This window comes from Aeromonas sp. 600886, from assembly GCF_049174935.1.
Taxonomy (GTDB): Bacteria; Pseudomonadota; Gammaproteobacteria; order Enterobacterales; family Aeromonadaceae; genus Aeromonas; species Aeromonas veronii_A.
The window spans coordinates 112,971-168,103 of the sequence record NZ_JAAKUB010000006.1 but is presented as its reverse complement, the minus strand read 5'-3'; the positions used below and the strand labels follow the sequence as shown (position 1 = coordinate 168,103).

Sequence of the window (55,133 nt, the reverse complement as noted above, 5' to 3'; positions counted from 1 at the left end):
CGATCTGGCTGGCTCGAGCCGCATCGTCAAGATCGGCAAACACCCCTTGCCGGTACCAATCTGCCAGCACGTCAGCCAGAGGCTCCTGCTCGAAGCGCCGCGCCCACTGTTCATCGTGCTGGATGCGGGCGGCCCGCTCACCGGCTGGCAGCCCCGGGTGGCAGTTCTCCAGCAGCAGTCCCGATAGCCCCGCCGGCTCACGGCTGGCGTGGTAGAGGGCCAGTCGCCCACCCAGCGAGTAACCCGCCAGCAGATAGCGTTCAATATTGCGGCTGGCCAGCTCGGCAACCAGCCACTGGTGGCTCTGTTCAAAGTCGCTGACGTTGAGAGCGCTATGCTGGCCGTGACCCGGCAGGTCGAGGGCGATGCAGCGGATGGCGGGCAGCCGGTCGATCACCGGTTGCCAGTCGCCGCCATCCCCCAGCAGGCCGTGCAGCAACACCAGCGGCACATTGGCATCTTTATTTGCCACGGATGGCGGCCCCCAGCGCCTTGAGATCATCGGCTACCTGCTCGCTCGGTACCCGGATCTCGATCAAGGTAACGCCATGTTGGAGGGCGGCGCTGTAATCGCGTTCGAACTCGGGCAGGGTGGTCGGCGCCCGATAGGCGAGGCCAAACATGGCGGCGGCATGTTCAAAGCTGAGACCGTGGGGCAGCCGGTAGTAGCTCTCCAGCAGCTCCCCTTCGGTGGGCACCGGCAACATGCGAAAGATACTGCCGCCATCGTTGTTGAGCAGGATCACCACCAGCGGTCGACTCGCCTTGCTGAGCAGGGCGAGGCTATTGAGATCGTGCAGGGCGCTGAGATCCCCAAGCAGCAGGGTGGTGGGCTCATCACTGCCTGGCTCGACCGATTGGGCAAATCCGTAGGCGGTGGCGATCAGGCCATCGATGCCGGAGGCGCCACGGTTGGTCATCACCCGGCTCGGCCCCTTGCCCGTTTCGCCGAGCATATCCATCAGTCGGGCCGGCATGCTGTTGCCGACAAACAGTTGCCCTTCGATCAGGCTGTTGAGGCGATGGCAGACCCCGAGCTCGGAGAAGTGCTCGCAGGCAGCGGCGATCTGCTGGCTGGCGTTGTGTTGCAGCTCGGCCAATGTGTGCCAGGGGGCTTGTGTGGTGACCGGATGGGCCGCAGCAAAGGCGCTGGCACTGCAGAGCAGCCGGTTGCGCAGCCGGTAGTCGGGATCGAGCCGCGCCGGTTGCGGATCCACCAGCCAGTAATCCTGCCATGAATGGTGTTTTATGAACTGGCCAAGCCGCTTGGAGACAAGCCGCGCGCCAAATTGCAGCAGCACCTCGGCGCGGCCCAACTCGGCGACGAATTCAGGGTCGTTGAGCGCCAGATCCATGTGGATGAGGTTGCGGCTGTCGAAGCGGATCTGGCTCTGCAGATCTGCCAGCAGCGGCCAGCCGAGTTGCTCCGCCAGCGCGGCGGCGGCCTGTGCCTGATTCGGGTCGGTAATGCGGCCAGCTACAACGATGCCGCGCTGTTGCCGAAAGGTTTCCCACTCCGCCTGAGGTGGGCAGGTCGGCTCGTTTTGCTGCCACGGGCTCCATGGCTTGTGCGAGCCGAGCCAGTCACCGAGGGGGGCCAGATAGTCGGAGAAATCCTGATAGTGCTCGCCCGGATAGAGGGGCTCGGGGTACATGCAGTTGAAGTGCACCACTCCGGGAGTGAGTGCCTGTTTGGCCAAGGCTTGATCTACCGAGCTCAGCACAAACGCCGCCGGAATGGTCGGGGTGGGGCTCGGCAGGTTCTGCTGATAGACGGGGTAGCGGCCGAAGATCCCCTGCTGGTCGATCGCCTGATTGGCGCCGTTGTCGATAAGTTCGTGAGGACGATCGGCGGAGAGAATAATCAGCGGCACGCCGGTGAGCTGGGCCTCAGCCACTGCGGGCCAGAGGTTGGCTACCGCGGTGCCAGAGGTCATGATCACCGCCACCGGCCGGTTGCTCCCCTTGGCTAGCCCCAGCGCCATAAAGCCGAGGCCGCGTTCGTCAAAGTGCAAGTGACGACGAAAGCCCTGATGGGCCGCGGCGGCCATGGTCAGCGGCGCAGAGCGGGAGCCGGGGGCCAGCGCGATATCGCGCACCCCGAGGCGAAAGAGCTCCTCCAGCAAGAGGGAGGACCAGACGTGGTTGAAGGTGGCGTGCTGGCTCGAAAACGGTGTGCAGGCAAACTCTTCGCTGGCAGGCTCTTTACGGGTGGGCATAGGGGCTCTCGTAGCGTGAAAAGGGTGAATGACTATCCCAGCAGGGAGAGCACATTGGCGATCTTGTTGTCGAGTTCGGCCCACTCGGCGACAGGCTCGGAACCGGCGACAATGCCGGCACCGGCAAACAGGGTGACGCTGCCCGGCTGAATGCGGGCGCTGCGAATGGCGACCGAGAACTCGGACGTCTCCCGACTCAGCATGCCGCAGGCTCCGGCGTACCAGCCCCGATCGTAGGGCTCGAACTCGCGGATAAAGGCGAGCGCTGCCTCGCGCGGGGCGCCGCCCACCGCCGGCGTCGGGTGGAGGGCGTCGAGCAACTGCCAGTCGCAGACCCCGGGCTTGAGCTCGGCTTCGATATCGCACTTGAGGTGTTGCAGCAGCCGCAGTTTCAGAATGCGCGGCTCGGTCAGGGTGGCATCGTGGGTCAGTGGCGCCAGACGGCTGAGGATGTCGGCATGTACCAGCCGGTTCTCCAGCCGGTTCTTGCTGTCGGCCAGCAGCTCGGCAGCCAGTTGGGCATCCACCTCTTCATCGCCGGAGCGGCGGATGGTGCCCGCCAGCGCCTCGGTAAAAAGGTGGCGATCTTCCCGGCGGTAGAGCCGCTCGGGGGAGCAGGCGATAAAGGCCTGCTCGGGGGAGAATTGAAAACCGAAGTGGAAGCAGTCCTGGGCGTGGCGGGCCCACTGGTCGAGCATGGCCCAGGGATTGATATCCGCATCATGGTTCGGACTGGTCAGCCGGCTCTCCCGCGACAGCACCACCTTGGGGGTGTGGGCCTGAAAATCGGGGGCAGTGACGCGCTCAACCAGCGTCTGCCACTGGGCGGGGCCGGGGCAATCCTGTCGCTGCCAGGGCTGCTTTTGCAGGGCGGGCAGCGGGGCTTCCGGGCGCAGGGCATCGAGGGCGGCTTCGGCCGCCTGCAGTTCGGCCTCGAGATTGTTTTCATCCAGCCAAAGGTTGAGGCAGAGACTGACGCACTCGCCACGGCGCACCAGCTCGATGCGGGGCAGCACGAAACGGCAGGGGCCAAACCCTTGCCAGCCGGACTGGGCCGGATCGAACGCCAGTCCGCCATAGTAGCGAGGGCTGTCGTCATGATGCTGGTTGGCTGTGTTAGTGCACACCTGCTTGATGGCGTGCGGTTCGGTCAGTTCATGGATGGCGCCCAGCGCGACATACTCGGGACGAGCCTCTCCACGGGCCTGCCAGTAGATGCGGGGATAGAGGGTTTGCGCCGCGAGCCAGCCCAGAAAGGAGCGGATTTCGATCGCCACTCGCAACCGTACGAAGCCGCTGACGTTGCTGTGACGCAGGGCGTCCAGTTGTTGCTTGATATGGGTCTGAGCCAACATGGATTCTTGTCTGAGCCGGGTAGTAACGAGCGATCCGGTAGCTGGATGCCGTAGGTTTATGCCAAAGGGCGATGATTTCCTATATATTATCTGCCCATTCGTCCATGTAAATCGCCCGCGGGAGCTTCACTCTCCGGGGCCAAGTATACCCAAATCCGGTTCGATAACCCTTAACACGATCAATATCCGATTGTTTGGCCATCACAAAATGACAAATACCTTCTCTGTTTGGTTGCTGGCGGCGCGTTTGCGAACATTGCCGCTCGCCTGCTCTTCCATCCTGCTAGGCTCGGGGCTGGCTGCCAGTCGTGGTGCCTTCGATGGCACCATCATGGCGCTCTCTCTGCTGACCGCCATCCTGCTGCAGATCCTCTCCAATCTGGCCAACGATTACGGCGATGCGGTCTCCGGCGCCGACAACGGCGAGCGGATCGGCCCGCAGCGGGCGGTGGTCTCCGGTCTTATCACCAAAAAGCAGATGTGCGTGGCGATGGGGCTGACCGCGCTGGCGGCGGTGGCCAGTGGCCTGCTGCTGCTGGGCTGCGCCTTCGGCGGCCAGTGGCTGCAGATTTTGGCATTTGTGGTGCTGGGTGGCGCGGCCATCGTGGCGGCGGTGACCTACACCGTCGGCAAGACTCCTTACGGCTATCGCGGGTTTGGCGATATCTCTGTGTTCCTCTTCTTCGGCTTGCTGGGGGTGCTCGGCTCCTACTACCTCTTCACCAAGAGTCTGGAGTGGGATCTGCTGTTGCCAGCCACCGCCTGTGGTTTGCTGGCCACCGCCGTGCTCAATATCAACAATGTGCGCGACATCGAGACCGACGCCGCCAGCGGCAAGATCACCCTGGCGGTGCGCCTTGGCCGCAACCGCGCCATCGCCTATCAGTGGGTACTGCTGGGGGCGGCGCTGCTGGCAACCATCGCCTTTATCCTGATCCAGCCCGCCAGTTTCTGGCCGTGGATCTTCCTGCCCGCCATGAAGCCGCTCAGCGATGCGGCCCGCACCTTGCGCGAAAGCTACGATGGCGAGGTGCTGACCGGTGCCCTCAAGAAGACCGCCATCAGCGCCTTTCTGTTCAGCCTGCTACTCTCCATCGGGTTGGCGCTCTCCTGACAGCTGGTCGCAGCTCGCCAAGGCGAACAATACAAAGGGCTCCCGAGATGGGAGCCCTTTTTGGTTTTGGCGGGTTTAGCTGGCGCGCGCCACTTTGAGCGTACGGCGGGAAAATAGCAGGGTATCCAGCAGCCAGATGACAACCATGGAGGTGCCCACCAGCGGGAAGGCAATGCCCAGCAGGATCAGCAGGGGGATGGCACCGCGCATCGGCGGGAGTTTGGCGGGCAGCGGCGGCGCGGCGAGACGGCCTTGCGGACGACGGCACCACCAGATCCACAGGCCGCTCACGGCGCTGGCCAGCACCATCAGGCAGATGGTCAGCATGACCAGCTGATGGGGCCAGCCGTAGAGCTTGCCCATGTGCAGCATGACGCTGCTCTCCACCGTCTTGGCAACCGTGCCGTAATCCTGCCAGCGCACATCGGCCAGCACCTTGCCGCTGTATTGATCGATATGCAGGGTGGCGTCGTTGCGTGGATCGTCGGCAAACAGGGCGATGGTGTAGACGCCGGTGGTGCCGACCGGCGGGGTGATGCTGTACCCCGGACTCACCTTCCGGGCAGTGGCGATATCCACCACCTGTTGCAGCGGGATCCGCTGGCTGGCCATCACCATTCCCTCGTGCTCGCCGTGGTTCATGGCGCCGTGATCGTGCCCCTCATCAACAGGCTGCGAGCTGGGCATGGGAGTGTTCTCCACCGCCCAGGGGACGGTCTGCTCGTGGGCCTGATTGAGGCTGCGAGCCAGCGGTGCCGATTTGGGCACCTCGTTCCACATGGCGGCGGGGAAGCGGTTCCAGACCGCGGCAAACTGATCGCCCCAGAAACCGGTCCAGGTCATGCCGCTCAGCAGCAACAGCAGCAGGAAACCAGCGCCCCAGAAGCCGACCACTGCGTGCAGATCCCGCCACCAGAGGCGTCCGCGCTGGTTCACTCTGGGCCAAAGAATGCCACCCACCCCGGGCCCCTTGCGTGGCCACCAGAGGTAGAGGCCGCTGATGAGCAGTACCAGCCCCCAGCCTGCCGCCAGTTCGATCAGCCGGTCCCCCGTGGTGCCGAGCAGCAGGTCGGCGTGCAGGGAGCGAGCCACCGCTTGCAAATTCCACTTGTTGTCCATGGTGCCGAGCAGGGCGCCGCTGGCGGGATCCATAAACAGAGTCAGCTCGCGATCCCCCTGATTGACGATGAACTGGGCGCTCTGATCGGGTGCGACAGGCGGCAGGTATTTACGCAGGCTGGCATCGGGCATGGTCATCATCGCCTTGGCCAGCAGCTGGTCGGCACTCAGGGTCTGGCTGGCGGGGGCGACCTTCATCAGCTCGGGGTACATCAGGTTGTCGAGCTGGGGTTTGAACAGATAGACGATCCCGGTCAGTGACAGCAGGATCAGGAAAGGGGCGACAAAGAGACCGGCGTAGAAGTGCCAGCGCCAGATCCGTTGGTAATGACTCGAGTCCCTGTTTTTCATTGCACATCCTTGTTGAGGTGCTAAACCTTTCGGCTGGTGGAATGTTTGTGGCGGCGCGGATAATAGCAGTAACGTTTCGTTAACTGCAATCACACATCTTGAGATCGGTTCGGTGCGGGATGTCGGTAACATGAGGTGCCGACGGTTTGCTGGATAGGATGACCACGCTTTGGGAAAAGCCTGTTTGCTGCTGGACTTTTCCTTATAAATTATTACCTTGTGGTAACAATTTGCAGGCGATGGTGGTGGTAACGGAATGGGAGCAGTCATGCAGCCACATGGGCAATTTGACATGGAGCGCAGGGGTCAGATGCTGATCTGCCGCCCGAGTGGCCCCTTCAATCTGGCTGGTGCCATGGCCTATGAGGCGCGCTTTCGTCACGAACTGGCCGGATTGATGGATGGCCCCTGGGGGATTGTCGAGGTCGCGACCGAGTTTGAAGCGGCCGGGCCCGAGGTGCTGGCCCGTTTTCGTCGCCAGTTTGGCTGGTGTGCCGAGAGTGGCTGTCAGTTTCTGGCGGTGGTTTTCGTAGGGGGCTTCAAGCGCTATCTGGCGGATAACATCTTCAAGGGATTACCCTTTCGGGCGGTACGTTACTTCGAGCAGGAGGCAGCGGCCATCCAGTGGCTGGGGGAGCAGCTCAACATCGCTCCCTGTGAACCCGCGAGCGCTTGACCACCCCGCTCACCGCGTGGACGGGTTTTACTCCAGCTTGATAAACCACTTGTCCCGCTCGTCAACGCAGTCGGGTTCACCCATTTCGAATTCGCGGCAGATCAGCGGTCGTACCTCGTAGATACGGCACATCATGGTGTTGCGGTCGAGGGCGGCGCACCAGCCATCGTCCAGCCGGCGCATGACCGGTATCTCGCCATCCCGTTCCAGTACATAACGGTCCGGCACGCCGGTATCGGTAAAGAGCATCACTTCGAGGCGGCAGCAGCAGGCTTCGCAGTTCTGGCAGCTCACATCGGTTTGGATTGCTTGGGTCATGGTGCCTGTCTTGCCGCATGGCGGCATCGGAGATATGAAACAGGCGCCTGTCAGGCGCCTGTGGTCTGGCTAACGGCTTGCAAAAAACCTTAGCCCAGTTTGCGGGCGCGGTAGCTGCGACCCTTGATCTTGCCTTCCTGCAACCGCTTGAGGGCGGCGCTCGCCACGCTGCGCTTCACGGCGACGTAGGAGTACTGCTCGGAGATCTGGATCTTGCCGACGTCGGCGCCGGCAATGCCGCCTTCACCGGTCAGGGCACCCAGAATGTCACCGGCCCGCACCTTGGTCTTGCGGCCTGCATCGATGGAGAGGGTCACCATCTGCGGGGCGATCGGCTTGATGTCGCGGCCGATGCTGTCGAGATCACCCAGCGGCATCGGAGCTTGCTGGTACTCTTCGATAAAGTTGACGCGCTGGGCCTCGTTCGGCTGATAGAGACTCAGGGCCAGACCCTGCTGGCCGGCACGACCGGTACGGCCGATGCGGTGCACGTGCACTTCCGGATCATAGGTCAGCTCGTAGTTGATGACGGCGCCCAGCTCCTTGATGTCGAGGCCGCGGGCCGCCACATCGGTGGCCACCAGAATGGTGGCGCTGCCGTTGGCAAAGCGCACCAACACCTGATCCCGCTCGCGCTGCTCCAGATCGCCGTTCAGCGCCAGCGCCGAGAAGCCCTTGGCGGCCAGATGGTCGGCCACGTCGTTACAGGCGCGCTTGGTGTTGCAGAACACCACGCAGGAGCTGGGCTGGTAGTGGCTCAGCAACCAGGTGAGGGCGTCGAGGCGCTGACCGGCAGGCACTTCATAGAGCTTCTGTTCGATGGCGCTCCCCTCGTGCAGGGACTCCACGCTCACCTCGACCGGATTGCGCTGCACGCCGCGGCTCATCTGGGCGATCCCTTCCGGATAGGTGGCGGAGAAGAGCAGGGTCTGACGCTGCTGGGGAGCATAGCTGATGACCCGGTTGATATCTTCGCCAAAGCCCATGTCCAGCATGCGATCCGCTTCATCCAGCACCAGCGTCTTGAGGCCGGAGAGTTCCAGCGTGCCTTGCTCCAGATGCTTGAGAATGCGACCCGGGGTGCCGACGGCGATGTGGGCACCAAAGCTCAGGGTGGCGGACTGCGGTGCGGTCGGGGTGCCGCCGCACAGGGTGACCAGCTTGACGTTGGGCAGGGCGCGCGCCAGACGACGGATCTCCTGAGCCACCTGATCCGCCAGTTCGCGGGTCGGGCAGAGCACCAGCGCCTGCACTTCGAGGCGGTTGACGTTGAGCTTGGCCAGCAGGCCGAGGCCGAAGGCGGCGGTCTTGCCGCTGCCGGTTTTTGCCTTGGCAATCAGGTCTTTGCCATCGAGCACCAGGGGCAGGCTCTGGGCCTGGATCGGGGTCATCTGCAGGTAACCCAGGCTGGTGAGGTTCTCTTGCAGGGCGGGGGAGAGATTGAGGCTGCTAAATTCGCTGTTGTTCACAAAAGGACTCTATTTCGGAGAAAACGGGGATGCGCGAGCGCTAAGGCCGCGCATCATACCAGAATGTGGCACCGGATGTGGCGGATTTTTGAACGGCTGGCCATGGGGGGCACATTATGGGGGTATTTGTTGCCAGATTGGTTGTGAGCAATATGTGAAAGGATATCGGGGTAATTATTCAAACATGCGTGTAATTATTTATTGAGGATAAACGTTTGCCATTTCTGTTGTTTAAATATAATGGTTGAAAAATATTCTATTGGCGAGTGTGGCATTAAGCACAATGTTGCGAAAATGATATAAAGATATTTTGGAGGGCCATGAAAATGCCATTTTAATTATGTAATATCATGTTTTTTAATGAATTTGTCGTCGTCAAAGTTGTGCGATTAATATCAGGTTGTTGCGTAATTAATTTAAAAACGTTTGTATTATCCTGCATGCATATTATTACACGGGATTGTGATGACTCTCTGATTTTTAAATGTGCAAATGTCTATGATGGCGCCGGTCGAAAATTACAATTCACTCAGGTGCTACAGGTATGGAATACGTTCACTTTGTGCTCGGACTGGTGATGGTCCTCGCTCTTTCTCTGCTGGCTAACCGCCACAACTGGAGACAGATCAAGCTGCGTTATATCGGCCAACTGCTGGTGGTCGAGCTGGCGCTGGCCTGGTTCATGTTGAACTCGGAAGTGGGTCTGGCTGTGGTGGGTGGCTTCGCGGCCGGCTTCACCAAGCTGATGGAGTTTGCCAAGCAGGGAACCGACTTTGTATTTGGCGGCATGATGAATGAAGGTTCATTTACCTTCTTCCTGATGGTGTTGATGCCCATCGTCTTCATCTCCGTGTTGATCGGTATTCTGCAGTACATCCGCCTGTTGCCGCTGGTGATCCGCGGTATCGGTACCGTGTTGGCCAAGATCAACGGCATGGGCAAGCTGGAGTCCTTCAACGCCATCAGCTCCATGATCGTCGGTCAATCCGAGAACTTCATCGCGCTCAAGAACATCCTGCCGCACCTGAACGAGAAGCAGATGTACACCCTGGCGGCGACGGCGATGTCCACCGTCTCCATGTCCATCGTCGGTGCCTACATGCAGCTGATCGAGCCGCGTTACGTGGTGGCTGCGCTGGTGCTCAACATGTTCAGCACCTTTGTCGTGCTGTCGCTGATCAACCCCTACGAGCCGGACAATACCGTGACCGATGCCAAGGCGCTGGCCGAGGGCGACGAGCACCATACGCCGAAGAGAGAGAACTTCTTCGAGATGCTGGGCGAGTACATCATGGCCGGTTTTTCCGTTGCCGTTATCGTGGCGGCCATGCTGGTGGGCTTTATTGCCCTGATCGCCCTGGTCAACTACCTGTTCGAGCTGGCGTTTGGTGTCAACTTCCAGTACGTCATGGGCTACCTCTTCTATCCAATCGCCTGGATTCTGGGTATCCCGAGTGGTGAAGCGCTGCAAGCGGGCTCCATCATGGCGACCAAGCTGGTGACCAACGAGTTCGTGGCCATGATGGATCTGGGCAAGATTGCTGCCGAGCTCTCCCCGCGTACCGTCGGCATCCTCTCCATCTTCATGGTCTCTTTCGCCAACTTCAGCTCCATCGGCATCATCGCCGGTGCGGTAAAAGCGCTGAACGAAGAGAAGGGCAACATGGTTTCCCGCTTCGGTCTGAAGCTGGTCTACGGTTCAACTCTGGTCAGCCTGCTCTCTGCTGTTATCGCAGGCATCATGATCTGATCCTCTAGTGGCATCTGCCACGGTTTGAGCCCCTGACCTCGTCAGGGGCTTTTTTATTTCTGGCTTACAGGCGCCAGCCGCACCACCAGCCGGCAACCAGCAGGGTGAGGGTGCAAAAGCCGGTTTCGATGGCGCCGCCACTGCGCAGCGGCCAGCCCGGCAGGCGGTAACGGCGCTTGATGGGCCAGAAGAGCGGAATGCCCGCCGGGGTGAGCCAGTCCCCCAGCAGATGGCTGAGGTAGCCGACGATCAGGGCATCCTTGACCCCCATGGGCAAGGTGTCCGGCGGCAGGCTCTGGTTCAGCCCCCAGACGGCGGCGGCGACCGCCAGCAGACTGTGGGTGAAACCGCGATGGCCGAACAGCCGCGACAGAGGTTTCGAGATCCACGGCAGTCGCTGCCCCAGCACCGATTTGGGGTGGTCGAGGTCGGGCAACAGGGCGCTGGCCAGCGCGGCAGGGATGGTCTGCCACAGACTGGCATCTGCCAGGGCCGGAGTGAGCTGCAGTTTGTGGGCGATCAGGGTGCAGGTAACGGAGAAGAGCAGGTGCCCTTGGGCGGTCATGATGATTACGGCGTGGACAAGATGGCGGCGCATCTTACCAGCCTGACGGTTGTGGTCAGCTCTTATTTTAAAAATCAGGATGTTACGGCGAAAAAGCGCCCAAATTGGGCGCCTTTATAGCCTATTTATAACTTGCCTTTGACCAGCCACTTGTCGAGGGCGTTGGCGAAGCGCTGCTTGTCGGCGGCATTGAAGGGGGCCGGGCCGCCGGTTTGCACGCCGGCCGAGCGCAGCTCTTCCATAAAGTTGCGCATGCCGAGCCGCGCCTCGATGGTCTCGCGGGTGTAGATCTCGCCACGGGGGTTGAGCGCCTCGCCACCGGCATCGATCACCCAGGAGGCGAGGGGGATATCACCGGTGATCACCAGATCGCCGGGCTGAACCTGCTGGGCGATGACATGATCTGCCACATCGAATCCCTTCTCCACTTGCTGGGTTTTGATGAAAGGCGAGGGGGGCACCCGCAATCCCTGATTGGCCACCAGGGTGGTGACGACCTGGGCGCGGTGGGCGGCGCGGTAGAGGATCTCCTTGACCGGAATGGGGCAGGCATCGGCATCAACCCAGATGGGCATGGCATGGTTTCCTGTAGTGAAAGCGGATGGAAAACGAGAGCGGCCATGTTAACACAGGCCTCCCCTTCCAGGCGCGGGGCTGAGTCGGCCCCGCCTTTGGTGTAAGCTGGGGCCAGCACATGAAACGAGAAGGAGACGAGATGGATCGGGTGCCCGGTGAAGTGATTTATGCCCTGACCCTGGATGGCAAGGGGGGCATGGAGCCGCTGATGGCGGGAAGCGAAGTCCCGGCGGAACATCCCGGCTGGCTGCATCTGGATTACGGCAATCCCGATTCGGCGCGCTGGCTGTTGCAGACCCCCTTGCTCAGCGAGGCGGCCAGGGAGTCGCTGCTCGGCCAGAGCAATCGTCCCAAGCTGGTGCGGATGGGGGAGACGGTGCTGCTGATCCTGCGCGGCATCAACCATAACAAGGATCACAGGCCCGAAGAGATGGTGGCGCTGCGCATCTTCATCACCCCGGATCTCATCATCAGCAGCCGTCGTCGTCCGCTGCTCTCCGAGCAGGATGTCTTCAACCAGCTCAAGCTGGGGGGCGGCGCCGATACCCCGGCCGACTGGCTGGTGGAGATTTGTGATGCCCTGACCGATCGGGCGGGGGAGTTTGTCGAGGAACTGCACGACAAGATCCTCGATCTGGAGGAGATGGTGCTGATGCGCGACATGCCCGCCAATGGCCGCTTGGCGCTGATCCGCAAGCAGCTCATCATGATCCGCCGCTACCTCTCCCCCCAGCGGGATCTGGTGGCGCGCCTTGCCAACGAGAAGATCAGCTGGCTGGATGAGGATGATCGCCGTCGTCTGCTCGATATCGCCGATCGGCTGCGGCGCTGGCTCGACGACCTCGATGCGGGAGTGGCACGCACCGCTGTGCTGGCAGACGAGATCAACAATCTGATGGCGGAGGCGACCAACCGCCGCGCCTACCAGATGTCGGTGATGGCGCTGCTCTTTTTACCTGCCAGCTTCCTGACCGGCCTGTTTGGCATCAACCTGGGGGGCATTCCCGGGGCCGAGAATCCGACCGCCTTCTGGGTCTTCTGTGGTTCGCTGGTGGCGCTGGCCAGCGGGCTGGCTATCTGGCTCAAACATCGGCGCTGGTGGTAAGGAGGCATAACCCATGTGGCAATCAATTGGTCTGACCCTACTGCTGTTGCTGGGGCATACCCTGATCCGGCGGCTGATTCACAAGAGCCTGCTGGCGCTCGGTCAGAGCAGGCAGGTGAGCGAGAACCGGGTGCTCTACGTGGCCCATGTGTTCCACTTCCTGCTCGGCTGTGCCACCTTGCTGGTGCTGGCCGGGGTGTGGGGGCTCGACTTCTCCCGACTGGTGGTGCTCGCGTCCTCCTTCTTTGCGGTATTGGGGGTCGCCATGGTCGCCCAGTGGTCGATCCTCTCCAACATCACCGCCAGCATCACCATCTTCTTCGCCTTCCCCTACAAGATTGGCGACCGGATCCGCATCCTCGACAAGGATGATTCGGTCACCGGCGTCATCACCGAGATCGGCCTCTTCTATGTGCGGGTGCGTGATGACAACGGCGATCTGGTCACCTATCCGGCCAACCTGATCCTGCAAAAGCCGGTCAGAAAGCTGGAGGGCAAGGTGGCGGAGCCGTTGCAACCGGAGTAGCAGGACATTTGCTGCCGGGGGGCTGGGCGTAGCGAGGAGTGATGCTCTGGTGTAAATCCACCACGCCTTCATTCGACACAGGCTATTGTGGATGCGTGCTGCGGCCACAATAGCCAGAACGACTCAACAGTTGGCTCCGCAGCTAGATCTCCTGTTGTGAGAGATCGGCCTGCGGCTTGTGTTGCCAGATTGCGCCGAGCAGCAACTTGAGCAGCAGTCCGGGCGGGTTGTCCAGCAGTTTGCCGGACTCCAGCAGCAACTGGCCATCGGCGCGAAATCCGAGGCTGGCATCTATGGTGCCATCCTCCGAGACCACCTGGATCAGGCCATTGAGGGCGGAGCGCTCACCGGGCTGACAGCGCAGCCGCAGTTCGCGGGGTTCCCCCAGCAGGGTAAAGGCGCGGCTCAGCGGGGGTGAGTCTTCATAATCGGGCCAGTTGAAGAAGTGATACTGTTCGGCCAGGGCGCCAGCCTGCTGGCAGAACTGGTCGAACAGCTGCCCGATCGCCTGATACTCCTGATCGAGTCGTCTTGCCTGCTCTTCAATCCGTTTCATTGCTTACTCCTTGTCTATCCACTTGATCAGACATTGCTTTTCTGACCCCGTGACTGCCGTTTTCCAGATATGAGGCCAAATGGCCGCGAGGTCTGTGAGCCGGATCGAAGTTTCAGTCTGAAAACGTTATCTTGTTGAAACTGGATGGTTTTTTTGCCCTCTCGCTCACATTTGAATCGATTGCCGCTGATTAATATGGCACCGCCTGGCAATGACCGGGTGCTCGACTATCGAGACTAACTACAGCGGGAATTATAAAAATATGGATATGAAAAAGACCAAAGTGGCGCTGGTAACAGCCTCACTGCTCGCGCTTTTGTCTGGCTGTAATGACAACAGCTCTGATGCCTCCGGTGTGAACCCCGTCCCCCCTACACCGCCTACACCTGAAGTCACCGATGGGCCTGTCGCTCGTCTGCCCAAGATGGATCCCCCGAAAGAGTTGCTGGTTGCCGGCGACAATCAGGTGGTCATTGCACTGGTGGATACCCAGTCGGCAGCCAAAGGCGCCAAGGCACCGTTTGACAGCTACAGCCTGCACCTTTGGAACAACGACGCCTGCAAGGCAACGGCAGATAGCGGCCTGAATACCGGGTGGGATGACAAGAGCAAGACACCGGCCACCGCCGACAGCTTTGGTCCGGCCTGGGTCGTTCCGCTCAACAAGGTGGAAGGGTGCATCAACTTTATCGCCCGCAACGGCGATCTGGCCAACCTGACCGGCAGCGATATGAAGGTGATCTTCAGTGAGCACCCGGATCGCACCGTGGCCATTGTCGCGGGCAAGAAAGATCTGTTTGGCAGCCGTGCCGAAGCCTTTACCGCCGCCTTTGGCGTGGCGGGGGCCAGCGCTCATTTGATCGATGGCAATACCCTGATTTGGCAAGGGGGCAAGGACAAGCCCCACGTTCGCCTCTATTACACCGACTCGGGCACCATCAAGGCCAATGCCGATGGGGTGTTCGATTTCCCCTATATCAGCCTGACCGCGACCAGCCTGACTGCCGAGCAGCAGGCCAAATATCCGCACCTCAAGGATGCGGCCGCCTTTGCCCTGCCTGCCGGGAAAGATCTCAAGCCCCTGCTCAAGGGTGAGCTGGTGGCTATCGGCACCGATGCCGACGGTATCCTGCAAGGAGCCACCCTGGTGCAGAGCGCCGGCGCCCTCGATGCGCTCTATGCTCCCGAGGCGGCCAAGCTGAGCTATGGCGCCGTGGTAGAGGGCAATCGGGTGACCTTCCGTCTCTGGGCGCCGACCGCCAAGTCGGTCAAGCTGGCCCTCTACAACGCCAGCCACCAGAAGAGTGGCGAGGTAGCGATGACCTTTGACAGCGCCAGCGGCAGCTGGAGTTATGAAGGGGGCAGCGAGCTGATCGGCCAGTTCTATCGCTACGATATGGAGGTCTACCATCCGCTGAGCCGCAAGGTTGAGCACTACGAGGTGACCGATCCCTACTCCCTGAGCCTCGCGATGAACTCCGAGTTCAGTCAGGTAGTGGATCTCGAGGACCCGGCCCTGAAACCGGAAGGGTGGGACAGCCTCAAGGCGCCCCACAGCCAGCAGAACCCCGCCGACATCACTATTTATGAGGCCCATGTTCGTGACCTGACCGGCAACGATGCCTCCACCGATGAAGAGAAGCGCGGCAAGTTTGTCGGTCTGACCCAGCCCGACTCTGTACCGGTCAACCATCTGAAAGCGCTGGCAAAGAGCGGCGTCAGCCACTTGCACCTGCTGCCGGTGTTCGATATCGCCACCGTCAACGAGGATCCGGCCAAGGTGGCCAATCTCGGCGATGACTTCAGCAAGCTCTGTCAGGTCAATCCGGATGTGAAAACATCCAAATTTGGTGGCTATTGCGGTGGCGGCCAGACCGTGGGAGATGTGCTGGCCGACCTGCAAGGGGGCGACAGCAAGGATAATCCGCAGGTGCAGGAGCTATCCGGTTACCTGCGCGGCGTCGACTCCTTCAACTGGGGTTATGATCCCTACCACTACACCACGCCGGAAGGCTCCTACGCCACCAACGCCGAGGGGACCAAACGTATTCTGGAGTTCCGCGAGATGGTCAAGGCCATCAAGCAGAACATCGGCATGAACGTGGTGATGGATGTGGTCTACAACCATACCAACGAATCCGGGCTCGGCCCCAAGTCGGTGCTCGACAAGATAGTGCCTTGGTACTATCAGCGCCTCAATCCGGAGACCGGCTCGGTGGAGAACTCCACTTGCTGCTCCAACACGGCGCCGGAACACGCCATGTTTGCCAAGCTGATGGATGACTCCCTGGTCACCTGGGCGCGCGACTACAAGATCGACGCCTTCCGCTTCGACCTGATGGGCCACCATCCGAAAGATCAGATGGTGCAGGCGCTGGCCGCGGTGAAGAAGGTCAATCCCGAGATGTACTTCTACGGCGAGGGGTGGAACTTCGGCGAAGTGCAGGATGACAAGCGCTTCGTGCAGGCTACCCAGAAGCATCTGGGCGGTACCGGTATCGGCTCCTTCTCCGATCGCTTGCGCGATGCGGTGCGCGGCGGCAGTCCGTTCGACGGTGGCGATACCATTCGCAAGACCCAGGGCTTTGGCAACGGTGCCTTCGTCGATCCTAACGAAATGAGCAAGGTGGATCTGGCGACGGCCTTGCACCAGTCCGATCTGGTGCGGCTCGGCATGGCGGGCAACCTCAAGGAGTTCGTGCTGACCGACAAGGATGGCATGCCGAAGAAAGGCGCCGAGATCGACTACAACGGTCAGCCTGCCGGTTATGCCCAGGATCCGCTGGAAGTGCAGAACTATGTCGACAAGCACGACAACCAGACCCTGTTCGACAACCTGATCTACAAGGCGCCTGCCGGAGCCGATCTGGTGAGGATGCAGGGGGTCTCGCTGGCGACTGCCATGCTGGGTCAGGGCATTCCCTTCACCCACGCAGGTGTCGAGCTGCTGCGTTCCAAATCCATGGAGCGGGATAGCTATGACTCGGGCGACTGGTACAACAAGGTCGACTACACCCTGGGCGACAACAACTTCGACAAGGGGTTGCCGCGCAAGGACAAGGATGGCGACAACTATCCGCTGATCGAGCAGGTGCTTGGCAAGCATGCCAAGCCGGGCTCGGCCGAGATGGCGCAGATGGTGAGCTTCTATCAGGAGCTGGCGGAGCTGCGCAACTCTTCCCGTCTGCTGCGTCTGGGCAGTGGCGCCGAGGTGATCAAGCGGGTTGATTTTCGCAATACCGGCCCGGATCAGGTGCCCGGCCTTATCGTCATGACGGTGGATGATGGTGTCAGTGCCGGGACGGATCTGGATCCGGCCATCGACGGTCTGGTGGTGATGATCAACGCCAGCAACCAGAGCCAGAGCATCGGCGACTTCCGTGATGGCAACGATCAGCCCATCGATCTGAGCGGTATGGTGCTTAGCAGCAAGCATCGCGCTGTCGACAGCATCGCCAGCGGCGCCGCCTATGATAACGGCCAGCTGACGCTGGGGGCCTGGTCTGCCGCTGTGTTCGTCAAGCCGCAGTCTGGTGCACAGGGCGCGGGCCTGCCGGTCAGCAAGAAGACCGACCTGAGCACCCTGCCACCGTTTGGCAACACCGATGTTTATCTGAAGGGGTTCCTCGATGAGTGGGGCAACACCAACCAGATGACCTTCAGCGGCAACTTCATGTACGAGTTCACTACCGAGGTGAGCACCGACAAGCTGGGTACCACCAACGTCAAGATCGCTGACGCCAGCTGGGGGCCGGTCAACTACGGCAGCTGCAACGCCGGTGACAAGCTGGTGGTCGGCACTCCGCTGACCCTTTGCAAGGGTGGGGATACCGGCAACATCGGGCTCGATCTGGCCAAGGCGGGCAGCTACAAGTTTGTCTTTACCGCCATGAACAAGGACAAACCGACCCTGAGTGTCAGCTTCACCGAGCCGGTGCAGAGCTGCAAGGTGCTGGATACGGTGGCGGGCAATCCGCTCGGCTACAACCTGTTCGTCAAGGGTGAGCTTTCAGGCTGGAATGCCCAACCCCAGTACCAGCTGAGCTACAAGGGGATGGACGGTGATCTCGCCATCTATCAGGCGGCGTTCAACTACGCTGGCAGCACCGAGTTCAAGGTCGCCAACGAGGACTGGAGCAAGGAGTACCTGCTCAACGGTGGCGGCGCGGTGAACGCTGAAACCGGCTATTCGTTCGCCTTCTCCAAGGGGGGCAGTGCCAATAACAGCATCACCCTGCCGCAGGGGCTGTGGAGTGTGCTGGTGAAGGTTGACCCGGCTGGCGTCAAGGCGGGCACAGCCGTCATTCAGGAGTGCAGCGTCAAGTAAGCAAGCCATTGAGTCCGGGGGATGGCTCGGCGCCCCCGGGTTGAATTCCACCTTGCCAAGGGTGGGATAACTCCGAGAGAGTAAGCAAAGCGCGACTGCCGACCGGCAGGCGCGCTTTTTCTTTTACGGGGTGCCGTGAGAGAAATGAGAGGAAAAAAAAAGCCGTCCCGGTTGGGGGACGGCTTTTGGCTGGGATGCTATCGGCTGGCTTAACGCTTGCGCAGCAGCCGCAAGGCGTTGGCGGTCACCAGCGCTGTGGCGCCGGTATCGGCCAGCACCGCAATCCACAGACCGGTGATGCCGAGCAGGCTGGTGACCAGGAAGATGGCTTTAAGCCCCAGCGCCAGCGCAATATTCTGGTGAATATTGGTCAGTGCCGCCCGCGACAGCCGGATCATCGCGGCAATACCGCCGAGCTGGTTGTGGGTCAGCGCCGCATCGGCGGTCTCCAGCGCCACATCGGTGCCGCCCCCCATGGCGATGCCGATACTGGCCCGCTTCATGGCGGGGGCATCGTTGATGCCATCGCCGACCATGGCAACCTTCCGGGTGCAGGCCAGCTTGGCGATCTCTTCTACCTTGTTCTCCGGCAGCAGACCGGCACGCCAGCCCATGCCCAGCTCGGTGGCGATCGCCTCGGCGGCGTTGGGGTTATCCCCGGTTAACATGATGCTGTTGAGCCCGAGTCGGTTGAGCTCTTGCAGCGCGGCCGCTGCCTCCGGCCGGATCTGATCCCGCAGCGCCAGCAGGGCAATCGGCAGCGCTTGGTCGCCACTGCTCTGGCAGAGCACCACGACGGTCTTGCCCTGCCGCTCCAGCGAACCAATCCGTGTCTGCTGTTCCACATTCAGGGTCGCCACCCGGTTCGGTGCCAGCAGTTGCCACAGTTCACCGTTGATGCGTCCCTCAACGCCCATGCCCGGCAGGGCACGCAAGTCTCGGGCCTCCGCCAGCGTCAGCCCCTGTTCGGTCGCGTTGGCGACCACGGCGCGGGCCAGCGGGTGGTGAGAGCCCTGCTCGATGGCAGCCGCCAGCGCCAGCAACTCGGCCTCCGGCTGGCCATTGAGGCTGACCAGCTCGGTCAGCTGCGGCTTGCCCAGGGTCAGGGTACCGGTCTTGTCAAACGCCACGGTATCGATATGGGCCAGTCGCTCCAGCGCGGCCCCCCCTTTGATCAGCGCTCCCTGACGGGTGGCGGCGGCCAGCGCCGAGGTGACCGCTGCCGGGGTGGAGATGACCAGCGCGCAGGGGCAGCCGATCAGCAGCAGCGCCAGTCCGCGATAGATCCATTCGTCCCAGCTCTGGCTGAAGGCAAGGGGCGGCACCAGCACCACCAGCAGAGCAACCAGCATCATGGCCGGGGTATACCAGCGGCTGAAGCGGTCGATAAAGCGCTCGATGGGGGCGCGCTGGCTTTCGGCCTCCTCGATGAGGTGCAGAATGCGGTCGATGGCGTTGTTGCCGGGCTCGGAGACGACTTCAAGACGCAGTACCCGATCGGCCGCCAGACTACCGGCCGGCACCTTGTCACCCTGACGGCGTTCCACCGGAATAGACTCACCTGTCAGGGCGCTTTCGTCAAACGCACCGAGTTCATCGAGCAGGCGGGCATCGGCAGGCAAGCGGGCTCCCGGAGCGATTTCGATAATGTCGCCGGGACGCAGCTCATCGGCGCCGACCTCTTCGCGCACCTCGCCCTCGGCAGTGGTACGGATGCGCAGCGCCTTGTCAGGCACCAGCGCCATCAGCGCTGTCACTCCGGCCCGGGCGCGTCCGGCGGCGTAGGCCTCCAGATGTTCACCCAGCATAAAGAGCAGCAGCACCATGGCCGCTTCGGCGGTTTCGCCGAGAAACAGGGCGCCCAGGGCGGCGACCGTCATCAGGGTCTCGATGGCGAAGGGGGAGCCGCTTTTGGTCAGCGCCCACGCCTTGCGGGAGATGGGCCACAGCCCCCAGAGGGTGGCCAGGGTAAAGAGTGGCTGACCGAGCTCTTTCGGCAGCAGGGCAGCGACCAGCATCAGACTGGCCAGTGACAGGGGCTGCCAATATTTGCCCAGGGTGTTCAGCAGCGGGCTTTGGCGTGTTGCTCCCTTTGTGATTGTGTGGGCTCTGGTGGCTTGAGCACCCTTGAGCTGGAAACCGGCAGCCAGCACAGCGGCGGTGACGGGATCCGGGGAGAGGCCTGGGGCCAGATCCACTACCAGCTTCTCGGTGGCAAACAGCACGCGTGCCTGCTGCACGCCGCTCACCCGGCAGACGGCTGTCTCGATCTTGCGGGCGCAGCTGGGGCAATCCATCCCCAATACCTGCCAGCTGTGGCGGCTGTTGCCTTGCACCGGTGCAACCAGCGGGTCTGCAGGGGGCATATCATGCTCATGCTCGTGAGCTGGTGATAAGGAGGCGCTGCAGCACGCTTGATCGTGACAGCCTCCTCGGGGAGGCTCTTCATCCCCGGGGGATTCATTGCCGTCACGGGATGCGTGCTCATGAGGCGTCTGGGTTGAACAGCAACTGACGGGCGTGGTGTTGTCGCAGCAGTGGCTATCGTGGTGATGTTCACTCTGGCCGGAGGCCGCCTTGCTGACGGCCTTGATGGGGGCGGCGTGCTGATGATTGCAGCAGGATTTGCTCATGATGAGTCCCTCTTGATGGATCCCGCCCCTGCGAGATCCCTGATTACCGAGAAGGAGTCTAAACCTTGGTGTTAAGTCCAAGGTCAACCCCTTTATATCCCTTGTCTTCGCGGGTGTTTGTCTGGTCCCGCCGCCCCTATACTGATCACTCGGATTTTTACTACACCAATAAAGGACATAACACATGAGCAACTCAGTCACTCTGCAAGGCAACCCGGTTTCCGTCGCTGGTCACTTCCCGGTCGCCGGTGAGCAAGCCAAGCCCTTCTCCCTGGTGGCCAAGGATCTTTCCGACGTGACCCTGGCAAGCTTTGCCGGTCAGCGCAAAATCCTGAATATTTTCCCGAGCGTCGATACTCCCACCTGCGCAACCTCTGTGCGCAAGTTCAACGAGCAGGCCAGCGCGCTGGATAACACTGTCGTGCTGTGCATCTCCGCCGATCTGCCGTTCGCCCAGTCCCGCTTCTGCGGCGCCGAAGGTCTGGACAAGGTAGTGACCCTCTCCACCCTGCGCGGTGCGGCCTTTATGGAAGATTACGGCGTTGCCTTCTCTTCCGGCCCGCTGGTAGGTCTGACCGCTCGCGCCATCGTGGTACTGGATGGTGACAACAAGGTGCTGCACAGTGAGCTGGTCGCAGAAGTGGCCGACGAGCCGAACTACGCCGCTGCGCTGGCCGTGCTGTAAGGCTGCAAGCCATAAAAAATCCCGCTTCGGCGGGATTTTTTATGCGGGAATTGTCTGTTCAGGGTGTTGCGGGCGGGGTGGTCGCCGGTTCAGCCTTGGCGGGTGGGGAGGGTTGCCACTCCACATAGGGGCGGTGGATCTTCTCGTAGATCTCGGCCAGTTTGCCGGTGGCGGCGAGTTGCTCAATGGAACGACTTAAAAATTCGTCTATTTCATCCCCGCTCCCCCCTTTCTGGATGATGAAGACATCCTCGAAATCACCAAAGAATTCACGGCGAATATTGGTCAGCTTCAGATTTTTCAGCATCAGGTCCGCCTCTTCTTGTGCCCAGACAAAGGCGTCTATGCGACCCCGAGACAGTTTGCGCAGTGACTGCTCGATACTCATCGAGCGCTGTACCGAGAAGGGCATATAGTCGGGAACGGCTTCAATCAGCAGATCCCGTTTGGTGGGCACTATGCCATAGGCCATATCTGTGGTGACCGGATGGGCCGTATTGCTGTAAATCACATGGGCCACCTTGCCAAAGCTGCGGGTACTGAAACGGTAGGGGAGCATATCGACCTCCCTGAGATTGCGGATGGCGGGCAGACCGAGATCTGCCTTGCCAGCGATCACTCCGGCCATGGCCCGGGCGATGGGATAGATGGTGATCCTGATGGTCACATCGGGATGAAGATCGTCGATGGCGCGCACTAAATCAACGAAAGGTCCTGTCTTGTCGGCATTGATCAGTCCCGGCAGCTCACCGAGATGCGCGTTAAGAGTACGCACCGGTTTGGCCTGTTCGGCCGCACTGTCGCTCGCCGTGCTGCCGGACAGGCCGAGCGAGATGCTGCCAAGCAGCGCACTGGTCAGCAGCAGGATGGGGATGTGTCTGGTCATGACAGTTTTCTCTGTGATGGGTCAGCTCAAGTGTAGTCAGCCCGTTGCAATCCCCCCCTTGGCCTGGCCATCATTGATAGGGTTTTACTTCTCGGCCCCCGCTCACTAGACTTCGCCTCCCACTTCTCTTTGTTAACGTAGCGCCATGACCTTTCGCGAACTTGCCCTCCATCCCGCTCTGCTGGCCTCTTTGCCCGCCACCTTGCAGACGCCGACCCGCATCCAGCAGCTGGCGATTCCGGCGGCGTTGGCGGGGCAGGATCTGCTGGCACTGGCCCAGACCGGCAGCGGCAAGACGCTGGCGTTTGGTTTGCCGCTGCTGCAACGGCTGGATCCTGCCTCCAGCCAGGTGCAGGGTCTGGTGCTGGTGCCAACCCGCGAGCTGGCGATTCAGGTATCTGCCGCGCTTAAAGAGGGGGCCGAGGCGCTGGGATTGTGCATCGTGACGTTGTGTGGGGGCGTTGCGCAGGAGCGGCAACAGGCCGAACTGGCGCAGGGGCCACAGCTGCTGGTGGCTACACCCGGGCGGTTGCGGGATCTGCTGACCCAACAGTTGCTGGGGCTGGATGGTCTGCAGCTGCTGGTGCTGGATGAGGCGGATCGCCTGCTGGAGATGGGCTTTGCTCCCGACATCAAGGCGCTGCTCGGCTTTATTCCGGCGGATCGCCAGACCCTGTTCTTCTCCGCCACCTTGCCTGCCGAGCTGGAGGCGCTGGCCAACGGCCTGCTGCGTGAGCCAACCCGTATCGAGGCCACACCCCTCAACAGCGTGGTGAACGAGATCGAAGAGCGACTCTATCTGGTCAACAAGAGCAGCAAGGTGCCGGCGCTCATCAGCCTGCTCAAGGAGCAGGCGTGGCCGCAGGTGCTGGTCTTTATCAGTGCGCGGGATGATGCCGACGGGGTCGCCAGAAAGCTGGCCAAGGCGGGCATTGCGGTGGCTGCTCTCCATGGCGAGAAGGAGCAGGCGGTGCGCGAGCAGGCGCTCAATGATTTCAAGGAGGGTCGGGTGCGGGTGCTGGTGGCCACCGACCTGATGGCGCGCGGCATCCATGTGGAGGCGCTGCCGCTGGTGATCAATCTGGACTTGCCCGCCAGTGCCCCTGTCTACGTTCACCGCATCGGGCGTACCGCCAGGGCTGGCCGCGAGGGGTTGGCCATCTCGCTGGTTTGTCATGGCGAGAGTGACATGCTGCAAGCCATCCGCACCCTGACCGGCCGCGAGCTGCCGCTGGGAGATCTGGCGGGATTCCCGGTCACCGACCAGCCTGCCAGCGGGGAGGGCAAACGCCCCCCTCGTGACAAGCAGGCCAATCGCCGTACTCAGGCCAAACGCAGCGTCAAGCAGTTCAAGGGCAAGACGCCGCGCAGTTGACCGTCAGGCTCTGGCCAGCGGGTAGGTGAAGAGCACCAGATGGGCGAAGTTGAAGGCGAAGTGGATCAGGATGGCCACGGAGAGTCGCCCGCTGAGCTGGAATACCAAGCCGTAGCAGCAGCCTGCCAGGGTCGCAAACAGCGCCAGCAGTGGGCCACCGGGCAGGTGGATGGCTCCGAACAGTAGCGCGGCCACGATGATGCCAATCCAGGGGCGGTAACGCTCGGTCAGCCCCTGCTGAATAGCGCCTCGAAACAGCGCCTCTTCCGCCACGCAGGTGAACAGCAGGTTGTTGAGTGCAAACAGCCACCACCAGTGGGGCAGACCCACTTCCGGTTTCAGTGCCCCCAACTGCCAGGCGATGACCAGCAGGGCACCCAGCGGCAGCAGTAACAGAGCCAGCGGACGCCAGCGGATAGCGCCTCCCTTACCAAGCAGCGTCGGACAGGCCAGCAGCAGCCCAAAGAAGAGCAGTGGCTTGTCGAGGTTCAGATACATGTTGAATGGCACACTGGCGGGGCCTGCCAGTACCTGATCCAGCACCTTGAGATTGCTGAAACCGGGGATCAGGTGCAGGGTCAGTGCCACCGCCCATGCCAGCAGGGCTGACCATGCGAGGGGGCGGCTATGGCCGGAGAAGGTGGGCAGACGCCAGGCCAGCAGCAGAGCTGCCAGCGTCACCAGCAGTGCGGTCGTGGTGATGCGATCCAGCCAGAGCGCCAGCAGCAGAGCCACAGCAAGCAGCAGGAAACCTGGCAGGCGTTGGCGTGCCATACAGAGCAGGGTGGCCAGTGCCAGTGCTGCCCAGATCAGTATGTCAGGTAGGGGTAACATCGGAACTCCTCTGTAATAAAAGCGCTGCACCTTAGCAGGGGCGTTGGCGCAAAGGCAACCAGACCGGGTTATTTGGGTCAGCCTCCTATACTGAACTGGAGAGTAAAGAGAGGGATGGCGATGAAGCACTATGGCTGGTTGTTCTGTTGTTGGTGTGGATGGTTGTCATGCGCCCCCCTGTCGCTGGTAACCGGAGATTTTTCGCCCTATTCCGGGGCCGGGCTGCCTGATGGTGGGCAGAGCACCCGGCTGGTGACGACCCTGCTGCGCGAGGCTGGCTATGACGAGCTGAAGGTGGATTACCTGCCATGGAACCGGGGCTACGAGCTGGTTCGCAACGGCCTGGCATCCGCCACCTTCCCTTATGCCTGGACGCGTGAGCGAGCCAAGCTGTTCTATTACAGCGCCCCCATTCATATCGATCACCTCTCCTGGTTCACCTATCGTGGCAGTGATGCGGTACTCGATGGCAAGTGGCAGGGGTTGAGAGTCTGTATTCCTGCCAGCTGGAGCACCAGTCACGCAGATGAGGTGATTGCTCGTTTTTCATTGCGGCTCACTCGCCCCAAGAGTTTGGTACAATGTCTGCAACTGCTTGAGCGGAAACGGGTTGATCTGATGCCGATGAATGATGCGGTGACGGCGGACGCCAGCATGCAGGTGTTCGGCGACCCGAACTATCTGCAACCGCTCCCCTATTTTCGCCAGCGGGATACCTTCTATTTGCTGGTGTCGCGCAAGATGCAAAATGGACGCGAACTGATAGAACGCTTCAACGAAGCCTTGGCTGCGGCACGTGCCAGTGGCCATTACGACCAACTGGTTCCCTGGGGACAGCCACGTCTGCTGCGCTGTGAGCAACCCTGAGTCAGAGCAGATTGGCACCAATTAAAAAGCCGGAGCAGTGGCTCCGGCTTTCTTTATGCCTTCTGGGGCGATTAGCGGCCTGATTCTGCGATCACGCGGGCGATGATATCGGCGCGCTTGCCGGCTTCCAGTTCGCCCAGGGCGATCAGGCCAGCCTTGAAGATGACGTTCTTCGGCAGGCTGACGTCGTCCAGCGTGGCGATCGCTTCAACGTGCATGCCGTTCAGACGGCTGGCATCGCGCGGGCTCAGGTTGACCTGAGTGTTCATCACCTGCTTGCCTTTCTTCTTGGCAGGTGCAGCCGCTTTCTTGGTGGATTCCTGTTCTTCGTCTTCCGGCAGTTCGTCATCAAAATCGTAAATAGACATAGTCAATCCTGTTGAGTTAGGCAAAAGGGCACATTTGCCCGACATTGGGTCAATCAGCCCATATCCTCGTTACGGATAAAGGCGCGCCAGGAGCCGAGCACCTGGGCAAAATCTTCCAGCCCGCACATGGCCAGCTGTTCATCATCGTAGTAGGCGAGATCGTCAAGATCCTCACCCAGCTCGATATTGAGGGCGTTGGCTTTCACCTCCGCCTCTTCATGGGTCAGCAGCAGGGAGTAGTCACCGCCGTTGAGCCGGTATTCGACTCGGGTGCGGTTGGAGAGCTGATCAATGATGGAGAAGAGCTCGTCGAGCTTCTCCTCATCCTTGCCAACCTCGTCGATCAGCCACTGACCGATGGCTTCATGGCCCATGGAGAACCGGGCGCGATAGCCACCAAACGGGTCGCGGCGAAATTCATAATCCATAGCACAGTCCAGATCGGAGGGATGGGCCAGCACGGGCAGGCGGGTGCAAGCACGCAATTCCTGCTCCATGGCGGGGCACACATCGGGTAAAGTGGCCTATTCTAGCGATCCCCCTCTCGCTTGTCTTGATGATGTGGCATCTTTGCGCCCATGTGCCCTGAATCGCCTCGTGGTGACGTAGCCAGATCAGCCCCTTGTCCGGAGATGTTATGCAGCTAAACGATAACCTTGCCCGCCAGATCGTCGCGCGGGCGATGAAGATCCTCTCCTTTTCGGTCAACGTGATGGACGAACACGGCCTCATCATTGCGTCCGGCAATCCGGAGCGGATCCATCAGCGTCACGAAGGGGCCGTGCTGGCGCTCACTGAAAACCGGGTGGTGGAGATTAGCGAAGCGACAGCCCTGCAGCTCAAAGGGGTGCGACCAGGCATCAATTTGCCCATCTCCTATCAGGGGGAGCTGATCGGGGTGATCGGCATCTCCGGCGATCCGGAGGAAGTGCGTGCTTACGCTGAGCTGGTGCGAATGACCGCCGAGCTGATCCTGGAGCAGGCGGCGCTCACCGAGCAGCTGCAGTGGGACAAGCGCCACAAGGAGGAGCTGGTGTTGCAGCTCATTCGTGGTGAGGGGCGAGTCGATCAATTGCAGCAGGCGGCCCGTTTTCTCGGACTGGAGTTGGCCCAGCCTCGGGTGGTGGCCGTGCTGGCGCTGGAGGAGGCGGATCCGGCTCGTCTGCGAGAGCTGGTCCATCAGCTGGAAAATCCGGAGCGGGACAATCTGGTCGCCATCAACGGGCTCGACGAGATAGTGGTGCTCAAACCGGCGCAGTTGAGTGAGGGCGTCTGGCAATCGGCGCAGGAGCGCAGCCGGATCAAGCAGTTGCTGGCCCGCATTCCCCACTTCAAGGTGCATATCGCGGTGGGCGATTACTTCGCCGGGATCGACGGGCTGGCGCGCTCTTACCAGACGGCGCGGGATACCCTGCGCCGTGGCATGCGGCAGGCGCCGCGCAAACAGGTCTACTTCTTTGAGGACTACCGTTTGCCGGTGCTGCTGGGGAGTCTGGCGGACTCCTGGCAGGCGGATCAGCTGCGCGCACCGCTGCAGAAACTGGCCCGGGAAGATGGCAAGGGGGCGCTGCAGAAGACCCTGCGCCACTATTTCTTGCAGGATTGTGATCTGCATCGCTGTGCCGAAGCGCTGTTCATTCACCCCAATACCCTGCGCTATCGGCTGGGGCGGATAGAGCAGATAACCGGGTTGAATTTCAACAAGTTAGACGACAAATTTTTGCTCTATCTCGGCCTTAATCTCGACTTGTGATTGTGAATTTAGACAAAAAATACATTTATATGATGTGATTTTTGGTTAATCAGCCAAAGCATTCTGATTGCAGATCTCCATAATGGCGGCCATTCACTCCCATTGAAGGTGTCCGTCATGATCCCGGTTACAGCCCTTGGCGCCATCGCGGCGCTCTCCATCGCCATCATCCTCATTTTGAAGAAGGTGCCGCCCGCTTACGGCATGATCGTGGGTGCCCTGGCCGGTGGCCTGATTGGCGGTGCCGATCTGACCCAGACCGTCGCCCTGATGATCGGCGGCGCCCAGGGGATCACCACTGCGGTGATGCGGATCCTGGCGGCCGGTGTGCTGGCGGGTGTACTGATCGAATCGGGCGCTGCCACCACTATCGCCGAGACCATCGTCAAGAAACTTGGTGAAACCCGCGCCCTGCTGGCGCTGGCGCTGGCAACCCTGATCCTGACTGCGGTCGGCGTATTCGTGGATGTGGCCGTTATCACGGTCGCCCCCATCGCGCTGGCCATCGCCCGCCGTGCCGACCTCTCCAAGGCGGCCATCCTGCTGGCGATGATCGGCGGCGGCAAGGCGGGTAACGTCATGTCCCCCAACCCTAACGCTATTGCCGCGGCTGATGCCTTCCATCTGCCCCTCACCTCTGTGATGGCGGCGGGCATCATTCCGGGTCTGTTCGGTCTGGTGATGGCCTACTGGCTGGCCAAGCGTCTGAACAACAAGGGCAGCAAGGTTGCTGCTGATGAGGTGGTGAGCTTTGCCGGTGCCAAGTTGCCAGGCTTTGCCGCCGCCATCAGTGCACCGCTGGTCGCCATCCTGCTGCTGGCTCTGCGTCCTGTTGCCGGTATCGTGGTGGATCCGCTGATTGCGCTGCCCCTCGGTGGTCTGGTCGGCGCCCTGATGATGGGTAAATTCAGCAAGGTGAACCAGTTTGCGGTCTCCGGCCTCGCTCGTATGGCGCCGGTCGCCATCATGCTACTGGGTACCGGTACCCTGGCGGGCATCATCGCCAACTCCGGCCTGAAAGATGTGCTGATCAGCGGCCTGACCGCCTCCGGTCTGCCTTCTTACCTGCTGGCGCCCATCTCCGGTGCCCTGATGTCGCTGGCGACTGCCTCGACCACCGCCGGTACCGTGGTGGCCTCCAACGTATTCAGCTCCACCCTGATTGAACTGGGGATCAGCGGTCTGGCCGGGGCGGCCATGATCCATGCCGGTGCCACCGTGTTTGACCACATGCCCCACGGCTCTTTTTTCCATGCCACCGGTGGCAGCGTCCACATGGGGGTAGGTGAGCGCCTGAAACTTATCCCTTACGAAACTGCAGTCGGTCTGACCATTGCCACTGTCTCCACCCTGATGTTTGGCGTGTTTGGCCTCGCCTAAGGAATTGATATGAAAATTGTTATTGCCCCCGATTCATTCAAGGAGAGTCTGAGCGCCATGGCGGTGGCTGATGCCATCGAGGCCGGTTTCAAGCAGGTACTGCCGAACGCCACCTACGTCAAATTGCCGATGGCCGATGGCGGTGAAGGCACGGTGCAATCGCTGGTGGATGCCACCGGTGGCCGCATCCTGCCGGTCGAAGTGACCGCGCCCCTAGGTAACAAGGTGCAGGGCTTCGTCGGCCTGCTGGGTGATGGCCAGCGCGCAGTCATCGAGATGGCTGCCGCCTCTGGTATCCATCTGGTGGCGCCCGAGCAGCGCAATCCGCTGCTCACCTCCAGCTTCGGCACCGGCGAGCTGATCCTGGCTGCGCTGGAGATGGGAGTGAAGCACCTCATCCTCGGTATCGGCGGTAGTGCTACCAATGACGGCGGTGCCGGTATGATCCTGGCGCTCGGCGGCAAGTTGCTCAAAGCGGATGGTGCGCCTATTGCTCTGGGTGGCGCAGGTCTCAGTGAGCTCGCGACAATCGATCTGAGCAGTCTGGATCCGCGTCTGAGCGATCTGGTTATCGAGGTAGCGTGCGATGTGAACAACCCGCTCTGCGGCCCGAAAGGCGCCTCTGCGGTGTTTGGCCCGCAAAAGGGGGCGACCCCCGAGATGGTGGCGCAGCTCGATGCCAACCTCTCCCGTTATGCCGACTGCATTGAGCAGGCCCTTGGCAAGCAGGTGAAGGATATTCCGGGGGCGGGCGCTGCCGGTGGCATGGGGGCCGCGCTGGTCGGTCTGCTTGGTGCCGAACTCAAGCCCGGCATTCAGATCGTGATTGAAGCCCTGAAGCTGGCCGAGGAAGTGGCCGATGCGGACCTGGTTATCACCGGCGAAGGGCGCATCGACAGCCAGACCATCCATGGCAAGACGCCAATCGGTGTCGCACGTTGCGCCAAGCAGTTCGGCAAGCCGGTGATCGGTATCTCCGGTTGCCTGACCGACGATTGCGGTGTGGTACATGATCACGGGCTGGACGCGGTATTCGCCGTGGTCAACCGCGCCATGTCTCTGCCGGAGGCGCTGGAGAGCGCCAGCACCAATATTCAACTCACTGCGCGCAACGTAGCGGCGCTCTATCAGCTCAAGGGCTGATCCGGTTCGGCCGATGCGCGCCATCGACCACTCAATATCCCCGTTTGGGGCATCTCCCATCCCGCGAGATGTCTGACTGCCCTGGCACTTATTTGCCGATCCATCGTGATCGGCTCTTTTCTTTCCGTTCCTTTGTCTTGCCACACTTTTGACTCCATGGGTCAGCGCGGTTTTGATAGGCGCACATCTCCCTTTACGGCATAGTGGTCGTACCAAATACAAGGAGAGACTCATGTTCCTGCTGACCCTGGGGGTTGCGCTGTTTACCCTGATCCATCTCTACCCCTGTTTTGCGGTGGCCCATCGGGCGCGGCTGCGCGAGCGGCTGGGTGAGAATCGCTACAAGGGGCTCTTCTCCCTGCTGGTGTTTATCGCCATCGCTTGCATCATCGCCGGTTGGCGCTCGGCCAGCTCACTGCCGCTCTACTTCCTGCCGGAGTGGGGGCCGATGACCATGACGGTGATGATGCCCTTTGCGCTGATCCTTTTCTTCTCCGGCCAGGGGCCCAACCATCTGCGCCGTTGGCTGGTGCATCCCCAACTGCTCGGTACCCTGCTCTGGGCGGTGGCTCATCTGCTGGTCAACAGCGAGGCGCGCTCTCTGGTGTTGTTTGGCGGCATCGGGCTGTGGGCGCTGGTGAGCATGGTCTGGATTTCGGTGCGGGACTGGCAGCGATATCCCCGTCCTGCGGCCAACTGGACGGGCACCGGCATCAGCGTCGGGGCGGGCCTGGTTGCCACCGCGCTGCTGGTGTTCTGGGGCCACGGCTGGCTGACCGGCATTCCATTGCATTGAGAGTGAACTGCGGCTCTGGTAACCGCGTATGATGGACAAAACAAAAGGAGTCTTGGCGATGAAATGGTTCACTCTGTTGCTGTTATTGGGGACCGGCGCGGCCTCTGCGGCGTGCCCCGATTATTTCAATGTGGAGATGCGGGAACTCAACAATGCCCAGCGCCACAACCTCTGTCAGCTGACCGAGGGCAAGGTGGTGCTGGTGGTCAATACCGCCTCCTACTGCGGCTACAGCGGCCAGTTTCGCGATCTGGAGAAGCTCTACCAAAGCTACAAGGATAAGGGGCTGATTATTCTGGGCTTCCCCTCCAACGATTTCTGGCAGGAGGCGGGCAACGAGACCAAGACCGCCGAGGTATGCCGCCGCGACTATGGCGTCACCTTCCCGATGTTCAATCGAGTGGCGGTGCGGGGCTCCGATGTTGTGCCACTGTTCAAGGGGCTGGCGGCGGCCGCTGATGGGGATGAGCCGAACTGGAACTTCCACAAGTATCTGGTGGGGCGCGATGGCAAGCTGATCGCCAGCTACGGCGCCAACCAGAATCCGGCTGACGACCCCCTCAAACTGCAGATCACCCGGGCGCTGGGGCTCTGACCCTACCCCTTGGCGGGCGGCTCTGGAATAATGGGCTACCGCCACTCAATCCGGTTATCCTGTGCTGCAACGTCTTCCTCAAATGGTGATCTTCGATGCGCTGGTGCGCGAGCAGGGGATCTCTGCCGCCGCCCGTCGTCTCGGGGTCTCCAAATCCCATATCAGCAAGCAGCTGGCGCTGCTGGAGACCACCCTTGGCGCCCAGCTGGTGCAGCGCACCACCCGCCGCTTCGTCCTGACCGAGCTGGGTCAGGAGTATGCCCGTCACTGCCATGCGCTCGTGGCGGTGGCGCAGGAGGCTGACTCCATGATCGCCGAGCGGCGTGGCAAGGTGAGTGGCGTGCTCCATCTCGGGGTGGGCCAATCTTTTGGTCGTCTGCACGTCATTCCTCATCTCAAGGCGTTTCAGGATCGCTATCCCGAGCTGGAGCTGGAGGTCTCGCTGTTCGACCACAGAACCAATCTGGTGGATGAGGGGCTGGATCTCTGGCTCACCACCTATGAGGACAAGCCGGAAGGGCTGGTGGGACAGCGGCTGGCCGACATTGGCTTCGTGGTGGCGGCTTCGCCGGATTACCTGCTGAGCCACGGTACGCCGCTCCATCCCAAGGATCTGGCCCAGCACAACTGCATCACTTACCAGAGTCGGGAGCGGCGCTATCACCAGTGGTCGTTTCGCCAGGGCAAGGAGCGCCAGACGGTGCAGGTGGCGGGCAACTATCGGGTGGATATGGCGGAGGCGGTGCGGGATGCGGCACTGGCCGGGCTCGGCATCGCCTATATCGCCAACTACTTGCTGGACAAGGAGTTACAGAGCGGCAAGCTAATCCCGGTGTTGCCAGGATGGCGACCGAACCAGCAGATGGCGGTACACGCCGTTTATGCCAGGCGCGAACATCTGGATCCCAAGATCCGTCTCTTCATCGATTTCCTCAAGGCCCGCTTTGGCCCCGAACCCTATTGGGAGCAGCGACTGGTCCCCTGGCTCGGGGGTAAATTGTCCGGCAGAGAGGAATGATTGTTTCCATATAAAAACTCTCGATTTCTCCTGATACTAAAACCGAACCAAATCAGTCAGTTGGCGCAACCGATATCGTGCAAACGTTTTTTCTAACAGGGTTGTAACCACGCGGACTTGCAGTGACGGGGTGAGAGGCGCAGAATCCGCGCCCATCTTTTGCCCCACCTGATGGAGTCCCTATGATTGCCCTGCTCGGCATCCTGAGTATCCTGGCGCTTGCCGTCATCTGCTCTGATAATCGTCGTCGTATCCCATTGCGAACAGTTGGTCTTGCCCTCTGTCTGCAAGTCATGTTTGCCGGTCTGGTGCTCTGGCTGCCTGCCGGTCAGCACGTGCTGAACGGGGTCAGCGAGAGCGTAAGCAGCGTGATCGGTTATGGTCAGGAGGGGATCGCCTTCCTGTTCGGCGATCTGGCCAAGTTCAAGCTGGGCTTCATCTTTGCCTTCAACGTGTTGCCGGTCATCATCTTCTTCTCTGCGGTGATCGCCATCCTCTACCACATCGGCATCATGCCGCGGGTGATCGCCCTGCTGGGTGGTGGCTTGCAGAAATTGCTGGGCACCGGCCGTGCCGAGAGCCTCTCCGCGACCGCCAACATCTTCGTCGGCATGGTGGAAGCGCCGCTGGTGGTCAAACCCTACCTCTCCAAGATGTCCGATTCCCAGTTCTTCGCCGTGATGAGCTGTGGTCTCGCCTCCGTCGCCGGTGGCACCCTGGTGGGCTATGCCAGCCTCGGGGTTGAGCTGAAATACCTGATCGCGGCAGCCTTCATGTCGGCCCCTGCCGGTCTGGCGATGGCCAAAATCCTGGTGCCGCCGGGAGCTGAAGAGGTCGATCACCATCAGGATGTAGAGATCCCCCGCGCCACCAACGTGATTGAAGCGGCGGCCGATGGCGCCATGTCCGGCCTCAATATCGCGGTGGCGGTCGGTGCCACCCTGCTGGCTTTCGTTGGAGTGATCGCCATGCTGAATGGCCTGCTCGGCTGGGCTGGCGGTCTGGTAGGGCTGGATCTGAGCTTCCAGATCATTCTGGGCTGGCTGTTTGCCCCAGTCTCCTGGCTGATCGGGGTGCCCTGGGATCAGGCACAAGCCGCTGGCGCTCTGATCGGCACCAAGATCGTGGTCAACGAGTTCGTCGCCTTTATCGGTCTGGTGCAGGATCAGACCCTGAGCGAGTCGAGCAAGGCCATCGTGACCTTCGCCCTGTGCGGCTTTGCCAACATCTCCTCCATGGCGATCCTGATCGGTGGTCTGGGCTCCATGGTGCCGGAGCGCAAATCCTTCATCGCCCGTTACGGCATGCGCGCCATTCTCTCCGGCGTGCTGGCGAACCTGATGAGTGCCTGTCTGGCCGGTCTGTTCTTTGCCCTGTAACCGCTGCGGCACGGAATAGATGCAACAAGGGCGCTGCGATGGCGCCCTTGTCATATGGATAAAATGAAGCCCCGACCTTGGTCGGGGCTTCTTGTTGCTGCTCAGTCGACGTAGAAGGTCTGCTGGAAGCTGAGGTTCTGTTGCTGCCCACCGCCCATGATCTTCAGGGTGAACTGATAGGTATCTTCGTTGCGGTAGGGAAGTGTCGCCAGATAGTAGATGGCATCCCCCTCTTTTACCTCCTGAAAGTTCAGGGTGCGGATGGTGCCGGTCAGGTTCTTGGCCTCACCGGTGATCCCCACGGCTTGCGCCACTTTCTGCTTGTCCTGTACCGCGATATTGATGATGGCGTTGTAGCGGCTGCGCTCCAGTCCATACGCCTTGGCGACCTCTGGTGTAAGGAAGCTGGAGTTGAAGGCGTTGTAGTGCACCAGCCAGGGCCCCAGCTCCTTCATCTGTTCTGCCTTGAGCGGCAGGGTCATCAGCAGTGCCAGCAGGCCACTCATCCAGGCTGTTTTCATCTGTCATCCCTCTCATATCTACGGTTGGCGCAGGCTGATTCATTCAGCCTTGCGCGTCATTCAGCAGTGCACTCACTTCTTGCGGCAACTGTTTGGGGCTGTCGATGGTGACGGTTTTGTGTCGCCCCAGCTCGCCCCGCACTATGGTGATCTGTCCCTTGGCCACCTTGAACTGCTTGGCCAGAAACTTGATCAGATGGCTGTTGGCCTGGCCATCGACCGGCGGCGCCGTGATGGCCACTTTCAGCTCTTCGCCATGCAATCCGATGATCTGATCCCGACTCGCCTTGGGCTGGATCACCAGATGCAGTACCAGTTCATCCCCTTGTTGCAGGACGGCTGGCATCAAATCATCCACCACAGCTGGCCGAACAGGTCACCCAGCAGGTAGTTGATGGCTTGCAGGCCGATAAAGGCGACCAGCACCGAGAGATCCAGTCCGCCCAGTGCCGGCAGTACGCGGCGGATAGGGGCGAGGAACGGCTCGGTCAGCTGATGCATCACGTATTCGATGGGGTTGCGGCCCTGGCTGACCCAGCTCAGGATGGCGCGGATCAGCAGTACCCAGAAGATCATCGAGCCCGCTTTCTTCAGCACGGTCAGCGCGGCGAACAGGCTGATGCTGAGCCAGTCCGCCAGCAGCACATTCATGCTCTTGAGCAGGGCCAGCTTGGCGAAGGCGATGGCCAGCGCCAGCACCACGGAGGCGAGGTCTATGCCGCCAAAGCCCGGGATCACCCGGCGCAGCGGGATCACCAGCGGATTGGTCAGCTTGACCACCATCTGGCTCATCGGGTTGTAGAAGTCGGCGCGGGCCCACTGCAGCCAGACGCGCAGCAGGATCACCATCAGGTAGAGATCGAAAACGGTGTTAATCAGAAAGTAAGCAGTGTTCATCTGGGCTCCTGTTAGAAGAGGGTTTCCATTTCGGTGGCACGAGCAACGGCCGCCTGCATGGCTTGCGCAGTCAGCGGCATCAGCCCCTGCTGCTGGAATGTCTTGATGGCTTCGGCTGTGGTGCCGCCCTTGCTGGTGACCTGCTCACGCAGGGTTTGCAGCGCCAGCTCAGGGTTCTGCTCCACCATGGCGGCTGCGCCCAGCGCGGTCTGCTGCACCAGCAGGCGTGCCTGATCGGGCGAGAAACCCATCGCCTCCGCCTCTTCGGCGATCGCCTGCATAAAGAGGAAGAAGTAGGCCGGAGCACTGCCCGCCGCGGCGATGACGCCGTTGATGCCAGACTCCTGCTCTACCCAGAGGGTCTTGCCGACCGCCTGCATCATCTGCTCGGCAAAGTCACGATCCACGGCGGCAATATGTTCGGGTGCATAGAGACCGGTCATGCCCAAACCCAGCAGGGCAGGGGTATTGGGCATGGTGCGGATGATGCGGTCATGGCCACCGGCCATCTCGCCAAGGCGCGCCACCTTGATGCCAGCCGCGATGGAGATGAGCAGCTTGCCCTCAAGGGAGCCCAGCTCTTCAACCAGTGCTGCCAGCATGCCGGCCATCAGCTGCGGCTTGACTGCCAGCACGATCACTTCGGCGTCTCGGGCCGCCTCGGCATTACTCTGGGTGATGCGAATGCCATGTTCGCTCGCCAGCGTCTCCAGCTTGGGCAGACTGGGGTTGGCGGCCGTGATCTGCCCGGCGGGATAACCCGCCTTGACCAGTCCGGCGATGATGCTGCGGCTCATGTTGCCCGCGCCGATAAAGGCCAGCGTTCTATGCTGCATCAGATGCTCCTGTTGCACATGGGGTCGCGGCGGGGTTGGCGCTGCCTGCACCACCTGACGCCAGAATTCGGTGTTCCATCAAACGCTCCTGTTGATGAAGTCGCGGCAAGAGGCGGACGTATGGGTTATCCGCTGGCCTTGCCTATGAGTAGTCACGGGCGCCGAAGATGGCGGTGCCGACCCGCACCATGGTGCTGCCGTGGGCTATAGCCAGTTCAAGATCCTCGGTCATGCCCATCGAGAGGGTATCCACAGTGGGGTATTGTCGCGCAAGCTCGGTGAACAGAGTCTGCATACGGGTCATTTGGGCGGCCAGCACGCGCTCGTCACTGGTGTGCTCGGGAATGGCCATCAGTCCCCGCAGCACCAGTCGCTCACTGTGGGAGACCTGCTCGGCAAGGCGGAAAATCTCTTGTTCCGACGTTCCGGATTTGCTGCTCTCTCCGCTAATATTGATTTGCAGACAAACATTTAGCGGTGCCATTGTAGTTGGGCGCTGGTTGTTGAGGCGGTCGATCAGCTTGTCCCGATCCACGCTCTGCACCCAGTCAAACCGTTCGGCGACCAGTTTGGATTTGTTCGATTGCAAAGGGCCGATAAAGTGCCACTCTATGTCGCTATATTCCGGCTGCTGGCGCAAGGTATCGATCTTGGCCGCTGCTTCCTGAGCGTAGGATTCGCCAAAGCAGCGCTGACCTGCGGCATGGGCGGCCATGATGGCCTCGACAGGTTTGGTCTTGCTCACGGCCAGCAGGCGGATCTGCTGCAGGTTGCGGCTCGCCCGTTCGGCGGCCTGGGCAATACGTTCCTTTACCTGAAACAGGTGCTGGGCAATCTGGTTCATATTTCGTTAGTGATCTTGTGATGGGAGAATGACAAGTCTATGGATATCACAGAGTTATTGGCTTTCAGTGTAAAGCATAAAGCCTCGGATCTACACCTCTCGGCCGGGGTTCCCCCGATGATCAGGGTTGATGGTGAGGTTCGCAAGATCAATTTGCCCGCCCTGGAACACCGGGAAGTGCATGCCCTCATTTACGACATCATGAACGACCATCAGCGCAAGGAGCTGGAGGAGAACTTCGAGGTCGACTTCTCGTTCGAGGTACCCAATCTGGCCCGTTTTCGGGTTAACGCCTTCCAGCAGGCGCGCGGTTCTGGCGCGGTATTTCGTACCATCCCCAGCACTGTGCTGAGCCTCGAGGATCTCGATGCGCCGGAGATCTTTCGCAAGATCGCCGAGTTCCCGCGGGGTCTGGTACTGGTGACCGGCCCTACCGGCTCGGGTAAATCGACCACCCTGGCGGCCATGGTCAATTACATCAACGAGAACTTCCATCACCACATCCTCACCATCGAGGATCCCATCGAGTTCGTCCACGAGAACAAGCGCTGTCTGGTGAACCAGCGGGAAGTTCATCGGGATACCAAGAGCTTCAGCAACGCCCTGCGCTCGGCACTGCGGGAAGACCCGGACATCATTCTGGTGGGCGAGATGCGCGACCTTGAGACCATTCGTCTGGCCATGACCGCCGCCGAAACCGGCCACCTGGTGTTTGGCACCCTGCACACCTCGTCGGCGGCCAAGACCATCGACCGTATCATCGACGTCTTCCCAGGCGCGGAGAAGGACATGGTGCGCTCCATGCTCTCCGAATCCCTGCGAGCGGTCATCTCCCAGACCCTGCTCAAGCGCATTGGCGGCGGCCGGGTGGCGGCCCACGAGATCATGATGGGCATTCCGGCGGTGCGTAACCTCATTCGGGAGGACAAGATTGCCCAGCTTTACTCGGTGATCCAGACCGGGATGACCCACGGCATGCAGACCATGGATCAGAGCCTCAAGCAGCTGGTGAGTCGTGGCGTGGTGGCATCCCTCGATGCCAAGGCCAAGGCCGTTGATCCCAACAGCATTTAAGCGACTTGTACCCAGGGAGGGATAAATGATGAATCTGGATGATCTGCTGAGCGAGCTGGTCGAGCGAAAGGGATCGGATCTGTTTGTGACGGTGGGATCGCCGCCCATTCTCAAGGTAAATGGCCATCTGGTGTCGCTGGGGGGAGACGCGCTCGACAAGAAAGGGGCGCTGACGCTGGTCAGGGATACCCTCAGCAGCGATCACTTCGAGCGCTATGTCCGCACCAAGGAGGCCAACTACGCGATTTACCGCGAGGCGCTGGGTCGTTTTCGGGTCAGCGCCTTCTGGCAGCAGGAGCTGCCCGGTATGGTGATTCGTCGTATCGAGACCCGCATTCCCACCTTTGAAGATCTGCAGCTCCCCAGGATCCTGCAGGAGGTGGCGATGGCCAAGCGCGGGCTGGTGCTGTTTGTCGGTGCCACCGGGGCGGGTAAATCGACCACTCAGGCGGCGATGATCGGCTATCGCAACCAGCATGCCGATGGTCATATCCTGACGGTGGAAGACCCGGTGGAGTTCGTCCATCAGCATGGCCGTAGCCTGGTGACCCAGCGGGAGGTGGGGATCGACACCGAGTCGTTCGATGTAGCACTGAAAAGCTCGCTTCGTCAGGCACCGGACGTGATCCTGATCGGCGAGATCCGCAGTCAGGAGACCATGGAGTTTGCCCTGCAGTTCGCCGAGACAGGCCACCTTTGTCTCGCCACTTTGCATGCCAACAATGCCAACCAGGCGCTGGATCGCATCCTCCATCTGGTGCCGCAGGAGAAACATCGCCAGTTTCTGTTCGATCTCTCCTTCAACCTCAGAGCTATTGTCGCCCAGCAACTGGTGCCGAGTGTCGATGGTTTGCGGCGCAGTGCGGCATTCGAGATCCTGCTCAATACCCCGCTCATCACCGACATAATCCGCAAGGGAGAGATGCACCGTCTCAAGGAGGTGATGACCAAATCTGCCGAACTGGGCATGCAGACCTTCGATCAGGCGCTTTTCAGCCTGTTCTGCGCCGGCCAGATTGGCTACAGTGAGGCCCTCGCCCATGCCGACTCGGCCAACGACCTGCGGCTGCTGATCAAGCTCTCCGGTCGCGAGCAGCTGGGGTCCGGCACACTGGAAAATGTGACGCTGGATGAATGAAACATGGGGCCGATCCGCTGTTCGGCCCCTAGCCAGAAAGGAACGTTATGCTGATTGTGGTTTCCCCGGCCAAGACGCTGGATTACGAGTCACCGCTGGTGACCCCCCGTTTCACCCAACCCGAGCTGCTGGATCACTCCGCCGAGCTGATTAGCCGAGCCCACCAACTGAGCCCTGACCAGATCGCCACACTGATGAAGATCAGCGACAAGCTGGCCGGTCTCAATGCCGCCCGTTTTGCCGAGTGGCAGCCAGATTTCACCCCCGCCAATGCCCGTCAGGCGCTGCTGGCCTTCAAGGGGGATGTCTACACCGGTTTGGCGGTAGAGGATTTCAGCGAGGCCGATTTTGACTTCGCTCAGGCACACCTGCGGATGCTCTCCGGCCTCTATGGCGTGTTGCGTCCCCTCGACCTGATGATGCCCTATCGACTGGAGATGGGGACCAGGCTCAACAATAGTCGCGGCAAGGATCTCTACCAGTTCTGGGGGGAGGTGATCACTCACCACCTCAACGACGCGCTGGCAGCGCAGGGGGATGAAGTGCTGATCAATCTGGCCTCCGACGAGTATTTCAAGTCGGTACGACCCAAGAGCCTGAAAGGGCGGATTGTCACACCGGTGTTCAAGGATGAGAAAAACGGCCAGTTCAAGATCATCAGCTTCTACGCCAAGAAGGCGCGCGGCATGATGGCTCGCCACATCATCAAGCACCGTCTGACCGAGGTGGAGCAGCTGACCGGTTTCAACGCCGAGGGCTACTACTTCGTACCGGAAGAGTCGGACGCCAATACCCTGATGTTTAAACGCGCCGAAAATTAATTACAAAAAGAGGGAACCAATCTTTCGACCCGAGGGTCTGAATATGTGAATCCTCTGTTGTAAGCACTTTTTATTCGCCGACGTTTGATACGTCGGCTTTTTTATTGCCGTTTTTATTGTCCATCGATTGCCTTCGCCGGGACTATGTGGTTCAGATAGACTCAAGACAGGGAGCGAGTCGTCGTGAGGTGAATATGGAACAGAAAAATGCCATTCGGCAGGTTGCCGTCCCTTGGGCTCCGTCCCGCCAGCTTCCACCCGGGCTGGTCGTTGCCGAGCTGCATCAGGATCTCTGGAGCGACTCCCTGACCATCATGCTGGGTCGGGCACGCAGCATCGATCTGCCCCCGCAAATCCTCTGCCGGGTCTATTTTCGCCATATCTACGCCCTGCGGGTCATCGAAGATTGCGATCTGGCCGAGGGGAAGGATAGTCACGCTATCGAAGAGCAGATCCAGCTCATCACCCCATCCCGTTTTGCCAGCTGGTTCCATCAGGAGTCGGACGGCCTGCATCTGGATGAAGACCTGCAACACTATCGCATCTCGACCTGGGATTATTGCGCCGATGTGCTCACCTCCTCGGCGCCGGAGCTGCAATTCCTGCCCCAGAGCGAGTAGCCAGCTGTTACGTCAGAGGCGAAGGATGATCCTTCGCCTCTTGGTTTTTGGGCGGGCGCAGATTTTGTGGCGCTCAGGCCACTCAACCCGGGTGGTAGCCTGTTGTGTTGGCACAAAAAAAGCGCCTCAGAGGAGGCGCGGGGAAAAAGACAGATTGGAAGCGTCACATGGGTGCTACTTGAATCAGCGAATGAGCCGTGCCATTCAAGTATGGAACCATCATGCCAAGCTCAATCTGAAGTAGTTCTGAGGCGATTCTTCATTTTCTGTTCATCTTGTCAGCAAAGCGTGGCCACTGATTGAAAGCCTTTTCATTCTGGTCGCGATATTGTCCCGCCCCTCTCCGGGGCGGTCATCGTGTCATGGGGCCAGCTCGAATGTTGTGCCTGTCTGTTCCAGTGCCAGCAACCAGCGCTTGATGGGAATGCCGCCAGCATAGCCGGTCAGCTCGCCGCTGCGTCCGATCACTCGATGGCAGGGTACTATGATGCTCAGCGGATTGCGGCCATTGGCAGCGCCCACCGCCCGCACTGCCTTGGGATTGCCTATCGCCTGGGCAATCTCGAGATAGCTCACGGTCTCGCCATAGGGGATATTGCACAAAGCGTTCCACACCGTTTGCTGGAACGGGGTGCCCTTCGCTGCCATGGGCAGATCGAACTGCTGCAACTTTCCGGCGAAATAGGCGGTGAACTGGGCGAGATAGGGGGCCAGCGCCTTGTCATCCCGTTGCCAGTCAGTTTGCGGCATGACGGGCCGCTCTCCGTGCATGAACTCCACGTGGCGCAGACCATCCTGATTGATGGCAATGAGCAGGGGGCCGTGGGCGCTGTCGCAAAAACTGTATCTCATCGGCTGACATCCTTTGGGGGCTGGGGGTTGGCTCAGTCCAGAACTGGCTTGCCGCGGGCGGATTTGATATCCCCCTTGCGCTTTTTGGCATCGACCCGCTTGCGTTGGGAGCTGCGGGTCGGCTTGGTGGCATGGCGGGCCTTGGGGCGCCATGCGGCCTTCTTCAGCAACTCCACCAGACGGTTCATCGCCTCCTTGCGATTCATGTCCTGGCTGCGATGGCTCTCGACCCTGATCATGATAAAGCCATCGTGTACCCGGCTGTCGCTCAGCTTGTCGAGACCCTCCTTGTAGAGGGGCGTCAGGCTGGGAGAGTTGCGGTAATCGAAGCGCAACCAGACGGCGGAGTCGGTCTTGTTGACGTGCTGTCCGCCGTTGCCCTGTGCCCGCATGGTCTGAAATTGCAGCTCATGCCAGGGAATCGTGACGCTGTTGGAGATAACTAACATGCTGTTTTGCTCTTGTTTGGTGCATACCCGCTGACCGCTGCAGCATGGTGCCTCATTATGGGGCGTGCTGGCCGGTTATGGGGATGTGCCTGGCGAATGGCGCAGGCATTAAACTCTATCTATTTGAAATAAAACAATAAAAATACTTGGCATAAGAATTGAAACCCGATTCATGACACACCATGGATTGGGAGCAACCAGATGAAGCTGATTAGTGCGATTATCAAACCGTTCAAGTTGGACGATGTCCGCGAGGCTATTGCCAACCTGGGGGTGGAAGGGCTGACCGTGTCCGAGGTCAAGGGATTTGGCCGCCAGAAGGGACACACCGAATTATACCGGGGAGCCGAGTATCAGGTCGACTTCCTGCCCAAGGTGAAGCTGGAGATTGCTACCGCCGATGATAACGTGGAAGGGGTGATTGAGGCGATCTGCAAGGCGGCCTATACCGGCAAGATCGGCGACGGCAAGATTTTTGTCTACGACTTGCTGCAAGCGGTGCGCATCCGCACCGGCGAGAGTGACGACGAGGCGCTGTGATGAACCGCATCAGTGACGTACAGATCTGTTGACCTCCCGATCTCGGGCATCCCGATGGAGTGAGCGCTTATTGAAGCCTGATCAACATAACGTTTTGCTCAGAAGAGGCCGAATGGGATTCCATCCGGCCCTTTTCATTTATGGGCGATTAAATATGTGATGTGGCGACGGCGAGCTTTCTTGATCCGCTTATAAGATGTATGCAGAATGCAAACGGAAATCGTTATCACTCTGTATGGCTAATCAAGGAATGGATGATGAAAATGAAGATGTTGGCACTGGCTTTCTCTGCGTTGGCAGCTCAGTCGGCATTGGCGGCCGGGGAAGTGAATGTCTACTCCAACCGGCAGGATGAGCTGATCAAGCCCATCATCCAGCAGTTCGAGAAGGAATCTGGCATCAAGGTGAACGTGGTGTTCGCCAAAGAGGGATTGAACGAGCGTCTGGAGCGGGAAGGCAAGCTCTCTCCGGCCGACCTGATGCTGACCGTCGATATCAGCCGTCTGACCGATCTGGTGGACAAGGGGCTGGTGCAGCCGGTAGACAGCAAGATCCTGCAGGAGAACATCCCCGCCATCTATCGTGATCCGGAGAATCGCTGGTTCGCCCTGACCACCCGGGTTCGCGCCATCTACTCCAGCAAGGAGCGCCTCGGCAAGCTCGATACCATCAGCTACGAAGATCTGGCCAAACCGGAATTCAAAGGGAAAATCTGCACCCGCAGCGGCAAGCATGAGTACAATGTGGCGCTGGTCTCCTCCATGATTGCCCATCACGGCATGGCCGAGACCAAAACCTGGCTGGAAGGGGTCAAGGCCAACCTGGCGCGCAAGCCGCAGGGCAACGACCGGGATCAGGTCAAGGCGATCAAGGATGGTATCTGTGACGTGTCACTCGGCAACAGCTACTATCTGGGCGCCATGTTGAAAGATCCGGCGCAGAAGTCCTGGGCGGATGCGGTCTATATCAACTTCCCGAACCAGGCTGACCGCGGTGCCCACGTCAACGTGAGCGGCGTGGCCATGACCAAATATGCCAAGAACAAGGCAGAGGCCCAGAAGCTGATGGAGTTTCTGGCTGGTGACACCGCCCAGCACATGTATGCGGACGTGAACGCCGAATATCCGGTCAAGGCCGGGGTCGAGCCTTCCGCCATGGTCAAGTCTTGGGGCAGTTTCAAGTCTGACGCACTACCGGTCAGCGATTACGCCAAGCACCGCAAGGACGCCTTGCAGTTGCTGGATGAAGTGAAGTTCGACTTGTAATCAGATGGGGCCAACGGCCCCATCAACATCTGTGGTCTCATGAAAAATTTTGGATGGATGACCGGCAGCTGGGCCATCGCCCTGCTGCTGGGTTTACCGGTGATTGCTCTGCTTTTCTCTGCCTTCTCGGCTGAGGGGGAGCTGTTTCGCCACCTCGCCGATACCGTGTTGCTCGATTATCTCGGCAATACCCTGGGGCTGGTGGTCGGCGTAGTATTGCTCAGCCTGCTGTTTGGCGTACCCACCGCCTGGCTGGTGGCCATGTGTCAGGTGCCTGGGCGCCGTGCCCTGCAGTGGGCCTTGATGCTGCCAATGGCCATGCCCTCCTATATCGTCGCCTACGTCTATACCGACCTGCTCGACTACTCGGGCCCGTTACAAGCCGGGTTGCGAGCGCTCTTTAGCTGGAACAGTCCTGCCGATTACTGGTTTCCGGCCATTCGCTCCCTTGGCGGCGCCGCCTGGGTGCTGGCGCTGGTGCTGTTCCCCTATGTCTATCTGCTAACCCGCGCCTCTTTTCTCGAGCAGTCAGTCAGCCTGATCCACTCCAGCCGCCTGCTCGGCTGTACCCCCTGGCAGAGCTTTCGCCGCCTCAGTCTGCCGCTGGCGCGCCCCGCCATCATGGTGGCGGTATCGCTGGTGGCCATGGAGACGCTGGCAGATTTTGCCACCGTCCACTTCTTTGCCATCAACACCCTGACCACGGCGGTCTACGATACCTGGCTCGGCTATGGCAGTCTGGCCACCGCGGCCAAGCTCTCCTGCCTGATGCTGCTGGCTGTAGTGCTGCTGATCGCGCTGGAGCGCCGCTCGCGCAGTCGGCAGCAGGTGTTCCAGAAGTCCATGGGCCATGAGCAGCCTCTGCGCTATCCGCTCAAGGGGATGAGCCGCTGGTTGGCGGGTCTCTGGTGCTGGGGGCTGGTGCTGGCCGGTTTCGCTCTGCCGTTCATCATCCTGCTCGATTACGGCGTGCGTTACTTCGAGTTGTCGTGGACGCCGGAGTTTGTCCGCTTTGCCGGAAACAGCTTGGCTATCTCGGCGCTGACCGCTCTGCTGGCGATGGGCATCGCCCTGCTGCTCGGCTTCTTCCGCCGCCTCGATGGCGGGATAAAGAGTCTGTTGCCCCTGCGCATCGCCGCCATGGGCTACGCCATGCCGGGTACCGTGCTCGCCATCGGTGTGCTGGTGCCGCTAACCGCCCTCGACTTTGCCATCAACGATCTGGCCGAGTGGCTCGGGCGTCAGGGCCCGGGCTTGCTGCTAACCGGCACCATCACCGCCATCGTGTTCGGTTATCTGGTACGCTTCGTGGCCATCGCCATCGGCTCGGTGGAGAGCAGCATGGGCAAGATCTCCCCCAGTCTCGACATGGCTGCCCGCTCCCTGGGGCAGGGGGATGGCGGCATGCTGCGCCGGGTCCATCTGCCGCTGGTGCGCCGCGGTCTGTTTGCCGGTGCCATGCTGGTGTTTATCGAATCCATGAAGGAGCTGCCCGCCGCCCTGCTGCTGCGGCCGTTCAACTTCGATACTCTGGCGACCCACGTCTATCAGTTTGTCTCGGACGAGATGCTGGAGCGTGGCGCGCTGGGGGCTATCGTCATTGTGCTGGTGGGGCTGTTGCCGCTGATCTGGGTCAACCGCAGTCTGGACAGTCCGGGCCACTGAGTCGCCGCGTCGGTCAATGAAATTGCATGCGGTGTGCTGAACCGAAAGGCAGCGCGCCGCCAGAAACGAGAGGAAGTCAGCCTTGTCCTGTTTGCAGGTTGAAAATGTCAGCTGTCGTTACAACGGCCGCAATGTGCTGGAGCAGCTCTCCCTGACGGTGGCAGACAACGAGATCGTCTGCCTGCTGGGAGCCAGTGGCTGCGGCAAAACCACGTTGCTCAAGGTCATCGCCGGGCTGCTGCCGTTGGCAGAGGGCTCTATTCGCCTCGGCGATACCCTGCTCGACGGGCCGGGTGCCAGCGTGCCGCCCGAGGCGCGCAACATCGGCATGATCTTTCAGGATTACGCCCTCTTTCCCCACCTGACGGTGGCCGACAATGTCGGCTTTGGCCTGACCAAACTCGATCGCCGTGCCCGCCAGCAGCAGGTGGGCGAGGCGCTGGCGCTGGTCAATCTGCAGGGGCTGGGGGATCGCTATCCGCACCAGCTCTCCGGTGGTCAGCAGCAGCGGGTGGCTATCGCCCGGGCGCTGGTGTGCAAGCCGCGGCTGATGCTGCTGGATGAGCCCTTCTCCAACATCGATACCCAGGTGCGGATGAAGCTGATCCTCGAGATCCGCGCCCTGCTCAAGCAGCAGGGGATCGGCGCCATCTTCGTCAGCCACAGCAAGGAGGAGGCGTTCGCCTTCGCCGATCGGCTGGCGCTGTTTCGCGCCGGTCATATCGAGCAGGTGGGTCAGCCGGAGCAGCTCTATCGCCGCCCGCAAAACCGCTTCGTGGCGGAGTTTCTCGGCGGGGTCAACTATCTGGCTGCCGAGGTAGTGGACAGCTACTGCGTACAGACGGCGCTCGGGGTCATCTGTGGCAGTGAGCCTCATGGCCGCGCAGTGGGTGAGCAGTTGCAGCTGATGCTCCGCCCCCAGCAACTGCTGCTGGAGAGCGCCGCAGATGGCGAGCTCAAGGTGGTGGAGCAGCAGTTCCTCGGCCACCACTGCCGGGTGCTGTTCGAGTGTGGCGATCTGCAGCTGGAGGCGAGCATTGGTGAGCCCCTTGATGGGATGCGGGCACGGATCAAGGTCGCTCCCCATGGGCTGGTGTTGTTTGACCCTTTGCCCTGAACGCGTGATATCGTCGTGAAATCAAAGAACTGGATCCACTCTGGTTTATAATCGCGCAACGCAAATAGCCCGTAACGCTAACGCCTACTCAGGGGAGAGATATATGAAAGCCCAAGCCGGGATCTGCGCAGAGCCGAATCTGCACGCCCTCTATCTGATGTTCAATCGCACCGGCGACGCCGCCGAACTGGTCGGCCGTCTGGCCAAACTGCCCGCCCTGTGGCAGGCGGTTGCCGCCGATTTCCCTGATGCCGGGTTCAGCGGTCTGGTTGCCGTTGGCGCCGATGCCTGGGATGGTCTCTACCCTGCCGCCCGTCCGCCCCAGTTACGCGGCTTTATGGCGCAATCCGCCAACGGTCAGGATGCCCCCAACACCCCGTTTGATCTCTTTATTCAGCTGCGCGCCGATCGGGTGGATGTGCTGCACCACGCCGGTCACCGTGTGATGGCATTGCTGGCCGGACTGGTAGAGCTGGCCGAAGAGGTGCGCGGTTTCCGCAACCTGGATTTCCGTGACCTGACCGGTTTCGTTGATGGCACCGAGAACCCGCAGGATGAACACCGTGCCGAAGTGGCGTTGCTGGCCGATGGCGAGTTTGCCGGTGGCTCCTATATTCACGTCCAGCGCTGGGTCCACGCCATGAGCGACTGGGAGAAGCTGGCGCAGAAAGAGCAGGAAGACATTATCGGTCGCACCAAGCCCGACAATATCGAGTATGAATCTGCCGCCAAGCCGCTGACAGCCCACATCAAGCGGGTCAACCTCAAAACCCCGAAAGGGGAGTCCATGGAGATCCTGCGCCAGAGCATGCCCTGGGGCACCATGACCGAGCAGGGACTCTACTTCATCTCCTGCTGCCGCACACCGCAGCACTTCAACGCCATGCTGGCCAGCATGTACAAGGGGGAGGGCAGCCACTTCGACCACCTGCTGCGTTTCACCAAGGCAGTGACCGGCGCGGCTTTCTTCGCCCCATCTGAAGGTTTTTTGATGGAGCAGGGTAAATAAGCCCGCCTGACGAAGCTGCAGAAAACAAAAATCCCGGCCTTGGCCGGGATTTTTCGTTCTGGCTTGACCGCTATGACGCGGTAGCGGCCATTACGGCGTCTGTTCGAACAGCTCGAGGGCGGAGAGGTAGAGCTCTTCGATATCGGTGTCGCTGGTCGGGGTGATGAAGATGGTGTCATCACCGGCGATGGTACCGAGGATCCCCTCTGCCTTGCCGAGGGAGTCGAGCAGGCGGGCGATCAGCTGGGCTGCGCCCGGGCTGGTGTGGATCACCACCAGTGCGCCGTTGTGATCGACGTCCAGTACCAGATTCTTGAGCGGGCTGGAGGTGGTGGGCACGCCCAGTTCCACCGGCAGGCAGTAGACCATCTCCATCTTGGCATTGCGAGTGCGAACGGCGCCGAAGCGGCTCAGCATGCGCGATACCTTGGACTGGTTGATGTTCTCGAAGCCCAGCTCTTGCAGGGCGGTGACGATTTCTGCCTGGGAGCCAAAGCGCTCTTCTTTCAGCAAGGCTTTAAAGGCCTTGGCCAGTTTTTCTTGCTTGTCGTTGTGTTTCATCTTGGTCTCACGAATGAGGAGGTGTGGCGGCCTGTGCGATACAGGCGGCAGATACGAACAGCGGGGCCATTTTGCATTCATATGCCGTTTTTTGCAAGGAAGCGGCGCTTGTTCTGCATATTGATTCAAAAATGGCTTGCATCAACCTTTATTAGGGATAGAATCGGGATGAAATTTTGAAAACTTATTCAATTGGGCTGTATGGGTATTGAATTAATAGGTATCGAGAAGTCCTGGCACAAGGTGCCGGTTCTGCAACAGGTCAGCTTTCGGACATCCCCCGGTGAAACCTTGGTGTTGCTGGGCCCGAGCGGTGCTGGCAAGAGTTCCCTGCTACGGATGATGAACCTGCTGGATACCCCGGATGCGGGTGTTCTGCGGATTGGTGAAAGTGAATTTTCTTTCCCGAACTCCCTCTCTGCTGCCGAATTCAACCGCCAGTCCCAACTGCTGCGTCGCAAGGTGGGGATGGTGTTCCAGCAGTACAATCTCTGGCCACATCTCACTGTGATGGAGAATCTGATTGAAGCGCCGGTCAAGGTGCTCGGCATGAGCAAGGAGGCCGCCATCGAGAAGGGGGCCTACCTGCTGGCCCAGCTGCAACTGGCCGACAAGCGCGATGCCTGGCCTGCCCGTCTCTCTGGCGGCCAGCAGCAGCGGGTGGCCATTGCCCGTACCCTGATGATGGACCCGGAAGTGCTGCTGTTTGACGAGCCGACTGCTGCCCTCGATCCCGAGATCACCAAGGAGGTGGCCGAGATCATCCGTAACCTGAGCCAGACCGGCATTACCCAGGTTGTGGTGACCCACGAGGTCGACTTTGCCCGCAAGGTGGCCAGTCAGGTGATTTATCTGGAGAAGGGGCGGATCATCGAATCCGGCACCGCTGCCATTTTCCAATCCCCGCAAACCAGCCGGTTTGCCGAATTCTTGATGCATTGATATTGAATCGATAAGGAAGCTGTCATGAAAAAGAGTCTGTTGTTGGTTGCTGCCATGGGCCTGTTGAGTACCTCCGTCATGGCCAAAGAGATCAAGTTCGCCACCGAGGCCACCTACGCGCCGTTCGAATACCTGGATGACAAGAACGAGTTTCAGGGTTTTGACATCGATCTGGCGCGCGCCATCTGCGAGCAGGCCAAGCTGGAGTGCAGCTTCCATAACCAGGCCTTTGACAGCCTGATCCCCAGCCTCAAATTCCGTCGCTACGATGCTGCCATCGCCGCCATGGACGTGACCCCGGAGCGCTCCGCTCAGGTCGATTTCTCCGACATCTATTACGAGAACTCGGCAGTATTCGTCGCCAAGAAAGGGGCCTTCAAGGGGCCGGAAGAGATGGTCGACAAGACAGTCGGCGTGCAGAACGGTACCTCTCACCAGTCCTATCTGGTGGATAACTGGGTGAGCAAGGGCCTGCTGACCGTGCCGTACGCCAGCTACCAGAGCGCCTTCCTCGACATGATGAATGGCCGTACCGACGGTGTCTTTGCCGATACCGCCGTTGCTGCCGACTGGCTGAAGCAGCACAAGGAGTATGCGGTGGTGGGTGCGCCGGTGACCGATGCCAAGTACTTCGGTACCGGCTTTGGCATCGCGGTCGCCAAGGGCAATCAGGAGCTGCTGACCCAGCTGAACAAGGGGCTGGCCGAAATCAAGGCCAACGGCACCTATCAGAAAATCTTCGACAAATACTTCGCGCAGTAAGCCATGTTGAGCCTGTTGTTGGATGCAGCCTGGATGACCCTCGGGCTGGCCTTGGCATCACTGGTCGGGGGCATGGTATTGGCACTGGCGTTCAGTGCCGCCGAGCTCAGCAAGCAGCGTGCATTGGTGTGGCCGGTGGCCACCCTGACCACGCTGATCCGTGGCCTGCCCGAGTTGCTGGTGGTGCTGTTCATCTACTTCGGCTCGACCCAGGTGTTGTTCCTCATCACTGGCGAGTATGTGGAGTTCAGCCCGTTCGCCTGTGGCGTGCTGGCGCTCTCCCTGCTGTTCGCCAGCTATGCGACCCAGACCCTGCGGGCGGCGCTCAATGCGGTGCCTTCAGGTCAACGGCTGGCGGCGCTGGCGTTGGGGTTGAGCAAGAGCCACATCTTCTTTCGCATCGTGTTGCCGCAGGCGTGGCGCCACGCCTTGCCGGGCCTCGGCAACCAGTGGCTGGTGTTGCTGAAAGATACCGCGTTGGTGTCGCTTATCGGGGTGAACGAGATGATGCGTCAGGCACAGATGGCCTCGGCCAGTACCTATGAGCCTTTCACCTGGTATGCCGCCGCGGCCCTCATCTATCTGGCCATCAGTCTGGTGAGTGAATATGGCCTCGGGCTGGCTGCCCGCTACACCCGCCGCTACGGAGGCTGACTGATGCAAGAGTATCTCGTTACGTTGCTGGGCGGTCTGGTCACCACGCTGGAGCTGACCCTGTTCAGCCTGCTGCTGGGGATTGTGCTGGCGGCCCTGATGACCTGGGTGCTGGAGCTGCGCCTGCCGGTGGCGACCCAGCTGGTGCAGCTGTGGGTGCTGCTCTTTACCGGTACGCCGCTGCTCATTCAGATCTTCCTGATTTACTACGGGCCGGGCCAGTTCGAGTGGCTGAAAGCCAGCCCGCTCTGGCCGCTGCTCAAGCAGCCCTGGTTCTGCGCCGTGCTGGCGCTGGGTCTCAACACCGCGGCCTACTCCACCCGGTTGTTCAAGGGGGCGCTTGATGCCATCCCGGCCGGTGAAGTAGAGGCGTGTCGTGCGCTTGGCTTTAACGGCCGCCAGACCTTGTGGATGAAGGTGCGCCATGCCGCCCGTCATCTGGTGCCTGCCTATTCCAACGAGGTGATTCTGGTGCTTAAGGGGAGCTCCCTCGCCAGTACCATCACCATCATGGACATCATGGGGCTGGCGCAGGGGTTGAACGCCCAGACCTACGATACCCTGGCGGTGTTCGGGGTGGCAGGCGGGCTTTATCTGGCGATGAACGGATTGTTAACAATTGGTTTTCGCTGGTGTGAAAAACGGGCGCTGGCATTCCAATCCTGAGACCTTCAAATCTACCTCTTTATGGTAAGGAGAAGTGCAGAAAAACTGTGCTTCTCCTCCAATTTTTTGTATTTCCCTCCAATTTTTGCTCCCGCATGTTTCGTGGCTCACAGAACCCGTGACTGCAACTGTTATCAGATTGTTTTTTATGGGGGGATCCATTAAGGTTGGGCGCACAACAACAAACAACCTTAAACCTACGCTTAAACATGGAGTTGATCATGAAAGTTGCCGTTCTGGGTGCCGCTGGTGGCATCGGTCAAGCCCTCGCTCTGCTGTTGAAAAACCGTCTGCCGGCTGGCTCCGAGCTTAGCCTGTATGACATCGCCCCGGTTACTCCGGGTGTGGCCGTTGACCTCAGTCATATTCCTACCGACGTCGCCATCAAGGGCTTCTGCGGTGAAGATCCGACTCCTGCGCTGGTTGGGGCCGATGTGGTGCTGATCTCCGCCGGTGTGGCACGCAAGCCGGGGATGGATCGCTCCGACCTGTTCAATATCAACGCCGGTATCGTCAAGAATCTGGTCGAGAAGTGCGCGGCCACTTGCCCGAAAGCACTGATCGGCATCATCACCAACCCGGTCAACACCACTGTGGCTATCGCCGCCGAAGTGCTGAAGAAAGCCGGTGTCTATGACAAGCGTCGTCTGTTCGGTGTCACCACTTTGGACGTGATCCGCGCCGAGACCTTCGTGGCCGCTGCCAAAGAGCTGAACATCGACAAGGTTCGCGTCAATGTGATCGGTGGTCACAGTGGCGTCACCATTCTGCCGCTGCTCTCCCAGATTGCAGGTGCCTCCTTCACTGCTGAAGAAGTGGCTGCCATGACCAAGCGCATCCAGAATGCCGGTACCGAAGTGGTTGAAGCCAAGGCCGGTGGCGGTTCTGCGACCCTCTCCATGGGTCAGGCGGCTTGCCGTTTCGGTCTCTCCCTCATCAAGGGTCTGCAGGGCGAAGCCAACGTTGTTGAGTGCGCCTACGTTGAAGGCAACGGCGAGCACGCCACCTTCTTCGCGCAGCCGGTACTGCTGGGCAAGAATGGCGTCGAAACCGTACTGGATTACGGTAAGCTGAGCGCCTTCGAGCAGGAAGCGATGGAAGGCATGCTGGCTACCCTGAAAGCCGATATCCAGCTGGGTGTCGATTTCGTCAAGTAAGCGGGTCAACCGTGCCAACAAGGGAGCTTCGGCTCCCTTTTGTATTGATGAGATCCGCCCGGCAGGCTAAGGGGATGGGGGTTGGTGCCGATAACAGAGTGCAGCAGGAGATCCTTATGATGAAACCCCTTACCCTTCTCGTTCTTGTCGGTGCATTCACCGCGCCCCTCTATGGTGCCGAGGCGGTATCGGCTGCCGTATCGAGCGATGCGCCTGCAGCAACTGCATCGGTACCGACCACAAGCAGTGCTGCGGTGGCAACGGCGCCTGTCTCTGCTGCTACGCCAGCGCCCTCTGAGGCCGTCCCCGTCTTGCTTCCGGCCGAGCCGGTCACGCCCGTTGCCAGCAGTGGCGAGGGGGACGCGCCGCTGCCAAAACCGGCGGAACCTGCTGCTGTGGTTGCGCCTCCCGCACCTCTGGCCGCAGGCGAGTTGCAGGCGGTGCCGCTCTATCGTCAGGACGAGCTGCTCAACTGGATTGAGCAGGGGCGCCACCTCACTCAGGTGAAGCAGGATCGCTGTCAGCTGACTCAGGATATCGAAGCGCGCGCCTCGGTGATGAAGATCCCGGCCTATCAATTCCTCTGGGGGGATATGCTGGCGTGGGGTGTCTGCACCAAATCCAATGCCGAGCTCGGGGTGCAATATATGTGGGAGGCGGCCAATCAGGGGTTGGCGCCGGCGCTCGAGCAACTGGGTCGCTACTACTGGAAAGGAACTTTGGTGCAGAAGGATTTGGTGCGAGCCGAGACCCTGATGCGCGAGGCGGCCAGCCTCGGTTTTCTGCGGGCTCGCATCGAGTGGGTCGAGATGCTGTTGCAGGGGATGGGCAGTCCGCTCGATTATGAGGACGCCTATCGCTGGCTCCATGGCTCCGTCATAGGTGACAAGGCGCTGCACCAGAAGGCGGCGAGTCTGCTCAACCGTCTTGGCAACAGGATGCCGGCCAACGTGGTGGCCCGCGCCAAGGCGATGCACTGATCCAAAAAAATGACCCACAGATCTGCACCTGTGGGTCCGGTTCCAGCCGCCGTGCCATGACAGGCCGGAACCTCCCTCTGTTATATGGCTGCCCGCGCTTTAGAGATCTTGGTGGGGGCCAAAAACTTCGTAATGGAGCTGCCCCGTTGGTACCCCAGCAGCCAGCAGCTGCCGCTTGATCTCTTGCATGAAGCCGACAGGGCCACAGAAGTAGTAGTGGGCCTCTGGCGTGATGCGATCCTTCACGGCAGTCAGATCCATGGTGCCGGCCAGGTTGTAATCTTCACCCTGTACATCGCTGGCCTCCGGCTCCCGATACCAGACCCGGCTCAGCAAGTTGGGATGCTGGCGGGATTTTTGCTGAATATCCTCCCGGAAGGCGTGTACAGCGCCCTGTTCGCAGGCGTGTAGCCAGGTGATCTCGGCCTGATGAGCACTTTCCAGCAGCTGGTTGAGCATGCTCATCATAGGCGTCACGCCGACACCGGCTGAGAGCAGTACCACCGGGGTCTGGCTGTCGGCTTTCAGGTAGAAATCGCCGGTAGGGGGCATCACCTCGATCTTGTCACCCGCCTGCAGGTGATCGTGCAGCAGGTTGGAGACCTGACCCTGCGGCTCACGCTTGACGCTGATGCGGTAATCCTGGCCGTTGGGGGCATCGGAGAGGGAGTATTGGCGGATCTCCTGATATTCCAGCTCGGGGTGAACCAGCTTGATGCTGAGATATTGGCCCGGTTTGAAGGTCAGTACCGGCTTGCCATCTTCCGGCGCCAGCAGGAAGGAGGTGATGAGGTCGCTCTCGGCTCGCTTCTCCTTGATGATGAAGGTGCGGGTACCTTGCCAGCCGCCATCCTGATTGGCCTTCTCCTGATAGATCTCCTGCTCTCGGCCGATGAAGATGTCGGCCAGCACGCCATACGCCTTGCCCCATGCCTCCAGCACCTCGTCGGTGACCGTACTTCCGCCCAATTCTTTGAGCGTGGCCAAGAGATGACTACCTACAATGTGATATTGTTCCGGCTGGATCAGGAATCCGGTATGTTTGTGCGCAATCCGCTCGACCGCACCGGCGAGTGCTCCCAGATTGTCGATATTCTTGGCATACGCGGCGACTGCATTGAACAGGGCCAGCGGCTGGCCGCCACTGCGTTGGTGGGCCAGGTTGAAGATATCTTTCAGCTCCGGGTTATGGCTGAACATCCGCTGATAGAAGTGCTGGGTGAGGGCAGGGCCTGCCGATTCGAGCAGCGGAATGGTGCTTTTGATGACGGCAACGGTGGTTTGATCTAGCATAGGGGCCTCGTTCTAATTGAACATATAAAATGCCATTTAATAAGTGTCATCCTAGATGTTTATTTGATTTGAATCAATACTCCACTTTTCGCATCGCGCTAATCAGGTTTTATGAGACTAACCAGTTATACAGATTTTGGATTGAGAGCCCTGCTCTATCTTGCCACCCTGCCGGAAGGGGAGTTGTCGAGCGTTGCCAAGGTATCGGCCCTGTATGGCGTTTCCCGCAACCACATGGTGAAGGTGGTCAATCAGCTGGTGAAGCTGGGCTATCTGCAATCCCAGCGGGGCAAGAATGGCGGTATTCGCATGGCTTGCGATCCCGCCACCATCAATATCGGGCAGGTGATCAGGGCGCTGGAAGGCAATCTGGACGGCATTGACTGCGGCTCGCCCGCTTGCCACATCGTCTCTGTCTGTCTGCTCAAGAGTGCGCTGAAAGAGGCGATGGATGCGTTTCTGGCGGTGATGGACAGCTATACGCTGCAAGACCTGCTGGCCAACCGTGACGAGCTGCAACGGGTCTTCGGCGAGTTGATCCCGACGCTGGTGCTGGAGCCGGATGATGAAGATGAGCAATGACGATGAGCAATAGAAAAGGGCTGCCACTGGCAGCCCTTTTTCAATCTTGCGAATCCGATTCCGCCCGGTACGATGCCGGCATAATCCGCGCCATCTTGACCATGTTGTTCTCCACATCGAGGATCTCGATAGGATAACCGGCCAGCCGGA

General features: G+C 60.4%; 56 protein-coding genes (2 of these 56 cut by a window edge). 32 read left to right on the top strand and 24 right to left on the bottom strand.

Going from position 1 to position 55,133, the window contains the following annotated elements; all coding sequences use genetic code 11:
• The 3 genes in view from menH to G5179_RS07120 are tightly spaced (at most 32 nt apart) and all read right to left on the bottom strand, a layout consistent with a single transcriptional unit that may run on beyond the window.
• Positions 1–502, bottom strand: partial view of a 2-succinyl-6-hydroxy-2,4-cyclohexadiene-1-carboxylate synthase gene (gene menH, locus G5179_RS07130; protein ID WP_323912755.1) — the 5' portion only. Its footprint begins 296 nt before the window's first position; the window shows 502 of its 798 coding nt (coding positions 1–502); its start codon is at positions 500–502; its stop codon lies off the left edge, out of view.
• A complete protein-coding gene (menD, locus tag G5179_RS07125; protein WP_421172274.1) occupies positions 462–2,219 on the bottom strand; it encodes a 2-succinyl-5-enolpyruvyl-6-hydroxy-3-cyclohexene-1-carboxylic-acid synthase in 1,758 nt (585 codons plus the stop codon). Before menD ends, menH begins: the two co-directional genes overlap by 41 nt.
• A gap of 32 nt (positions 2,220–2,251) precedes the next feature.
• Positions 2,252–3,574: an isochorismate synthase gene (locus tag G5179_RS07120; protein ID WP_374996365.1), complete on the bottom strand. Its 1,323-nt coding sequence runs from the start codon at positions 3,572–3,574 to the stop codon at positions 2,252–2,254.
• 208 nt (positions 3,575–3,782) lie between these two features.
• Between G5179_RS07120 and G5179_RS07115 the strand changes: the two genes are divergently transcribed.
• Positions 3,783–4,688 carry a 1,4-dihydroxy-2-naphthoate polyprenyltransferase gene (locus tag G5179_RS07115; RefSeq protein ID WP_421258100.1) on the top strand — a complete coding sequence of 302 codons (906 nt, stop codon included), beginning with the start codon at positions 3,783–3,785 and terminating at the stop codon, positions 4,686–4,688.
• Positions 4,689–4,763: 75 nt separating this feature from the next.
• Here G5179_RS07115 and G5179_RS07110 read toward each other — a convergent pair whose 3' ends face one another.
• Complete coding sequence (locus G5179_RS07110) at positions 4,764–6,158, bottom strand: PepSY-associated TM helix domain-containing protein (RefSeq protein WP_421258099.1); 1,395 nt, start codon at positions 6,156–6,158, stop codon at positions 4,764–4,766.
• Between the two features lie 268 nt (positions 6,159–6,426).
• Between G5179_RS07110 and G5179_RS07105 the strand changes: the two genes are divergently transcribed.
• Complete coding sequence (locus G5179_RS07105) at positions 6,427–6,834, top strand: hypothetical protein (RefSeq protein WP_069554668.1); 408 nt, start codon at positions 6,427–6,429, stop codon at positions 6,832–6,834.
• 27 nt (positions 6,835–6,861) lie between these two features.
• Here the strand turns inward: G5179_RS07105 and G5179_RS07100 are convergent, their stop codons facing one another.
• Positions 6,862–7,152, bottom strand: coding sequence for a YkgJ family cysteine cluster protein (locus G5179_RS07100; protein ID WP_005335921.1), 291 nt, complete (start codon positions 7,150–7,152; stop codon positions 6,862–6,864).
• 89 nt (positions 7,153–7,241) lie between these two features.
• Complete coding sequence (gene dbpA, locus G5179_RS07095; protein ID WP_005335919.1) at positions 7,242–8,621, bottom strand: ATP-dependent RNA helicase DbpA; 1,380 nt, start codon at positions 8,619–8,621, stop codon at positions 7,242–7,244.
• Positions 8,622–9,165: 544 nt separating this feature from the next.
• Between dbpA and G5179_RS07090 the strand changes: the two genes are divergently transcribed.
• Positions 9,166–10,371 (top strand): NupC/NupG family nucleoside CNT transporter, encoded by a 1,206-nt coding sequence (locus tag G5179_RS07090; protein WP_216952829.1) that lies wholly within the window; start codon positions 9,166–9,168, stop codon positions 10,369–10,371.
• Positions 10,372–10,435: 64 nt separating this feature from the next.
• Here G5179_RS07090 and G5179_RS07085 read toward each other — a convergent pair whose 3' ends face one another.
• Both G5179_RS07085 and G5179_RS07080 read right to left on the bottom strand, forming a co-directional pair.
• Entirely contained in the window at positions 10,436–10,936 is a 501-nt protein-coding gene (locus G5179_RS07085) for a metal-dependent hydrolase (protein WP_041234360.1), read from the bottom strand.
• Between the two features lie 125 nt (positions 10,937–11,061).
• Positions 11,062–11,511, bottom strand: a complete 450-nt coding sequence (locus G5179_RS07080) for a YaiI/YqxD family protein (protein WP_421258098.1) — start codon at positions 11,509–11,511, stop codon at positions 11,062–11,064.
• 140 nt (positions 11,512–11,651) lie between these two features.
• Here G5179_RS07080 and zntB point away from each other — a divergent pair, with 140 nt between their 5' ends.
• Positions 11,652–12,617 carry a zinc transporter ZntB gene (gene zntB / locus G5179_RS07075; protein ID WP_421258121.1) on the top strand — a complete coding sequence of 322 codons (966 nt, stop codon included), beginning with the start codon at positions 11,652–11,654 and terminating at the stop codon, positions 12,615–12,617.
• Between the two features lie 13 nt (positions 12,618–12,630).
• Positions 12,631–13,143 (top strand): mechanosensitive ion channel domain-containing protein, encoded by a 513-nt coding sequence (locus G5179_RS07070; protein WP_005354921.1) that lies wholly within the window; start codon positions 12,631–12,633, stop codon positions 13,141–13,143.
• A 142-nt stretch (positions 13,144–13,285) separates the two neighbouring features.
• On the opposite strand, the gene G5179_RS07065 is transcribed toward G5179_RS07070, so the two are convergent.
• Positions 13,286–13,699 (bottom strand): hypothetical protein, encoded by a 414-nt coding sequence (locus G5179_RS07065; protein WP_216952830.1) that lies wholly within the window; start codon positions 13,697–13,699, stop codon positions 13,286–13,288.
• A gap of 262 nt (positions 13,700–13,961) precedes the next feature.
• On the opposite strand from G5179_RS07065, the gene pulA reads away from it, so the two are divergent.
• The gene (pulA, locus tag G5179_RS07060; protein ID WP_421258097.1) at positions 13,962–18,026 is read left to right on the top strand and encodes a pullulanase-type alpha-1,6-glucosidase; all 4,065 of its coding nucleotides are present in this window, start codon (positions 13,962–13,964) and stop codon (positions 18,024–18,026) included.
• Positions 18,027–18,235: 209 nt separating this feature from the next.
• On the opposite strand, the gene G5179_RS07055 is transcribed toward pulA, so the two are convergent.
• Positions 18,236–20,659, bottom strand: a complete 2,424-nt coding sequence (locus tag G5179_RS07055; protein WP_421258096.1) for a zinc/cadmium/mercury/lead-transporting ATPase — start codon at positions 20,657–20,659, stop codon at positions 18,236–18,238.
• 184 nt (positions 20,660–20,843) lie between these two features.
• Here G5179_RS07055 and tpx point away from each other — a divergent pair, with 184 nt between their 5' ends.
• On the top strand, positions 20,844–21,344 hold the full coding sequence (tpx, locus tag G5179_RS07050) for a thiol peroxidase (protein ID WP_021230929.1): 501 nt from the start codon (positions 20,844–20,846) through the stop codon (positions 21,342–21,344).
• Between the two features lie 58 nt (positions 21,345–21,402).
• Here the strand turns inward: tpx and G5179_RS07045 are convergent, their stop codons facing one another.
• Positions 21,403–22,230, bottom strand: a complete 828-nt coding sequence (locus tag G5179_RS07045; protein WP_100646827.1) for a transporter substrate-binding domain-containing protein — start codon at positions 22,228–22,230, stop codon at positions 21,403–21,405.
• A gap of 145 nt (positions 22,231–22,375) precedes the next feature.
• Here G5179_RS07045 and G5179_RS07040 point away from each other — a divergent pair, with 145 nt between their 5' ends.
• Positions 22,376–23,605, top strand: a complete 1,230-nt coding sequence (locus G5179_RS07040; RefSeq protein ID WP_216952834.1) for a DEAD/DEAH box helicase — start codon at positions 22,376–22,378, stop codon at positions 23,603–23,605.
• Positions 23,606–23,608: 3 nt separating this feature from the next.
• Here the strand turns inward: G5179_RS07040 and G5179_RS07035 are convergent, their stop codons facing one another.
• Positions 23,609–24,439, bottom strand: coding sequence for a CPBP family intramembrane glutamic endopeptidase (locus G5179_RS07035; RefSeq protein WP_227341890.1), 831 nt, complete (start codon positions 24,437–24,439; stop codon positions 23,609–23,611).
• 162 nt (positions 24,440–24,601) lie between these two features.
• On the opposite strand from G5179_RS07035, the gene G5179_RS07030 reads away from it, so the two are divergent.
• On the top strand, positions 24,602–25,306 hold the full coding sequence (locus G5179_RS07030) for a substrate-binding periplasmic protein (RefSeq protein WP_254204244.1): 705 nt from the start codon (positions 24,602–24,604) through the stop codon (positions 25,304–25,306).
• A gap of 71 nt (positions 25,307–25,377) precedes the next feature.
• Here G5179_RS07030 and G5179_RS07025 read toward each other — a convergent pair whose 3' ends face one another.
• Positions 25,378–25,674 (bottom strand): hypothetical protein, encoded by a 297-nt coding sequence (locus tag G5179_RS07025; protein WP_005348860.1) that lies wholly within the window; start codon positions 25,672–25,674, stop codon positions 25,378–25,380.
• A 53-nt stretch (positions 25,675–25,727) separates the two neighbouring features.
• Positions 25,728–26,102, bottom strand: coding sequence for a YacL family protein (locus G5179_RS07020; RefSeq protein ID WP_031227767.1), 375 nt, complete (start codon positions 26,100–26,102; stop codon positions 25,728–25,730).
• A 209-nt stretch (positions 26,103–26,311) separates the two neighbouring features.
• Between G5179_RS07020 and G5179_RS07015 the strand changes: the two genes are divergently transcribed.
• The 7 genes from G5179_RS07015 to G5179_RS06985 all read left to right on the top strand — a co-directional run bounded on the left by G5179_RS07015 (position 26,312) and on the right by G5179_RS06985 (position 33,738).
• On the top strand, positions 26,312–27,427 hold the full coding sequence (locus G5179_RS07015) for a sugar diacid recognition domain-containing protein (RefSeq protein ID WP_043820514.1): 1,116 nt from the start codon (positions 26,312–26,314) through the stop codon (positions 27,425–27,427).
• Positions 27,428–27,544: 117 nt separating this feature from the next.
• On the top strand, positions 27,545–28,807 hold the full coding sequence (locus G5179_RS07010; protein ID WP_139707427.1) for a GntP family permease: 1,263 nt from the start codon (positions 27,545–27,547) through the stop codon (positions 28,805–28,807).
• A 9-nt stretch (positions 28,808–28,816) separates the two neighbouring features.
• Positions 28,817–29,950, top strand: coding sequence for a glycerate kinase (locus tag G5179_RS07005; protein WP_421258095.1), 1,134 nt, complete (start codon positions 28,817–28,819; stop codon positions 29,948–29,950).
• A gap of 232 nt (positions 29,951–30,182) precedes the next feature.
• Positions 30,183–30,746 carry an NnrU family protein gene (locus G5179_RS07000; RefSeq protein WP_255912273.1) on the top strand — a complete coding sequence of 188 codons (564 nt, stop codon included), beginning with the start codon at positions 30,183–30,185 and terminating at the stop codon, positions 30,744–30,746.
• A gap of 58 nt (positions 30,747–30,804) precedes the next feature.
• Positions 30,805–31,341, top strand: a complete 537-nt coding sequence (locus tag G5179_RS06995; protein WP_421258094.1) for a glutathione peroxidase — start codon at positions 30,805–30,807, stop codon at positions 31,339–31,341.
• A gap of 82 nt (positions 31,342–31,423) precedes the next feature.
• The gene (locus G5179_RS06990) at positions 31,424–32,359 is read left to right on the top strand and encodes a LysR family transcriptional regulator (RefSeq protein ID WP_421258120.1); all 936 of its coding nucleotides are present in this window, start codon (positions 31,424–31,426) and stop codon (positions 32,357–32,359) included.
• A 182-nt stretch (positions 32,360–32,541) separates the two neighbouring features.
• Complete coding sequence (locus tag G5179_RS06985) at positions 32,542–33,738, top strand: NupC/NupG family nucleoside CNT transporter (protein WP_421258093.1); 1,197 nt, start codon at positions 32,542–32,544, stop codon at positions 33,736–33,738.
• 101 nt (positions 33,739–33,839) lie between these two features.
• Here G5179_RS06985 and G5179_RS06980 read toward each other — a convergent pair whose 3' ends face one another.
• The 5 genes from G5179_RS06980 to G5179_RS06960 all read right to left on the bottom strand — a co-directional run bounded on the left by G5179_RS06980 (position 33,840) and on the right by G5179_RS06960 (position 36,836).
• On the bottom strand, positions 33,840–34,259 hold the full coding sequence (locus tag G5179_RS06980; RefSeq protein WP_005340339.1) for a DUF4426 domain-containing protein: 420 nt from the start codon (positions 34,257–34,259) through the stop codon (positions 33,840–33,842).
• 43 nt (positions 34,260–34,302) lie between these two features.
• Complete coding sequence (gene yggU, locus G5179_RS06975; RefSeq protein ID WP_101530189.1) at positions 34,303–34,605, bottom strand: DUF167 family protein YggU; 303 nt, start codon at positions 34,603–34,605, stop codon at positions 34,303–34,305.
• Positions 34,605–35,156 (bottom strand): YggT family protein, encoded by a 552-nt coding sequence (locus tag G5179_RS06970; RefSeq protein ID WP_005341416.1) that lies wholly within the window; start codon positions 35,154–35,156, stop codon positions 34,605–34,607. Before G5179_RS06970 ends, yggU begins: the two co-directional genes overlap by 1 nt.
• Before the next feature lie 11 nt (positions 35,157–35,167).
• On the bottom strand, positions 35,168–35,992 hold the full coding sequence (proC, locus tag G5179_RS06965; protein ID WP_216952838.1) for a pyrroline-5-carboxylate reductase: 825 nt from the start codon (positions 35,990–35,992) through the stop codon (positions 35,168–35,170).
• Between the two features lie 142 nt (positions 35,993–36,134).
• On the bottom strand, positions 36,135–36,836 hold the full coding sequence (locus G5179_RS06960) for a YggS family pyridoxal phosphate-dependent enzyme (protein ID WP_216952839.1): 702 nt from the start codon (positions 36,834–36,836) through the stop codon (positions 36,135–36,137).
• 39 nt (positions 36,837–36,875) lie between these two features.
• Between G5179_RS06960 and tapT the strand changes: the two genes are divergently transcribed.
• The 4 genes from tapT to G5179_RS06940 all read left to right on the top strand — a co-directional run bounded on the left by tapT (position 36,876) and on the right by G5179_RS06940 (position 40,489).
• Positions 36,876–37,910 carry a type IVa pilus ATPase TapT gene (tapT, locus tag G5179_RS06955; RefSeq protein ID WP_005340354.1) on the top strand — a complete coding sequence of 345 codons (1,035 nt, stop codon included), beginning with the start codon at positions 36,876–36,878 and terminating at the stop codon, positions 37,908–37,910.
• Between the two features lie 28 nt (positions 37,911–37,938).
• Positions 37,939–39,048, top strand: coding sequence for a type IVa pilus ATPase TapU (gene tapU, locus G5179_RS06950; protein WP_266134784.1), 1,110 nt, complete (start codon positions 37,939–37,941; stop codon positions 39,046–39,048).
• A 47-nt stretch (positions 39,049–39,095) separates the two neighbouring features.
• Positions 39,096–39,869 carry a peroxide stress protein YaaA gene (yaaA, locus tag G5179_RS06945; RefSeq protein ID WP_421258092.1) on the top strand — a complete coding sequence of 258 codons (774 nt, stop codon included), beginning with the start codon at positions 39,096–39,098 and terminating at the stop codon, positions 39,867–39,869.
• A gap of 194 nt (positions 39,870–40,063) precedes the next feature.
• Entirely contained in the window at positions 40,064–40,489 is a 426-nt protein-coding gene (locus G5179_RS06940; protein WP_005340360.1) for a hypothetical protein, read from the top strand.
• A gap of 360 nt (positions 40,490–40,849) precedes the next feature.
• On the opposite strand, the gene G5179_RS06935 is transcribed toward G5179_RS06940, so the two are convergent.
• Positions 40,850–41,341 carry a methylated-DNA--[protein]-cysteine S-methyltransferase gene (locus tag G5179_RS06935; RefSeq protein WP_201953722.1) on the bottom strand — a complete coding sequence of 164 codons (492 nt, stop codon included), beginning with the start codon at positions 41,339–41,341 and terminating at the stop codon, positions 40,850–40,852.
• Positions 41,342–41,373: 32 nt separating this feature from the next.
• Entirely contained in the window at positions 41,374–41,790 is a 417-nt protein-coding gene (arfB, locus tag G5179_RS06930) for an alternative ribosome rescue aminoacyl-tRNA hydrolase ArfB (RefSeq protein WP_139432403.1), read from the bottom strand.
• 201 nt (positions 41,791–41,991) lie between these two features.
• Between arfB and glnK the strand changes: the two genes are divergently transcribed.
• From glnK to G5179_RS06905, 5 genes are all read left to right on the top strand, one after another.
• Positions 41,992–42,330, top strand: a complete 339-nt coding sequence (glnK, locus tag G5179_RS06925) for a P-II family nitrogen regulator (protein WP_005341406.1) — start codon at positions 41,992–41,994, stop codon at positions 42,328–42,330.
• Between the two features lie 257 nt (positions 42,331–42,587).
• Positions 42,588–43,595 (top strand): Fe(3+) ABC transporter substrate-binding protein, encoded by a 1,008-nt coding sequence (locus tag G5179_RS06920; protein WP_005357960.1) that lies wholly within the window; start codon positions 42,588–42,590, stop codon positions 43,593–43,595.
• 39 nt (positions 43,596–43,634) lie between these two features.
• Complete coding sequence (locus G5179_RS06915; protein ID WP_323930865.1) at positions 43,635–45,260, top strand: iron ABC transporter permease; 1,626 nt, start codon at positions 43,635–43,637, stop codon at positions 45,258–45,260.
• Between the two features lie 82 nt (positions 45,261–45,342).
• Positions 45,343–46,377, top strand: coding sequence for an ABC transporter ATP-binding protein (locus tag G5179_RS06910; protein ID WP_421258091.1), 1,035 nt, complete (start codon positions 45,343–45,345; stop codon positions 46,375–46,377).
• 103 nt (positions 46,378–46,480) lie between these two features.
• Positions 46,481–47,386, top strand: coding sequence for a Dyp-type peroxidase (locus G5179_RS06905; RefSeq protein ID WP_421258090.1), 906 nt, complete (start codon positions 46,481–46,483; stop codon positions 47,384–47,386).
• Positions 47,387–47,476: 90 nt separating this feature from the next.
• Here the strand turns inward: G5179_RS06905 and argR are convergent, their stop codons facing one another.
• Complete coding sequence (gene argR / locus G5179_RS06900) at positions 47,477–47,947, bottom strand: transcriptional regulator ArgR (protein WP_005340378.1); 471 nt, start codon at positions 47,945–47,947, stop codon at positions 47,477–47,479.
• Positions 47,948–48,148: 201 nt separating this feature from the next.
• Between argR and G5179_RS06895 the strand changes: the two genes are divergently transcribed.
• From G5179_RS06895 to G5179_RS06870, 6 genes are all read left to right on the top strand, one after another.
• Complete coding sequence (locus G5179_RS06895) at positions 48,149–48,889, top strand: ATP-binding cassette domain-containing protein (protein ID WP_005357971.1); 741 nt, start codon at positions 48,149–48,151, stop codon at positions 48,887–48,889.
• A gap of 24 nt (positions 48,890–48,913) precedes the next feature.
• Positions 48,914–49,651, top strand: coding sequence for a transporter substrate-binding domain-containing protein (locus tag G5179_RS06890; RefSeq protein WP_019445594.1), 738 nt, complete (start codon positions 48,914–48,916; stop codon positions 49,649–49,651).
• Between the two features lie 3 nt (positions 49,652–49,654).
• Positions 49,655–50,305, top strand: coding sequence for an arginine ABC transporter permease ArtQ (gene artQ / locus G5179_RS06885; RefSeq protein WP_043826111.1), 651 nt, complete (start codon positions 49,655–49,657; stop codon positions 50,303–50,305).
• Between the two features lie 3 nt (positions 50,306–50,308).
• Positions 50,309–50,971: an arginine ABC transporter permease ArtM gene (gene artM / locus G5179_RS06880; protein WP_005348902.1), complete on the top strand. Its 663-nt coding sequence runs from the start codon at positions 50,309–50,311 to the stop codon at positions 50,969–50,971.
• Positions 50,972–51,192: 221 nt separating this feature from the next.
• Positions 51,193–52,128, top strand: a complete 936-nt coding sequence (gene mdh, locus G5179_RS06875) for a malate dehydrogenase (RefSeq protein WP_421258089.1) — start codon at positions 51,193–51,195, stop codon at positions 52,126–52,128.
• 395 nt (positions 52,129–52,523) lie between these two features.
• Positions 52,524–53,108 (top strand): tetratricopeptide repeat protein, encoded by a 585-nt coding sequence (locus G5179_RS06870; protein ID WP_026034955.1) that lies wholly within the window; start codon positions 52,524–52,526, stop codon positions 53,106–53,108.
• Positions 53,109–53,207: 99 nt separating this feature from the next.
• On the opposite strand, the gene hmpA is transcribed toward G5179_RS06870, so the two are convergent.
• A complete protein-coding gene (gene hmpA, locus G5179_RS06865) occupies positions 53,208–54,401 on the bottom strand; it encodes an NO-inducible flavohemoprotein (protein WP_421258088.1) in 1,194 nt (397 codons plus the stop codon).
• 111 nt (positions 54,402–54,512) lie between these two features.
• On the opposite strand from hmpA, the gene G5179_RS06860 reads away from it, so the two are divergent.
• Positions 54,513–54,983: an Rrf2 family transcriptional regulator gene (locus G5179_RS06860; protein WP_005340388.1), complete on the top strand. Its 471-nt coding sequence runs from the start codon at positions 54,513–54,515 to the stop codon at positions 54,981–54,983.
• Between the two features lie 40 nt (positions 54,984–55,023).
• Here the strand turns inward: G5179_RS06860 and G5179_RS06855 are convergent, their stop codons facing one another.
• Positions 55,024–55,133 carry the 3' end of an HlyC/CorC family transporter gene (locus G5179_RS06855; RefSeq protein ID WP_005348906.1) on the bottom strand. The gene runs 1,171 nt beyond the window's last position, so the window shows 110 of its 1,281 coding nt (coding positions 1,172–1,281); its start codon lies off the right edge, out of view — the gene reads right to left on this strand; it ends in the stop codon at positions 55,024–55,026.

Coding starts and splice junctions, on each gene's coding strand:
- menD (WP_421172274.1), bottom strand. CDS start 2,219: ATGCCCACCCGTAAAGAGCCTGCCAGCGAAGAGTTTGCCTGCACACCG.
- G5179_RS07120 (WP_374996365.1), bottom strand. CDS start 3,574: ATGTTGGCTCAGACCCATATCAAGCAACAACTGGACGCCCTGCGTCAC.
- G5179_RS07115 (WP_421258100.1), top strand. CDS start 3,783: ATGACAAATACCTTCTCTGTTTGGTTGCTGGCGGCGCGTTTGCGAACA.
- G5179_RS07110 (WP_421258099.1), bottom strand. CDS start 6,158: ATGAAAAACAGGGACTCGAGTCATTACCAACGGATCTGGCGCTGGCAC.
- G5179_RS07105 (WP_069554668.1), top strand. CDS start 6,427: ATGCAGCCACATGGGCAATTTGACATGGAGCGCAGGGGTCAGATGCTG.
- G5179_RS07100 (WP_005335921.1), bottom strand. CDS start 7,152: ATGACCCAAGCAATCCAAACCGATGTGAGCTGCCAGAACTGCGAAGCC.
- G5179_RS07090 (WP_216952829.1), top strand. CDS start 9,166: ATGGAATACGTTCACTTTGTGCTCGGACTGGTGATGGTCCTCGCTCTT.
- G5179_RS07085 (WP_041234360.1), bottom strand. CDS start 10,936: ATGACCGCCCAAGGGCACCTGCTCTTCTCCGTTACCTGCACCCTGATC.
- G5179_RS07080 (WP_421258098.1), bottom strand. CDS start 11,511: ATGCCCATCTGGGTTGATGCCGATGCCTGCCCCATTCCGGTCAAGGAG.
- zntB (WP_421258121.1), top strand. CDS start 11,652: ATGGATCGGGTGCCCGGTGAAGTGATTTATGCCCTGACCCTGGATGGC.
- G5179_RS07070 (WP_005354921.1), top strand. CDS start 12,631: ATGTGGCAATCAATTGGTCTGACCCTACTGCTGTTGCTGGGGCATACC.
- G5179_RS07065 (WP_216952830.1), bottom strand. CDS start 13,699: ATGAAACGGATTGAAGAGCAGGCAAGACGACTCGATCAGGAGTATCAG.
- pulA (WP_421258097.1), top strand. CDS start 13,962: ATGGATATGAAAAAGACCAAAGTGGCGCTGGTAACAGCCTCACTGCTC.
- G5179_RS07055 (WP_421258096.1), bottom strand. CDS start 20,659: ATGAGCAAATCCTGCTGCAATCATCAGCACGCCGCCCCCATCAAGGCC.
- tpx (WP_021230929.1), top strand. CDS start 20,844: ATGAGCAACTCAGTCACTCTGCAAGGCAACCCGGTTTCCGTCGCTGGT.
- G5179_RS07045 (WP_100646827.1), bottom strand. CDS start 22,230: ATGACCAGACACATCCCCATCCTGCTGCTGACCAGTGCGCTGCTTGGC.
- G5179_RS07040 (WP_216952834.1), top strand. CDS start 22,376: ATGACCTTTCGCGAACTTGCCCTCCATCCCGCTCTGCTGGCCTCTTTG.
- G5179_RS07035 (WP_227341890.1), bottom strand. CDS start 24,439: ATGTTACCCCTACCTGACATACTGATCTGGGCAGCACTGGCACTGGCC.
- G5179_RS07025 (WP_005348860.1), bottom strand. CDS start 25,674: ATGTCTATTTACGATTTTGATGACGAACTGCCGGAAGACGAAGAACAG.
- G5179_RS07020 (WP_031227767.1), bottom strand. CDS start 26,102: ATGGATTATGAATTTCGCCGCGACCCGTTTGGTGGCTATCGCGCCCGG.
- G5179_RS07015 (WP_043820514.1), top strand. CDS start 26,312: ATGCAGCTAAACGATAACCTTGCCCGCCAGATCGTCGCGCGGGCGATG.
- G5179_RS07010 (WP_139707427.1), top strand. CDS start 27,545: ATGATCCCGGTTACAGCCCTTGGCGCCATCGCGGCGCTCTCCATCGCC.
- G5179_RS07005 (WP_421258095.1), top strand. CDS start 28,817: ATGAAAATTGTTATTGCCCCCGATTCATTCAAGGAGAGTCTGAGCGCC.
- G5179_RS07000 (WP_255912273.1), top strand. CDS start 30,183: ATGTTCCTGCTGACCCTGGGGGTTGCGCTGTTTACCCTGATCCATCTC.
- G5179_RS06995 (WP_421258094.1), top strand. CDS start 30,805: ATGAAATGGTTCACTCTGTTGCTGTTATTGGGGACCGGCGCGGCCTCT.
- G5179_RS06990 (WP_421258120.1), top strand. CDS start 31,424: ATGGTGATCTTCGATGCGCTGGTGCGCGAGCAGGGGATCTCTGCCGCC.
- G5179_RS06985 (WP_421258093.1), top strand. CDS start 32,542: ATGATTGCCCTGCTCGGCATCCTGAGTATCCTGGCGCTTGCCGTCATC.
- G5179_RS06980 (WP_005340339.1), bottom strand. CDS start 34,259: ATGAAAACAGCCTGGATGAGTGGCCTGCTGGCACTGCTGATGACCCTG.
- yggU (WP_101530189.1), bottom strand. CDS start 34,605: ATGCCAGCCGTCCTGCAACAAGGGGATGAACTGGTACTGCATCTGGTG.
- G5179_RS06970 (WP_005341416.1), bottom strand. CDS start 35,156: ATGAACACTGCTTACTTTCTGATTAACACCGTTTTCGATCTCTACCTG.
- proC (WP_216952838.1), bottom strand. CDS start 35,992: ATGCAGCATAGAACGCTGGCCTTTATCGGCGCGGGCAACATGAGCCGC.
- G5179_RS06960 (WP_216952839.1), bottom strand. CDS start 36,836: ATGAACCAGATTGCCCAGCACCTGTTTCAGGTAAAGGAACGTATTGCC.
- tapT (WP_005340354.1), top strand. CDS start 36,876: ATGGATATCACAGAGTTATTGGCTTTCAGTGTAAAGCATAAAGCCTCG.
- tapU (WP_266134784.1), top strand. CDS start 37,939: ATGAATCTGGATGATCTGCTGAGCGAGCTGGTCGAGCGAAAGGGATCG.
- yaaA (WP_421258092.1), top strand. CDS start 39,096: ATGCTGATTGTGGTTTCCCCGGCCAAGACGCTGGATTACGAGTCACCG.
- G5179_RS06940 (WP_005340360.1), top strand. CDS start 40,064: ATGGAACAGAAAAATGCCATTCGGCAGGTTGCCGTCCCTTGGGCTCCG.
- G5179_RS06935 (WP_201953722.1), bottom strand. CDS start 41,341: ATGAGATACAGTTTTTGCGACAGCGCCCACGGCCCCCTGCTCATTGCC.
- arfB (WP_139432403.1), bottom strand. CDS start 41,790: ATGTTAGTTATCTCCAACAGCGTCACGATTCCCTGGCATGAGCTGCAA.
- glnK (WP_005341406.1), top strand. CDS start 41,992: ATGAAGCTGATTAGTGCGATTATCAAACCGTTCAAGTTGGACGATGTC.
- G5179_RS06920 (WP_005357960.1), top strand. CDS start 42,588: ATGAAAATGAAGATGTTGGCACTGGCTTTCTCTGCGTTGGCAGCTCAG.
- G5179_RS06915 (WP_323930865.1), top strand. CDS start 43,635: ATGAAAAATTTTGGATGGATGACCGGCAGCTGGGCCATCGCCCTGCTG.
- G5179_RS06905 (WP_421258090.1), top strand. CDS start 46,481: ATGAAAGCCCAAGCCGGGATCTGCGCAGAGCCGAATCTGCACGCCCTC.
- argR (WP_005340378.1), bottom strand. CDS start 47,947: ATGAAACACAACGACAAGCAAGAAAAACTGGCCAAGGCCTTTAAAGCC.
- G5179_RS06895 (WP_005357971.1), top strand. CDS start 48,149: ATGGGTATTGAATTAATAGGTATCGAGAAGTCCTGGCACAAGGTGCCG.
- G5179_RS06890 (WP_019445594.1), top strand. CDS start 48,914: ATGAAAAAGAGTCTGTTGTTGGTTGCTGCCATGGGCCTGTTGAGTACC.
- artQ (WP_043826111.1), top strand. CDS start 49,655: ATGTTGAGCCTGTTGTTGGATGCAGCCTGGATGACCCTCGGGCTGGCC.
- artM (WP_005348902.1), top strand. CDS start 50,309: ATGCAAGAGTATCTCGTTACGTTGCTGGGCGGTCTGGTCACCACGCTG.
- mdh (WP_421258089.1), top strand. CDS start 51,193: ATGAAAGTTGCCGTTCTGGGTGCCGCTGGTGGCATCGGTCAAGCCCTC.
- hmpA (WP_421258088.1), bottom strand. CDS start 54,401: ATGCTAGATCAAACCACCGTTGCCGTCATCAAAAGCACCATTCCGCTG.
- G5179_RS06860 (WP_005340388.1), top strand. CDS start 54,513: ATGAGACTAACCAGTTATACAGATTTTGGATTGAGAGCCCTGCTCTAT.